Genomic DNA, 56,108 nt, shown 5'->3' with positions numbered 1-56,108 from the left:
CCGCAACCTGAACACGCTGACTTTCGTCAAGGGGACTGTCCTGAACTTGAGTATGATCTGTGTCGCGCAACAGTTGATCACGACGAACGCGAATACTTGACCACTCCAATAGTTCCAAGCCTTCCTTGCTGAGGATAAGAGATGGAACGGTATCTACAGAGGATTCATTCATTTAAAAAACCACCGTCGACGAGAGAGAGAGCTTAGATTTAATATCACCCAACTTAATTGCGCGATACCGGCCAACCTGCATAGTATCAAGCCGCAAAGATGTGACATAGACATTGGGGATTTTTATACGACATACAGCATTGCCAGCCGCATCCGCGTAAATAGCGGGTTCAAATTTCCCAAAACACGACTGATTGATAACTGCACGCTGTGGAGAGTAAACGTAGCCTGCGAATGTTTCGTCCAGTACCAAAGAGCTACCGTAACTATAACCGCGAATATTCAGCCAAAACATCTGATCATCTGAGTTAATGGAAAATGGCAATTTGAAGTGGACGTATACATTCATTGAGGATCCAAGATCCGTTGCGACCATCCCGCCCGTCGCCCCGACGTCATAAGGCGCTCCAGTTCCCCAAATAAGCCCCTGAAAAACACTCATCAACAACGTCCCAGGCTCACCAACACCTCCAACAACATCCTTAAGCGCACGAAATTGGTCAAATTCTGCACGAGCCTGATCCATTCGTACGTCGATAGCACCAATTTTTCCATTCACAGCACTTGTCAGGTTATTGGAGGCCTGAACCAAGTTGGCTATTTGCGTTTCCGTACTCAAAATAGTATCTCCTTTACTTTGCCATTTCAGGCCACCCAGCAACCATATAAACGATAGCTAAAGAGACCAAACAAACTATTAATATTTAAAGCTATTTTTTCTCCACTTGCATGATGCGAAAGAGCACTCCAAGATGACGAGCCATATTATCAATATTCGCCGCAGCAACAGCCGCTAATTCATCGGCGATGAGGATATTAAGATTCTCAGTACCTACCACCACTGTCACGCTTTGTGCCGGCAACGGCGAAACATCCAACGTAAACTTCTGCAACACCCGAGCCGCCGCCGCTTTATACGTCAGCAACTTCCCAGCTACCGAATACACCGCCAACAACGTCCCACTGGCGAGGTAAAAACCGAACTCACCAATCTCATACTCGCCATCGCCATCGAACAGCGCGGCCATCCTGAGTTGGCGCTCGCCCAAGTCCTCGTAATCCACAATCGCCACCCGCTGGCGCTCGTCACGCAAGGCCACTTCCGTGCCGTCTGGGTTGTAGCGGCCGGTGCCGGCGCCGATGTGGGTGATTTCGCCTTTCAAGCCCTGGTTCTTTGCCTGCAGCACTTCATCCAAACCTTTGGAGGTGAAGCGCACCAGGCGCGTAATGTCATCTGTCATGGCTGCGCCCTGAGGTCGTAGTCGTTAATGGTGTAGTGCCGGGCAACGCCGGCACTGTTAAGTCGAGCGCCCAAGGCAAGTTCGGGTAACGCGCCTTGCAGGCTGAACTCGCTGTCGTTAAACGGGGCGTGGACAATCGCGGTCAGGCCAAGGCGTGCTTGCGTCTGGTGAACCACGGTAATCGTCGCCTGGTCGCGCTCGCTCTTCGCGGCGTTGATACGGCGGATCAAGCGGTTATGGTCGCCGCTGGACCAACTGCGCCCGATGATCGCCTGCACATCGAAGGTGTAAGGCACGCCCAGCGGCCGCTGTTGATACCAGGCGCTGATGTTGGGGCTGAAACCCAGCGACTCCACCGCATAACTCAAGGCCTTGGGCGTGCCCGCCTGGCGCTGGATCTGCCAGGACAAGCCCACGGTGAGGCGCTTTTCCGTTTCGCTGGCATCCGCGTCCCATTCACTGACGCCCCGATCGGCGGCCAGGTAGGGAAGGAATTCGGAGGGCGTTTGCAGCGGGTTCATCAACGCCGGAAACGGCGGCATGATCCGTTCCAGCAAGTGGCCAAACCCCAGGTCCAACGCCTTTTCCAACGGTGCGCCATTGGCGGGCAACAAACTCGATTTGGGCTCACTCATAGCGTGCGCACCTCCACCTCGACGCCCGTGCAGTACGGTGCCTGGAACGCCGAGCAGACAATCGGCGCCAGCGGTTCGAGGATTTGCAGTTGCGCCGCTCCGGCGCTGTGGATGGCGTAGTCGATCCAGCTCGGGTCGACGCGCCCTTCCAGGCGGTGACAGGATTCAGCGTAGGTTTGCAGCAAGCGTTGCGCGGCCACTTGGGTCAGGCCCGAGTCCGGGCCGGCGTTGATCTTGGCCACCACGCGAATCTTGTAGCGTTGGATCTGCGCACTTTGGACCGTGACGAGATCCGTTTCCGGCCGTACATCGGGCCGTGCGAAATGTCTGCGCACGCCGTCAAGCAAATCGGCAGAAGGGGTTCCGTCGCCGTCCCTGGACAGCACCGTCACCCTCACCTCACCGGGGGCGGTGCGTCGGCCATTGCCGTCCTTGACCTGCGCCGCATAGCCATCCGGGTCGAAGGTATAGGTGACCGTGACGACACCCGGTGTCGCGCTTTCCACGTTCACCGCCGGTCGTTCGCCGAGGGTGAACACCTCGCGGCGATACTGCATGCGCGAACCCGCCGCCGGCGCGTGGGGCGCCAAGTAATAGCGCAGCCGTGCGTCGTCGTCGCTTTCCAATGTCGGCGGCACCGGCGGGAAGGCCGCCGGGTCACCGGGGTCCAGCACCTGGCGCTCCAGCCCCATATCGGCCAGGCGCGCGTCGAGGTTACTGCCGGTGGCCCACCACGCCAGCATCTGCTTGATGCGCGCGTTGTACTTGCGCTCGTGGGTTTGCAGGCGCACGCAAAACGCTTCCAGGGCCAGGGTCAGCAGTTCGCTTTCGTTGTCGAGGCTGACCTTGAGTTTGGCGGCGCTTTGCGGCGCACGGGTGGCGACGTAGTCAATGACAAACGCCTTGAACTCCGCCAGCAACGGCTCGAACGCGTCGACGGCAATGATCGCCGGCTCTGCCAGTTGGTTCTGGCCAGGGATCAGCATGCTCATGTCATGACCTCGAAGGATTGTTGGCGGTTTTTCCAGGTGCCGGCAAACCGCAGCAACAGACCGGCGCCCTGGCGGGTGGCGACGATGACTTGGGGTTGAAAGTCGGCGATGCCGTTCTCGATGTTGTAGAACGCTTTGGCGGCGTGGCTTTGGGCGAGGATCAAGAGGTCGTCGCCGAGGTTCTGCCCGAGCAGTTGGGGGATCAGCGAGCCGTACAACGGACGCTTCTGGCGAGTGCCCACGGGGGTGGTCAGCGCTCGGGTGGCGCGCTGCACGAATTGCAGCCAGTCATCGACGGCTGCCCCGGTGTTCCTATCGATTCCGATCATGGCAAATCCTTATGCGGTGCTGATCACGCGGCCCTGGTGATCCACCAGCGGGCCGCTCAAATGCACGCCGCCAGCATCCAATAGCAGGCCGACGGCGCCGAGTTGCAAGCTGATGTGGTTGGCGGTCAGCCGCAGCGTGGCGGCGCCGATCTTCGCTTCGATCTGTTCGCGGGAGCCGCCGAAGACAGTGGGTCCGTTGGTCCAGTTGAACGTGTGGCTGACGTCGTCATAGTCACTTTGTGTGCCGTCCTGATGGCGGCGCCGGGTCAACGACGCAACGCTGGAGACCGGCGGAAACAGACTACTGTTGAGCCCGAAAAGCGCCACCGACTGCGCAGCGCCTTCCCCGCCGCCATAGTTGAGCAGCAAGCATTGTTCGCCCACTGACGGAATCCGCGTTTCAGTCTGCGCCCCCGCACTGGGGTTGAAAAAACGAATCGCTGGAGTGAGCAAATCACCGTGGCTGACGGTGCAGGTATTGCTGGCGGCGTCGACCTGCTGGCAGATGCCGATCCGACAGTAGCTTTCAGCGCGGCGGTACAGATCTTCGAGCTGGGCCTCCATTTCCGCCAGGCGCTCGACGATCGGTCCCAGTTGCATGCGTAACAGCGCATCGAACATGGACTACTCCTGCAAGGGTCGGTATTGCTCAGGATCGTCGATACTCGAGACTTCCCACGTGCAGGCAAACAGAGGTTTTCCGGTGGGATCTTCGAGTAACGGCGGGCCGAGGTAGATGTTTTGGGTGAAGGACACTGTCCAGGTGTCGTAGTCCGTTTCGGCACTGCCCTGTAGGGTCGGCGCCGCGACGATGGCGGTTGGCAGGTCGCACTGATCCGCCGGCAGGCCCCAGCGATTATCGAGGGCCAAATCCATCAATTGGCTGGCCAGGTCGCAGGCGTCGTAAGGCGCCGAACCACTGGCAACCCTGGCCATGAGTGACACCGACAGTGCATGGGCCTTACGCCCTTCAAGGGATCGAACGCCGGGGCCGTTGCGTTCCACAGTAATCAGCACGCCGGTTTTATCCCCGGCGCCCTGGAAGTCCTGGTGATTGCCCACACGCAATTGTGGGAAGGCGCCCTTGAGCGCTTCACCAATTGCGATGGGCAGTTGGGAAGGTTTTTCGATAGATGTCATCAGTCGCGTCCTTGCAGCGGTTACTGCTGATCCGGGCGGGAGGGCGGGGCCTCGTCGACGCCAATGCGCTTGGCCGCCCAACGTTCATAAAGGCCGATGGCGACGTCCGCACCGGCCATGGCGGTCAGGCAACCGAGGGCGCCGGCGGTCCAGATCGACATACCGGCGGCGTACAACAGCATCAACGCCGAGACCCCGCAGACCATGCACGCCCCAGACCGCAGCGCCAGGCGCCGGATCAGCGACCAACCACGGGCGCCCTCCTTGTCGGCGCGCCACATTTCGCCGGAAACTCCGCCGATCAGCGCCAGTACGATCACCAGCCAGATAGGCATTTCCGCTAACGCTTGCTGCTCGTTTGTCATGTCACGCCTCCTGGCTGAGCAATGCCGGCAGAATGCCGGTGTTCGGGTAAATCCATTTATAGGTAGGCATTCCAAAAAGCCCGGCTGACCGGGCTTTTCAGTAATGCGGTCCTCGATCTTTCGGCGCTACTGGCGCGGTACGGATCTTTCCTCAATGTTTTTCCGACCACGATCCCTGTCTGCCGGATAACTGCTTCTGGTGCTTTACGCTGCACACCCGGGTCAGTTGCCAACCCTCTGAACCGTTAAGGCCGGTTCATCGCTGCCTGTTCTTGTAAAACGGTGAAACTAAAGAGCGTCGGCATCCTTGCCGGTGTTGCTTGGCATCCCTGCCATCGCTTCGATGGCGTCCGTGCCGATGTTGCGTGCCTTCCTTGTCGTCCTTGGCAGCATCCTTGCCGCCTCCACCAGGCCTTGTTGGCTGGCTTGAGACAAAGAATATGCATGTATGCATATACAGTCAATGCATAAATGCATTTATTTTCAGTATGCAAATGCACTGATGCATTTAGAGCCTTGCTAGCAAAGGGTTTGATGCCTTTCAACAGACGAAAAAAAGCCCGCTCATTGGCGGGCTTTGTCTTACGAGAGAAGGTTAACGGGCGTACATGCCCCACCAGAAGACATGACCGAGGATGCTGATCTGTTCATCCTGGATGTCCTGGAAGCTGTAGTCCTCGTCCGGGTGTTCATCGCGGTTGAAACTGCGCAGGCGAATCCCGGAAGGCAAGCGATAGAGCTGTTTGACCCGCAACTGGCCATTGTGATTGATGGCGTACAAGTCGCCATCGACGATGTCGCCAATCGCGCTCTTGCCCGCATTCACCCCCACCGTCGCGCCATCACGCAGCACGGGCAACATGCTGTTGCCGCGCACCGTCACGCACTTGGCCTGGTCGAACTGCACGCCGTTATGCCGCAGGCTGCGCTTGCCGAACCGCAGGCTGGCCTTTTCGCTTTCCTCGATGACGAATCTTCCTGATCCAGCAGCCAATTCAACCTCACGCAAAAAGGGGATCGACACCTCGTCGTCATTCACGGGGGTGTCGTCATCCCACAGGCTTATGTCCTTGAGTTCCGAATGCGTCGGGTCGCGCCCATCATCCCGCGAAACGCCCACCGCCGCGCGCCCGCGCAGTTGGTCGGTGCTGACGCGGAAGTACTCGGCGATGCGGGAGATGTGCTTGTCCGAGGGGTCAACGATCTTGCCGCTGAGTATCCGGGACAGCGTGGATTGAGGCACGCCGGTACGCCGGTGAAGCTCCGTGGGGGAGATCCGGTCGCGGTCCAGCAGCTCTCTTAAGACGATAGAAACGTTGCGTTTTTGCATAAAGCGGATAGTGACGACAGATTTCAGGCTTGGCAAATGCTAATTTGCATTGAGTATGCATTTTTATGCATTTTTCGTGACTTTTGAGCGGGCCTGCGAACGGTCGACCTCGCGTGTTAACCTTGCCGCCATCGCAAAATCAGCTGGGCCGAGTGCCCCACCTTTGCCCCACTTCTTTTAACGAATTCGCTAATTATCTGATGAGTAAAACCACTTCCGATCTGTCCAGCCACACCCCAATGATGCAGCAGTACTGGCGCCTGAAAAACCAGCACCCTGATCAGTTGATGTTCTATCGCATGGGCGATTTCTACGAGATCTTCTACGAAGACGCGAAGAAGGCCGCCAAGTTGCTGGACATCACCCTGACCGCGCGTGGGCAGTCGGCGGGGCAGTCGATTCCGATGTGTGGGATTCCTTACCATTCGTTGGAAGGCTACCTTGTCAAGCTGGTGAAGCTGGGCGAGTCGGTGGTGATCTGTGAGCAGATCGGCGACCCGGCCACCAGCAAGGGGCCGGTGGAGCGTCAGGTGGTGCGCATTATTACGCCGGGGACGGTGAGTGATGAGGCGCTGCTGGATGAGCGGCGCGATAACCTGATCGCTGCGGTGCTCGGCGATGAGCGGCTGTTCGGCCTGGCGGTACTGGATATCACCAGCGGCAACTTCAGCGTGTTGGAGACCAAAGGCTGGGAGAACCTGCTGGCGGAGCTGGAGCGTATCAATCCGGTGGAGCTGATGATCCCGGATGATTGGCCAAAGGACCTGCCGGCGGAACGTCGTCGTGGGACCAAGCGTCGCGCACCGTGGGATTTCGAACGTGATTCGGCGCTGAAAAGCCTGTGCCAGCAGTTCTCCGTGCAGGACCTCAAGGGCTTCGGTTGCGAGACCCTGACCCTGGCCATCGGCGCCGCCGGTTGCCTGCTCAGCTATGCCAAGGAAACCCAGCGCACCGCCCTGCCGCACTTGCGCAGCCTGCGCCATGAGCGCCTGGACGACACCGTCGTGCTCGATGGTGCCACCCGTCGCAACCTGGAACTGGACACCAACCTGGCCGGCGGGCGCGACAACACTCTGCAATCGGTGGTGGACCGTTGCCAGACCGCCATGGGCAGCCGCTTGCTGACCCGTTGGCTGAACCGTCCGCTGCGGGATTTGACGGTGTTGCAAGCGCGGCAGACGTCGATTACCTGCCTGCTGGACGGCTATCGCTTCGAAAAGCTGCAGCCGCAGTTGAAAGAAATCGGCGATATCGAGCGCATCCTGGCGCGGATTGGCCTGCGCAACGCGCGGCCCCGTGACTTGGCGCGTCTGCGTGATGCCTTGAGCGCCCTGCCGCAACTGCAAGTGGCGATGACCGAACTGGACACACCACACCTGCAACAACTCGCAGTAACTGCCGGCACCTACCCGGACCTGGCGGCGCTGCTGGAAAAAGCCATCATCGACAACCCGCCGGCGATCATCCGTGACGGCGGCGTGCTCAAGACTGGCTACGACAGCGAACTGGATGAACTGCAGTCCCTGAGCGAGAACGCCGGGCAGTTCCTGATTGACCTGGAAGCCCGCGAAAAAGCGCGCACCGGCCTGGCCAACCTGAAGGTCGGTTACAACCGCGTGCATGGCTACTTTATCGAGTTGCCGAGCAAGCAGGCCGAGCAGGCGCCCATCGACTATCAACGTCGTCAAACCCTAAAAGGTGCCGAGCGCTTCATCACCCCCGAGCTGAAAGCGTTCGAAGATAAGGCGCTGTCGGCCAAGAGCCGCGCCTTGGCGCGGGAAAAGATGCTGTATGAAGCGCTGCTCGAAGATTTGATCGGCCGCTTGGCGCCGTTGCAAGACACCGCCGCCGCACTGGCGGAGCTGGATGTGCTGAGCAACCTGGCCGAGCGTGCGCTGAACCTTGACTTGAACTGCCCGAGGTTTGTCAGCGAGCCGTGCATGCGCATCGTTCAGGGTCGCCACCCGGTGGTGGAGCAGGTATTGACTACGCCGTTCGTCGCCAACGACCTGTCGCTGGACGACGATACCCGCATGTTGGTGATCACCGGTCCGAATATGGGCGGTAAATCCACCTACATGCGCCAGACCGCGCTTATCGTGTTGCTGGCACATATTGGCAGCTTCGTACCGGCGACCAGTTGTGAGCTGTCCCTGGTGGATCGCATCTTCACGCGGATCGGTTCCAGCGATGACCTCGCCGGTGGCCGGTCGACCTTTATGGTGGAGATGAGCGAAACCGCGAACATCCTGCACAACGCCACCGAGCGCAGCCTGGTGCTGATGGACGAAGTGGGCCGCGGCACCAGCACCTTCGACGGCCTGTCCCTGGCCTGGGCGGCGGCCGAGCGCCTGGCGCATCTGCGCGCCTATACGCTGTTCGCCACCCACTACTTCGAACTGACCGTGCTGCCGGAAAGCGAGCCGCTGGTGGCCAACGTGCATCTCAATGCCACCGAGCACAACGAGCGCATCGTGTTCCTGCACCATGTGTTGCCAGGGCCGGCCAGCCAGAGTTACGGCCTGGCCGTGGCGCAGTTGGCCGGTGTGCCGAACGACGTGATCACCCGCGCCCGCGAGCACCTCAGTCGCCTGGAAGCCACCGCCCTGCCCCACGAAACCGTGGTCGCCAGCCCGAAGAAGGCCAGCAGCAAATCCAGCGCGCCACACCAGAGCGATATGTTCGCCAGCCTGCCCCATCCGGTGCTGGATGAGTTGGCAAAACTTGACCTGGACGACTTGACACCGCGAAAAGCGCTGGAAATGCTCTATACACTGAAGACACGGATCTAACGCAGACGCTTGCAAGCTGATATTATCTCGCGCGGTTTGGGATGCTGCGGGCTTTTTAGCCTGGTCCGCAGACTATCGCTCTCAAACCTCGCGGGCCCCACCATAAGGGGTTTCGCTGCCGCCGCCTGAGGAGAAAATTAGAAATGACCTTCGTCGTCACCGACAACTGCATCAAGTGCAAATACACCGACTGCGTAGAAGTCTGTCCGGTGGACTGCTTCTACGAAGGCCCGAATTTCCTGGTCATCCACCCGGACGAGTGCATTGACTGCGCCCTGTGTGAACCTGAATGCCCGGCCGTCGCTATTTTCTCCGAGGACGAGGTCCCGGAAGATATGCAGGAATTTATCCAGTTGAACGTCGAACTGGCGGAAATCTGGCCGAACATCACGGAGAAGAAAGAGTCGCTGCCGGATGCGGAAGAGTGGGACGGTGTGAAAGGCAAGATCAAAGATCTCGAGCGCTGACAGCGCCGCTGTCCAATAAAAAGGCCCTTTCTGGGCCTTTTTTGCGTTATGGGGCAGGCATTTTACTTTTCTGCAGGCAAAAAAAGGGGCGGTATGACCCGCCCACATTTTTTCCCTAGTCCCTGTATTCCTTTTTCATCATCCTGATGAATCGCATCCTGCGACGTTCCTTCAAACCATCGTTCCTTGATGGCTGTGTCAATCCGTGGACACAGGGCAGATAGTAGCCAGTTCCCAGGGAAGTACAACGCAATCCAAACCGCCGCCTGCGCCGCAATCGCGCTCGAAAGCCAATAAATAATTGTTATATTTCAATTGATTAGAAATATAGCCAGACAATTCGAGACGTCCGGCAGCGCTAAAAAAACCAAACACTTACGTGAAAGTAAGCAAATGCTTACACGAGCAACTGTGTAAGAGCGCAGCAAGCAATGCCTGGCCGTTCTGCGGACAAGAAAAAGCCCCGACAAATTCGAGGCTTGTTTCCTACGACTGGCTCAGTCGTCGCTGACTGTAATCGTCGGCATGGCCGGAGCAGCCGCTTCCTGCAGCACAATCCGCGCGCCCACGTGACGCGCCAGCTCCTGATAAACCATGGCGATCTGGCCGTCGGGCTCGGCAGCCACCGTCGGTTTGCCGCCATCGGCCTGTTCACGAATCACCATTGCCAGCGGCAGCGAGGCGAGCAACTCGACGCCGTACTGAGTGGCCAGTTTCTCGCCGCCCCCCTCGCCGAACAGATGCTCGGCGTGGCCGCAGTTGGAGCAGATGTGTACCGCCATGTTTTCCACGACGCCCAGCACCGGAATGTTGACCTTGCGGAACATTTCCACGCCTTTCTTCGCGTCCAGCAGCGCCAGGTCCTGGGGGGTGGTGACGATCACCGCACCGGCCACCGGGACTTTTTGTGCCAGGGTCAGTTGGATATCACCAGTGCCTGGCGGCATGTCGATTACCAGGTAGTCCAAATCGCCCCAAGCGGTCTGGGTCACCAGTTGCAGCAAGGCGCCGGAGACCATCGGCCCACGCCATACCATCGGTGTGTTGTCGTCGGTCAGGAACGCCATCGACATCACTTCCACACCCAGCGACTCGATGGGCACGAACCACTTCTGGTCCTTGATTTTCGGGCGAGTGCCCTCGGCAATGCCGAACATCACGCCCTGGCTTGGGCCGTAGATATCCGCGTCGAGAATCCCCACGCGAGCGCCTTCGCGCGCCAGCGCCAGCGCCAGGTTGGCCGCCGTGGTGGATTTACCCACCCCACCCTTGCCGGAGGCCACGGCCACCACATTTTTCACATTGGCCAGGCCGGGGATCTGCGCCTGGGCCTTGTGCGGCGCGATCACACATTGAATGTCGACCCTGGCCGAACCCACGCCGTCCAGGCCTTCAATGGCCATTTGCAGCATCTGCGCCCAGCCGCTCTTGAACAGACCGGCGGCATAGCCCAGTTCCATCCGGACCGACACCTGGTCGCCCTGGATCTCGATGGCGCGGACACAACCGGCACTGACCGGGTCCTGGTTCAAATAGGGGTCGGTGTATTGGCGAAGAACGGCTTCCACCGCTGCGCGATTGACGGCGCTCATGGGCTACTCCCGAAAAAAGACTGACTGAAACAGGCGGCTATCCTACCCGTTCCAGCGGCTTAACGGCATGCTTTCGCAGGCCGGGAAGATTCTGAAACAGCGTCACGGGGTGAAATATATTTCCCGGCGCTTTATAGTGACCGACCTCCGTTTCATCAAGTAGCCGAGCCCCAATGTCCGAGCCACGCAAGATCCTCGTCACCAGCGCCCTGCCCTATGCCAATGGTTCGATCCATCTTGGCCATATGCTTGAGTACATCCAGACCGATATGTGGGTGCGCTTCCAGAAGCATCGCGGCAATCAATGCATCTATGTCTGCGCGGACGACGCCCACGGTTCGGCCATCATGTTGCGCGCCGAAAAGGAAGGCATCACCCCGGAACAACTGATCGCCAATGTGCAGGCTGAACACAGCGCCGACTTTGCCGAGTTCCTGGTGGACTTCGATAACTTCCACTCGACCCACGCCGACGAAAACCGTGAGCTGTCGAGCCAGATCTACCTGCGGTTGAAGGATGCCGGGCACATTGCCACGCGCTCGATCACCCAGTATTTCGACCCGGAAAAGAAAATGTTCCTGGCCGACCGCTTCATCAAGGGCACCTGCCCGAAATGCGGCACCGCGGACCAGTACGGCGACAACTGCGAAAAATGCGGTGCCACCTACGCTCCCACCGACCTGAAGGACCCGAAGTCGGCAATCTCCGGCGCCACCCCGGTGCTCAAGGATTCCCAGCACTTCTTCTTCAAGCTCCCGGATTTCCAGCAAATGCTGCAAACCTGGACGCGCAGCGGCACCCTGCAGGATGCCGTCGCCAACAAGATCGCCGAATGGCTGGATGCCGGGCTGCAACAGTGGGACATCTCCCGCGATGCGCCGTATTTCGGCTTTGAGATTCCAGGCGAGCCGGGCAAGTATTTCTATGTGTGGCTGGACGCCCCGATCGGCTACATGGCCAGCTTCAAGAACTTGTGCAACCGCACGCCGGAGCTGGACTTCGACGCGTTCTGGGGCAAGGACTCCACCGCCGAGCTGTACCATTTCATCGGCAAGGACATCGTCAATTTCCACGCCTTGTTCTGGCCGGCGATGCTCGAAGGTGCGGGCTACCGCAAGCCGACCGGCATCAACGTACACGGCTACCTGACCGTCAACGGCCAGAAGATGTCCAAGTCCCGTGGCACCTTTATCAAGGCGCGCACCTACCTGGATCACCTGTCGCCGGAATACCTGCGCTACTACTACGCATCCAAGCTGGGCCGTGGCGTCGACGACCTCGACCTGAACCTGGAAGACTTCGTACAGAAGGTCAACTCGGACCTCGTCGGCAAAGTCGTCAACATCGCCAGCCGTTGCGCCGGTTTCATCCATAAGGGCAACGCCGGTGTGCTGGTGGCCGAGAATGCCGCGCCGGAGCTGACTGACGCGTTCCTGGCCGCCGCGCCAAGCATTGCCGAAGCCTATGAGGCCCGCGACTTTGCCCGCGCCATGCGCGAGATCATGGGCCTGGCCGACCGCGCCAACGCGTGGATCGCCGACAAGGCGCCGTGGTCGCTGAACAAGCAGGAAGGCAAGCAGGCGGAAGTCCAGGCCATCTGCGCCACCGGCGTCAACCTGTTCCGCCAGTTGGTGATCTTCCTCAAGCCGGTGCTGCCGTTGCTGGCTGCGGATGCAGAGGCGTTCCTCAACGTCGCGCCGCTGACCTGGAACGATCACGCCACCTTGCTCAGCAACCATCAGTTGAATGAGTTCAAGCCGCTGATGACCCGCATCGATCCGGTAAAAGTCCAGGCCATGAGCGACGCTTCGAAAGAAGACCTGGTCGCCAGCCAGACAGACACCGGCGAATCGACGCCGGCCGGCAACGGCGAACTGGTCAAGGAGCCGCTGTCCCCGGAGATCGAGTTCGACGCCTTTGCCGCCGTGGACCTGCGGGTTGCGCTGATCCTCAAGGCCGAAGCCGTGGAAGGTGCCGACAAGCTGCTGCGCCTGACCCTCGACATCGGCGACGAGCAACGCAACGTGTTCTCCGGGATCAAGAGCGCTTATCCGGACCCGTCCAAGCTCAATGGTCGCCTGACCATGATGATCGCCAACCTCAAGCCACGGAAAATGAAGTTCGGTATTTCCGAAGGCATGGTGATGGCGGCCGGCCCTGGCGGTGAAGAAATCTACCTGCTGAGCCCTGACAGCGGCGCCAAGCCGGGTCAACGCATCAAGTAAGCCCTGCAAAACAGCCCTGTCGTCGCGGCGACAGGGCTTTTCAGCTAGTACCCCCTTCTCGCTTACCGGATAATCAGGCCCTGTTTGCTTAACCGGCATGCCCATGACCGATATGCTCCTCACCCTTGTCAGCGCCGCCCTGATCAACAACCTCGTGTTGCAGATGCCGTTGGCCGTCGACCCGATGTTGGCTGCGCACTCACGCTCGCGGGTGCATGCATTGGGGATTGCCACCACCGCGTTGATGGCAGTCAGCAGCATGCTGGGCTATCTGCTGGACCACTACCTGCTGCAGCCACTGGCGTTGACCGCCCTGCGACTGTTTGTGTTTTTACCGCTGACCGCGCTGCTGATCCGCCCCGTGCTCGGCTTGCTCACGCGCTTGCGCCCCACACTGCCGACGGAGGGGTTATGGCCGCTCCTACTGGGCAACGCCGGGGTACTGGGCGTGGTGTTGCTGGGCATTGAAGACGACAAGGGCCTGGCACACACAGCGGCACTGAGCCTGGGCGCCGGGCTCGGCTTCTGGCTGGTGCTGAGCCTGTTCAGCGACTTACGCCAGCGGATCGCCGACAACGACATTCCGCTGCCCTTCCGCGGCCTGCCGGTCGAACTGATCAGCGCCGGGCTGATGGCGGTGGCTTTTCTGGGTTTCAACGCAATGATCAAAGCATGAACCTGATTCAACGTATCGACGCGCTGCTCCCGCAAACCCAATGCGGCAAATGCGGGCACCCGGGCTGCAAGCCCTACGCCGAAGGCATTGCCCAAGGCGAAGCCATCAATAAGTGCCCGCCGGGCGGGCAGGAAACGATCGGCGCACTCGCGCAGTTGCTGAACGTGCCGGTGCTGACGCTGGACGCCAGCCACGGCGAAGCGCCGCCACAGATTGCCTACATCCGCGAAGCCGAATGCATCGGTTGTACCAAATGCATCCAGGCGTGCCCGGTGGACGCGATTGTCGGCGCTGCCAAATGGATGCACACCGTGATCATCGACGAATGCACCGGTTGCGACCTGTGCGTTGCGCCCTGCCCGGTCGACTGCATCGAAATGCACCCGCTGGCGACGGTGCTGCCGATTGTCGGCGGCCTGGCGACCAACGACCACGAGCGCCGCGCGCGCGGCTTGAAGCGAGACCGCGCACGACGACGCTTTGAGCAACGCAACGCGCGCCTGCAACGGGAAGAAGAACACAAGCAGGCCGAACGCCTGGCCCGCGCCAAGCGTGCCGCGCCGTTGGCCGCCGTGTCGATCGATGCAGCGCAGGCAGCCCAGGACGCCGCGATCAAAAAAGCCAAGATCAACGTGGCGATGAGCCGTGCGCAGTTGCATAAATCCTTGAAGGCATTCGGGCATCCGCCCACCTTTGAACAGCAGTCGCAATTGATCGTCCTGCAACAACAGTTCGAAGGCGCAGAGCAAGCACTAACCGCCCTGGAGGTGAACCTCGCGCCTGCAACACCGGCCCCCGATAGCAGCGCCGATCTCAAGCGCGCCAAGATCCAACTGGCAATGCGCCGCGCCGAATTGAAGAAAGCCCAGGATCAGAACGCCGATCCACAGCAACTGTCCGAGGCGCAAAACAAGCTCGACGCTGCACAGCGCCAGGTGGATGCCCATGGCCACGCTTGAGCCTCAGCAGGCCCTGCAACGGGTGTTGCTGGCGACGCTACCGGGTGCGGTGGCGATGTTCTGGTTATACGGTTGGGGCGTGTTGATCAATCTGTTGCTGGCGACGGGCGGCGCGCTGTTGGTAGATGCGGGCGTGCAACGCCTGCGAGGGCAGCGTGGCAGCGATCTGAGCAGCCTGGTCAGCGCGACCTTGCTCGCCCTGGCACTGCCGCCCTATTGCCCCTGGTGGCTGTGCGTGGCGGCCGTCGCCAGTGGGCTGCTGCTGGGCAAGCACCTGTACGGCGGCCATCGCAACCCTTTCAACCCGGCCATGGTCGGGTATGCGTTGATGCTGGTGGCCTTTCCGCAACTCATGACGCACTGGCCGGCCACCCACGGCCTGGACCTGCTGGCCGGCGCACAACAGATATTCGGCCTGCACCGCGACGCGCCCGATGCCTGGGCCCAGGCGACTGCACTGGATGCCCTGCGACTGAACAAGAGCTTGACCATCGATGAACTGTTCGCTCGCAGCCCGGCATTTGGGCATTTCGGCGGCAAGGGCAGCGAGTGGGTGAACCTGGCGTTTCTGGCGGGCGGTCTGTGGCTGTTACGCCAGCGGGTATTCAGTTGGCACGCCCCCCTGGGCATGCTGGGCAGCCTCTTTGTGATCAGCTTGCTGTGCTGGAACGGCTCGGGCTCCGACTCCCACGGCTCGCCGCTGTTTCATCTGCTGACCGGCGCTACCGTTCTCGGCGCATTTTTTATCGTCACCGAGCCGGTCTCCGGCCCGAAAAGCCCCACGGCCCGGCTGCTGTTCGGGGCGGGGGTGGGCGTGCTGACATATCTGATTCGCACGTGGGGCGGTTACCCGGACGGTGTAGCCTTTGCGGTGCTGTTGATGAACCTGGCCGTGCCGGCGCTGGAACGCCTGGTGGCAGCGAAACAGCCGGCGGTCAGCGTATGAAACCGAGCAGAGGTGTGTTGCTGGCGTTGCTGATCGCCATCGGCGGCGGCACGCTGGTCCTCACCCTTCAGCACCTGACCGCCGATCACGCCGCGCGCCAGGTTCAGGCGCTACAGCGCCAGGCGCTGCGCGACCTGCTACCCGCCGACCGCTATGACAACCAACCACTGGATCACCCGCTGACCATCGCCCCACAGCCCCTGGCCGAGAGCCACCTGCAGGGTGGCTATCGGGTGACCCTGTCGGGCCAACCCAGCGCGGTACTGCTTCGTTTGACGACCAACGGCTACGCTGGGCCGATCGAACTGCTGATTGCCATCGACCGCGACGGCAAGCTGCTGGGCATCAAAACCCTGGCGCAATCGGAAACCCCAAGCCTGGGTGGGCATATCAGCGAGCCCGGCAACCCTTGGCTGGCTTCATTCAAGGGGCGTTCGCGCACGGACATGCAAGGCTCGAACTTCGATCAAATAGCCGGTGCCACCCTCACCTCTCGAGCGGTGATCAGTGCCGTCCACGACGCTTTGCGCTATTTCGACGAGCACCGTTCATCCCTGCTGGAGCCCGCCCCCCATGACTAGAGCCGTTGGCCTGGCCAATGCATCGATGCTGGCACCGTTGCTCGGGGTGACTGACACCCTGCCCAAAGCCCTGAGTTTCCTGGCGTTGTCGGCGCTGATCGTGACGTTCTACGGCCTGGCCATGCGCGCGCTGCGCTCACGCCTGAGCACGCCCTTGCGGTTGGGTGCCAGCCTGACAGTCGCTGCTACGCTGGTCAGCTGTGCGCAGTTATTGTTACAGGCATTTGCGCTACCGATGTATCAGCAACTGGGCATCTACCTCGCGCTGATCAGCGTGCAATGCGTCGTCCTGGAACATCATGGTTTCTTTGAGGCGAGCCAACGCAAGGCGCAGCTACGGTTAGTCGGTCTGTTCGCCGCACTCATGATCATCCTGGGGTTGTTACGCGCCACTGCCGCCACCCAATTGATGCCGGCCGGGTTTATCCTGCTCGGGTTATTGCTCGCAGGGTTGCAGGCCTGGGCCCATTTTTCACAATCACGCTGACCTCCAGCAAGGAATCGCCTGCCCCATGAACGCCGCAAAACGCCTGGAAATTTTCCGCAGGCTTCACGAAGACAATCCGGAACCCAAAACCGAACTGGCTTACTCAACGCCGTTTGAGTTGCTGATTGCGGTGATTCTCTCGGCCCAATCCACAGACGTTGGCGTCAACAAGGCCACGGCCAAGCTATATCCCGTGGCGAACACCCCGGCAGCGATCCATGCTTTGGGCGTGGAAGGTTTGTCCGAATACATCAAGACCATCGGTCTGTACAACAGCAAGGCGAAGAATGTCATCGAGACCTGCCGCCTGCTGGTCGAACGGCATAACGGTGAAGTGCCGCAGACTCGTGAAGCGCTGGAGGCTCTGCCGGGAGTGGGCCGCAAGACGGCCAACGTTGTGCTCAATACGGCATTCCGGCAACTGACCATGGCCGTGGACACCCACATTTTCCGCGTAAGTAACCGCACCGGCATTGCCCGCGGCAAGAATGTGGTGGAAGTGGAAAAACAACTGATGAAGTTTGTCCCCAAGCCGTATCTGCTCGATTCGCACCACTGGCTGATCCTTCACGGACGCTACGTTTGCCAGGCCCGCAAGCCGCGCTGTGGCAGCTGTCGCATCGAAGACCTGTGCGAATACAAGGACAAGACGTCGGACGATTGAGAGATCATTGGTTTTTCGATCCATCGATTGAAAAAATCTTTTTTACCCGCCCATGGAATATCGTTATAAGGAGCGCCAACGGCAGTCTTAGCCCGGAGTTAACCTTATGAGCACTGGCAAAGAACAACTGGAAGTGGAAGATGACCTTGTTGAGTCGGATGACGGTGGAGAGGAAACACCTGTAGAGGTGGCCAAGACCAATCTAAGCAAACGCCGCACCATCGACAACCTTCTGGAAGAGCGACGCTTGCAAAAACAGCTGGCCGATTACGACTTCGACCTCTGATCGGCCGAGAACGGCCGGAAGCCTCCCTGACGGAGGCTTTTTTCTGCCGATTCGCCTGGCTATCAAGCCATGTGGTGGCGCCCTCCTCTAGACCAGTCCATTGCGTTGAGCCAACTCGATCAGATCGACCAGTGAGCGGGCATTGAGCTTGAGCAGCAACCGCGTCTTATAGGTGCTGACGGTTTTGTTGCTGAGGAACATGCCGTCGGCGATTTCCTTGTTGGTTTTGCCGCGCGCCAGTTGCTGCAACACCATCATCTCGCGCCCCGAAAGGCGCTCGACCATGTCGGCCTCGCTGGCATTGCCCATGGTGGAACGCACCGAATTCAGCGCCTGGTTCGGAAAGTAGCTGTAGCCGGACAGCACCGCCTTGATGGCACTCAGCAATTCCGTCAGGTCCTGCTGCTTGCACACGTACCCGGCCGCCCCCGCTTGCATGCAGCGCATGGAGAAATGACCCGGGGCCTGGGAAGTCAGGACCAGCACCTTGAACGGTATGGCCTGCTTGGTCGACGACAGCCGGCAGATAACTTCCAGGCCATCGAGTTTGGGAATCCCAATATCCAGTATGACAATGTCCGGCATATGTTCCCGCGCAAGTTGCAACGCATCGACACCGTTATCGGTCTCGGCAACGACCTCATAACCATGACGCTCCATTAGCATGCGCACAGCAAGACGAATGACGGGATGATCATCCACGATCAGCACTTTATTCATGAGAAAGTCCAATTTCGCTGTTCGAATTATTCAGAGCAAGCACAATAGCCTAGTCGTTTCCTAGTTGGCATAGCGTTCCACCCCAAGCAACAGCAAGCAGAGACCCAACCCACAACGAGATAGGAATTAACCTACAAAAAATCACCAACTCAGATGTTTCTAGTTTTATGGAGCCCTTCAGACCTTTCCGGGCTCGCACATATTTTGAGAGAAATATCCGGTGGTTAGGGGGCCAGTCGTAAACGCAGCGCACACCAGTTTCAGGAAATGCCCCTTGCATGCCGCTATCACACGAACGGACGCGTAAAAAAAACCTGATGACTTCAGTTCCATTTAACATATTCATTTACACCATAAATTTCCTACAGAACTTTCCTCGGCTTACATCTACACCGCACTTCCGTGAGTGAATTTTCTGTAAGACATAGTTCCTATTCAGGTGTAAATAATTCATTCCTCGGCGCGTCAAGCATCAAAGTTTTTGAAACGCCAAACCCTCGACAGACTTTAAACAACCGTAAACAACTTTAAACATCAGGGCCGTTGTGCCTTTTTACGGGCAAAAAAAAATGGCCCCTGAACAAGGGGCCACTTTTCATTTCGACTGGAACACTCAGAACAACTTGCGACCCTTGTTGGCCGCAATGCGCATGCGCAGTGCATTCAACTTGATGAAGCCTGCTGCGTCCGCCTGGTTGTAGGCGCCGCCATCTTCTTCGAAGGTGGCGATGTTGGCGTCGAACAGCGACTCGTCGGACTTGCGACCGGTGACGATCACATTGCCCTTGTACAGCTTCAGGCGCACAACACCGTTCACGTGAGCCTGGGAAGCGTCGATCATCTGTTGCAGCATCAGACGCTCAGGGCTCCACCAGTAGCCGGTGTAGATCAGGCTGGCATACTTGGGCATCAGCTCGTCTTTGAGGTGAGCCACTTCGCGGTCGAGGGTGATCGACTCGATGGCGCGGTGGGCGCGCAGCATGATGGTGCCGCCTGGGGTTTCGTAGCAGCCACGGGACTTCATGCCCACGTAACGGTTCTCGACGATGTCGAGACGGCCGATACCGTGTTCGCCGCCGATACGGTTCAGGGTCTCCAGTACGGTGGCCGGGGTCATTTCGACGCCGTCCAGCGCGACGATGTCGCCGTTGCGGTAGGTCAGTTCCAGATACTGCGGCTTGTCGGGAGCGTTCTCCGGGGAGACGGTCCACTTCCACATGTCTTCTTCGTGCTCGGTCCAGGTGTCTTCCAGCACGCCGCCTTCATAGGAGATGTGCAACAGGTTGGCATCCATCGAGTACGGGGACTTTTTCTTACCATGACGCTCGATCGGGATTGCGTGCTTTTCAGCGTAATCCATCAGCTTTTCACGGGACAGCAGGTCCCATTCACGCCAAGGGGCAATCACTTTCACGCCCGGCTTGAGGGCATAGGCGCCCAGTTCGAAACGCACCTGGTCGTTGCCTTTGCCGGTGGCGCCATGGGAAATGGCGTCAGCGCCGGTTTCGTTGGCGATTTCGATCAGGCGCTTGGCGATCAGCGGACGTGCGATGGAGGTACCCAGCAGGTACTCGCCTTCGTAGACGGTGTTGGCGCGAAACATCGGGAAAACGAAGTCGCGGACGAACTCTTCGCGCAGGTCGTCAATGTAGATCTCTTTGACGCCCATGGCTTGCGCCTTGGCACGTGCAGGTTCGACCTCTTCGCCCTGACCCAGGTCAGCGGTGAAGGTCACCACTTCACAGTTATAAGTATCCTGCAGCCACTTGAGGATCACCGAAGTGTCCAGGCCGCCGGAATACGCGAGAACGACCTTGTTTACGTCGGCCATGCCATCACTCCACGGGGTTTTACGGAAAGGCAACGATTCTACCGATCAAAACCGCGAAATTACAGGGGCGCGACAGCAAATGAAGATAAAGCGACAGATTATGTCGAGCGGGCGACCGATGGTCGCAGCTTATGACGTGGCGGCGGGGTTGCTCGGCCCCGCGGCCTGGGCCGCCGGCTTCTCGGGGGCTGCCACGCGTTCGAGCTGGATATTGACGCGGCGATTGCGCGCTCGGTTAGCGGCGTTGGTATTGGGCGCCAAGGGGTAGCTTTCGCCGTGGAACCGCATGGTGATCTGCGATTCCTGCACGCCGTTGGCCTTGAAGTAGTCCATTACCGCCAATGCGCGACGGCGCGAGACATCGCGATTGGTCAGGCGATTGCCACTATTGTCGGAGTGACCATTCAATTCGATATGGTTGACCGTCGGATCGGCTTTCATGAATTCGACGATCACCGCCAGCTTGCTCTTGGCCGATGCGTCCAGCTCGATGCCGCCACCGGGGAAGCCGACTTCGGTCTGCTTGACCTGATCGTAATTCATCGGCAGCAACTTGGTAGTACACAGTTGATAGTCGTTGTAGGCCTTGTTGAATTTCACCGGCAACAGGCGAATTTCCGAATAGCCGCCTTCACGCCCGTAATGCCGCACGGTCGGACTGCGCCCCTCAAGCAGGCCATTGAACAGGCGCCCGGCCTGGGCCTGGGAACTGTTGAACAACACGTCGCCACTGCCGACACGCACGGCACCGAGGTTGATATCACCCCGGCCCGGTTGCCAAGGCGCAGCAGCCGCCAGCAAGGTCGCCGATCCCGCGCCGAGCGAGCCGTTGAAGGCTTTCAGACGGAATGTCGCCTGCTCACCGGCCCGGCGCACGAACTCGCCCGAGCCGAAATCAGTGATCGGCTGGGTCAAACGGCACTCGAATTTGTCGCCCTCCACCTTCCACTCAATATTCTCCAGACGTGTCTGAAACGTGAGGGCCATCGCAGGCAGGCTGGCAAACACACTGAGCAGGGCTAGATAATGCTGGCGCACGGGAGGCTCCACTGGTTTCTACAACACTTCAAAGCGTCATACATCGTTAAGGCATACCAAAGGCTATCGGATGCATCCTGCAAAACTTGATAGCGAGTGCCTGCAAGAGTCTTTTCCGGTAGCATTCCCACCAGATTGACCCGCCTGGAATCCCCAATGTCCGACCGCCTGACCCTGCTGCGTCCCGACGACTGGCATATTCATCTTCGCGATGGTGCTGCGTTAACCCAAACCGTGGCCGATGTTGCGCGCACGTTTGGCCGCGCCATCATCATGCCTAACCTGGTACCTCCGGTGCGTAATGCCGCTGAAGCCGACGCCTATCGCCAGCGCATCCTCGCTGTACGGCCGGCCGGCAGCCGCTTCGAACCGCTGATGGTGCTCTACCTGACCGACCGCACCCAGCCCGACGAAATCCGCCAGGCCAAGGCCAGCGGTTTCGTACACGCCGCCAAGCTCTACCCGGCGGGCGCGACCACCAACTCCGATTCCGGCGTGACCAGTATCGACAAGATCCTGCCGGCGATCGAAGCGATGGCCGAAGTCGGCATGCCGCTGCTGATCCACGGTGAAGTCACCCGTGGTGATGTCGACGTATTCGATCGCGAAAAAATCTTCATCGACGAGCATATGCGCCGTGTGGTCGAGCTGTTTCCGACCCTCAAGGTGGTGTTCGAACACATCACCACGGCCGACGCGGTGCAATTCGTCACCGAGGCCTCGGCCAACGTCGGCGCGACCATCACCGCCCATCACCTGCTCTACAACCGCAACCACATGCTGGTGGGCGGGATTCGGCCGCACTTCTATTGCCTGCCGATTCTCAAGCGCAACACCCATCAGGTGGCCCTGCTGGACGCCGCGACCAGCGGCAACCCGAAGTTCTTCCTCGGCACCGACTCGGCGCCCCACGCCCAGCACGCCAAGGAAGCTGCCTGTGGTTGTGCCGGTTGCTACACCGCCTATGCGGCGATCGAGCTGTACGCCGAGGCGTTCGAACAGCGCAACGCCCTGGACAAACTCGAAGGCTTCGCCAGCCTGAATGGCCCGCGTTTCTACGGGCTGCCGGCGAATACCGACCGCATCACCCTGGTTCGTGAAGACTGGACCGCCCCCGCCAGCCTGCCATTTGGCGAGCTGACTGTTATCCCGCTGCGCGCCGGTGAAACACTGCGCTGGCGCCTGCTGGAGGAAAGCAAGTGAGTGAAGACCATTACGATGACGAACACGAGCACAGCGGTGGCGGTTCCCGTCACCCGATGGCCGAGCGGTTTCGCGGCTATCTGCCGGTTGTCATCGACGTAGAAACCGGTGGCTTCAACTGCGCCACCGATGCACTGCTGGAAATCGCCGCGACGACCATCGGCATGGACGAACAGGGCTTTGTGTTCGCGGAACACACCCACTTCTTCCGCGTCGAGCCGTTCGAAGGCGCCAATATCGAAGCAGCGGCCCTGGAATTCACCGGGATCAAGCTCGATCACCCACTGCGCATGGCGGTGAGTGAAGAAGCGGCGTTGACCGATATCTTCCGTGGCGTGCGCAAGGCGTTGAAGGCCAATGGCTGCAAACGCGCGATCCTGGTGGGGCACAACAGCAGTTTCGACCTGGGTTTCCTGAATGCCGCCGTGGCGCGGTTGGACATGAAGCGTAACCCGTTCCACCCGTTCTCCAGCTTCGACACCGCTACGCTCGCAGGCCTGGCTTACGGCCAGACCGTATTGGCCAAAGCCTGCCAGGCCGCCGGTATCGACTTTGACGGTCGCGAAGCCCACTCGGCGCGCTACGACACTGAAAAGACTGCCGAACTGTTCTGCGGCATCGTCAACCGTTGGAAACAGATGGGCGGCTGGGAAGACTTCAGCGACTGAAGCTAAATCCCACGTATAAAAAAACCGGCCTTCTCAGGCCGGTTTTTTTTGTACCGATAACGTGGCTTACAGCTTGCCGGCGTTCTCGGTCAGGTACGCTGCAACGCCTTCTGGCGAAGCGTTCATGCCTTTGTCGCCTTTTTTCCAGTTCGCAGGGCAAACTTCGCCGTGCTCTTCGTGGAATTGCAGGGCGTCGATCAGACGGATCAGCTCTTCCATGTTACGGCCCAGCGGCAGGTCGTTGATGATCTGGGAGCGCACAACGCCCTTGTCGTCGATCAGGAACGCGCCACGGAATGCCACGCCGCCTTCGGACTCAACGTCGTAAGCCTTGGCGATGTCGTGCTTCATGTCGGCAGCCATGGTGTATTTGACTTTGCCGATGCCGCCATCGTTGATGGCCGTGTTGCGCCAGGCGTTGTGGGTGAAGTGGGAGTCGATGGAAACCGCGACCACTTCAACGTTACGCGCCTTGAAATCGTCCATGCGGTGGTCCAGAGCAATCAGCTCCGAAGGGCAGACGAAGGTGAAGTCCAGCGGGTAGAAGAACACCAGGCCGTATTTGCCTTTGATGGCTTCAGACAGCTTGAAGCTGTCAACGATTTCGCCAGTGCCGAGAACGGCAGGTACGTCGAAATCCGGGGCTTGTTTGCCGACGAGTACGCTCATTGGATATCTCCTGATGTAGGGGTGACGATTGAAGTAAAAGGACCGGCCTTGAGTCTGCCGCGCATAAGCGACAAGCCTGTGACGCGGTCACGCTTCGTGAAGACCGACCATCATACACTGAAAAAACCGTTCGTCAGCGCGCAGGCCAAGTCGCTGCCCAGCGCGGCAAAACTACTTTGACAATCATTCTCGTTAACATTAAGATCCATCGCACTTAAGCCTTAAACCCGCGATGGTTCTCCCTTATGTATGTCTGCCTCTGCACTGGCGTCACCGACGGACAAATCCGCGAAGCAATCTACGAAGGTTGCTGCAGCTACAAGGAAGTGCGTGAAACGACCGGCGTTGCCAGCCAATGCGGTAAATGTGCTTGCCTCGCCAAGCAAGTGGTACGGGAAACCCTGACGCAGCTGCAAACAGCCCAGGCCGCGCTCCCCTATTCAGCAGAATTTACACACGCTTAAATGAGCGTGTTTTAACGAGCCGGACTTAGTGTCCGGCTTTTTTATGCCCGCAATTCAATCAGTTAGGGCCAAGACGCGGAACTCAAACATTCTTATTCAGATTAATTTTCATTTATTATTCAATTACTTAGGTTTGACACTTAGAGGTTCGCCACTCAAACTCTGGCCTATATACAGCGAATAAAGGGCAGGACCCCAGTCATGAAAGGCGACATCTCAGTCATCCAGCAACTCAACAAAATCCTTGGCAATGAACTGGTCGCGATCAATCAGTACTTTCTGCATGCGCGCATGTATGACGATTGGGGCCTGGAAAAGCTGGGCAAGCGCGAGTACAAGGAATCGATCAAAGCCATGAAGGACGCCGATGCCCTGATCAAGCGCATCCTGTTCCTGGAAGGCCTGCCGAACGTGCAGGACCTGGGCAAGCTGAACATCGGCGAGCACACCCAGGAAATGATCAGCAGCGACCTGGGCTTCGAACGCAAGAGCCACAGCGACCTCAAGGCCGCCATCGCTCACTGCGAAGTGACCCAGGACTTCGGCAGCCGCGAACTGCTGGAAGATATCCTGGAAGACCAGGAAGAACATATCGACTGGCTGGAAACCCAACTGGGCCTGATCGACAAGGTCAGCCTGGAAAACTACCTGCAATCGCAGATGGGTGAATAACCCTTATTCATTGTAGGAGCGAGCTTGCTCGCGAAGAGCGTCAACGATAACGCGTGCATTCAGTATGAACGCGGCGTCTTTGAGTATTTCGCGAGCAAGCTCGCTCCTACACTGGAAGCATGAAAAAGCCCCGCTCTCGTATGAGAAGCGGGGCTTTTCGTTGCAGGCCAATCAAGCTTCAGTCTGAGCTGCCGCTTTTACTGCTGCGTCTTTGACCAGCGCTTGCAACGAACCATCAGCGGCCATTTCAGTGATGATATCGCTGCCGCCGACCAGTTCACCGGCTACCCACAGTTGTGGGAATGTTGGCCAGTTGGCGTACTTCGGCAGGTTGGCGCGAATTTCCGGGTTTTGCAGGATATCCACGTAAGCGAATTTCTCGCCACACTGCATGATGGCCTGGGACGCCTTCGCGGAGAAACCGCACTGCGGGGCATTGGGAGAGCCCTTCATGTAAAGCAGAATGGTGTTGTTGGCAATCTGCTCTTTGATCGTTTCGATGATATCCATGGAACACCTCGGCTGGAACTTTGCGACTCACAGGTCGGCACGGTGGCGCATTGTAACGCAAAATCCCAGCGCGGTGCTCGGGCACATTATGCCGCAGCGACCTGTACCGGCACGCCGTTCAGCGCGGCGTTGCCCGACAACTCATCCAGTTGCCGTTCGTCGGTCAGGTCATTCGCACTGGCACCCGGCTGACTGCTGGCGATCGTCATCTGCACGCCCGGGCGACCATGGCCCCAGCCGTGCGGCAGGCTGACCACGCCAGGCATCATGTCCGGGCTGGCGACCACCTCCACCTCGATCATGCCGATGCGCGAGCTGACCTTCACCCGCTGCCCGTCGCTCAATTGGCGGCTGGCCAGATCATCGGGATGCATGTGCAACTGGTGCCGGGGCTTGCCCTTTACCAAGCGGTGATAGTTGTGCATCCAGGAATTGTTGCTGCGCACATGGCGGCGGCCGATCAACAGCAATTCGTTGGCCTGTGGCAGCGGTTGCGCCGCGAAACGCGCCAGGTCCGCCAGAATTACTGCCGGTGCCGCCTGCACCCGACCATTCGCGGTGTTCAGGCGCGCAGCGAGATTGGGCTTGAGTGGACCCAGGTCGACGCCGTGGGGATGCTCAGCGAGCATCGCCACCGACAGTTTGTGGCTGGAAGCATCACCATACACGCCGGCGCGCAGGCCGAAGTCGATCATTTGCGCCGGTGACAGGGTCGGCTTGAGCGCAACCCCGGTGTGCGCCGCAAACGCCTTGGCCAAGCCAACGAAGATCTCCCAGTCATGCAGCGCGCCTTCAGGCTTGGGCAGGATCGCACGATTGAAACGGGTGACATTGCGCACCGCGAACATATTGAACGTGGTGTCGTAGTGATCGTTTTCCAGCGCCGAGGTGGACGGCAGGATCAAGTCGGCATAGCGCGTCGTCTCGTTGATGTACAGATCGACGCTGAGCATGAACTCCAGCCCGTCCAGGGCCTGCTCCAACTGGCGGCCATTCGGGGTTGATAGGACCGGATTGCCGGCCACGGTGATCAGGGCGCGGATCTGTCCTTCGCCTTCGGTGAGCATTTCTTCCGCCAGCGCCGACACCGGCAACTCGCCACCGTATTCCGGACGCCCCGACACACGGCTCTGCCAGCGATTGAAATGCCCGCCGGAAGTCGAGGCCACCAGGTCCACCGCCGGCGTGGTACACAAGGCACCGCCTGGACGATCCAGGTTACCGGTGACCAGATTGATCAATTGCACCAGCCAATGGCACAGCGTGCCGAACGCCTGGGTCGAAACGCCCATGCGCCCGTAACATACCGCCTTATCTGCGGCGGCAAAATCCCGCGCCAGTTGGCGGATCTGCTCAGCAGGCACCGCACACTGGTGGCTCATGGCCTCGGCGGTAAACCCGGCGATTGCGCGGCGCACGTCATCCAGGCCGTCAACCGGCAAGTGACTGTCACGGGTCAGGTTTTCGGCAAACAAGGTGTTGAGCAATCCGAACAGCAACGCGGCGTCGCCACCGGGCCGCACAAACAGGTGCTGATCGGCAATCGCCGCCGTCTCGCTGCGACGAGGGTCGACCACCACCACTTTACCGCCCCGGGCCTGGATGGCTTTGAGGCGCTTCTCCACGTCGGGCACCGTCATGATGCTGCCGTTGGACGCCAGCGGGTTGCCGCCGAGGATCAGCATGAAGTCGGTATGGTCGATATCCGGAATCGGCAACAACAGGCCATGACCGTACATCAGGTGGCTGGTGAGGTGATGGGGCAACTGGTCGACCGACGTCGCGGAAAACCGGTTACGCGTCTTGAGCAGGCCAAGGAAGTAGTTGCTGTGGGTCATCAGCCCATAGTTATGCACGCTGGGATTACCCTGATACACCGCCACCGAATTCTGTCCGTAGCGAGCCTGGATGTCCGACAGTTTTTCGGCCACCAGGGCGAAGGCCTCTTCCCACGGAATCGGTTGCCATTCGCTACCCACTCGCAGCATCGGCTGGCGCAGGCGGTCCGGGTCATTCTGGATATCCTGCAGCGCCACGGCCTTGGGGCAGATATGCCCACGACTGAACGTGTCCAGTGCGTCACCCTTGATCGAAGTGATCGCCAGGCTGCCATCTTCGGCTTGGGTGGTTTCCAGGGTCAGACCACAAATGGCTTCGCACAGATGGCAGGCACGGTGGTGGAGAGTCTTGGTCATGGCCAGTCTCTTTATCAGGGCTTTGGCCTGACTATGGGCCGCGACTGCAACGGGCACCAGCAACGTTCGTCGCGTGAATTGAGGGGCATCAGGCCAGGCCATGAGCAAACGTGAGAAAGTGTTTCAAAACCTGCCGAACAGTCCCTGAAACCGACGCAGCCTGGCCTGGGCCAGCCCTCGCAGATTGCAAAAGGTCGCAACGCCAGTGTACAAATGACCCGCTGCTGTCAGGAAATCGTCTTCAAAAGCGCTATCGCGCCTATCTGAACACCCCTAAACACCGTAGCCCTATTGGTAAGACGCGACATTTAATTATAAGATCGCGCCTTCCCCTATTTCGTCGCCCCGTGCGGCTTTCGCCGCAGGTCTCGCCCGTTTTCACAATAAACAAGGCTTTGAGTATCTGCGGTCTGTTGCAAAAAGGTAGTTAATGATGAGCGCAAGGCACTTTCTCTCCCTGATGGATTGCACGCCCGAAGAGCTGGTCAGCGTGATCCGTCGAGGCATTGAGCTTAAAGACCTGCGTAACCGCGGCGTACTGTTCGAGCCTTTGAAAAACCGCGTGCTCGGGATGATTTTCGAGAAGTCGTCGACCCGCACCCGCTTGTCCTTCGAGGCCGGCATGATCCAACTGGGCGGCCAGGCCATCTTTCTGTCGCCGCGTGACACCCAACTGGGCCGTGGCGAGCCGATCAGCGATTGCGCGATTGTCATGTCGCGCATGCTCGATGCGGTGATGATCCGTACCTTCGCCCACAGCACCCTGACTGAATTTTCCGCCAACTCCCGCGTTCCGGTGATCAACGGCCTGTCCGATGACCTGCACCCGTGCCAGTTGCTGGCCGACATGCAAACCTTCCTCGAACACCGTGGCTCGATCCAGGGCAAGACCGTGGCCTGGATCGGCGACGGCAACAACATGTGCAACAGCTATATAGAAGCGGCGATCCAATTCGACTTCCACCTGCGCATCGCCTGCCCGGAAGGTTTCGAACCGTCCGCCGAGTTCCTGGCCAACGCTGATGGCCGTGTACAAATCCTGCGTGATCCAAAAGATGCGGTGATCGGCGCCCACTTGGTAAGCACCGACGTCTGGACCTCCATGGGCCAGGAAGACGAAACCGCCAAGCGCCTGAAGCTGTTTGCGCCGTTCCAGGTCACCCGCGCCCTGCTCGACCTGGCCGCGCCGGACGTGCTGTTCATGCATTGCCTGCCCGCCCACCGTGGCGAAGAAATCAGCCTCGACCTGCTCGACGACCCGCGTTCGGTCGCCTGGGACCAGGCGGAAAACCGCCTGCATGCGCAAAAGGCCCTGCTCGAATTTCTGGTAGAGCCGGCGTACCACCACGCATGAGCCAGCCATTACTGCTGAACCTGCGCAATCTGGCATGCGGCTATCAAGATCAGCGGGTGGTGCAGAACCTCAACCTGCACCTCAATGCCGGCGACATCGGTTGCCTGCTCGGTTCCTCGGGGTGCGGCAAGACCACTACCCTGCGCGCGATCGCAGGGTTTGAACCGGTCCACGAAGGCGAAATCAGCCTGGCCGGCGAAGTCATCTCCAGTGCAGGGTTCACCCTGGCGCCGGAGAAACGTCGTATCGGCATGGTGTTCCAGGACTACGCGCTGTTTCCCCACCTCAGCGTGGCCGACAACATCGCCTTCGGCATTCGCAAGCACCCGCAGAAAGACCGCGTGGTCGCCGAACTGCTGGAGCTGGTCAACCTGAAGAACCTGGGCAAGCGTTTCCCCCACGAGCTGTCCGGTGGTCAGCAACAACGCGTGGCCCTCGCCCGCGCCTTGGCGCCGGAGCCGCAATTGTTGCTGCTCGACGAACCGTTCTCCAACCTCGATGGCGAACTGCGGCGCAAGCTCAGCCATGAGGTGCGCGACATTCTCAAGGCACGAGGCACCAGTGCGATCCTGGTGACCCATGACCAGGAAGAAGCGTTCGCCGTGAGTGACCACGTCGGCGTGTTCAAGGAAGGCCGCCTGGAGCAGTGGGATACGCCCTACAACCTCTATCACGAGCCGCTGACACCCTACGTCGCCAGCTTTGTCGGCCAGGGCTATTTCATCCGTGGCCAATTGAGCACGCCGGAATCCGTCAGCACCGAGCTCGGCGACCTGCGTGGCAACCGCGCGTATACCTGGCCGACAGGCGGCGCCGTGGATGTATTGCTGCGCCCGGATGACATCGTCTACGCGCCGGACAGCGCATTGAAAGCACGGATCGTCGGCAAGACGTTCCTTGGCGCCTCGACCCTGTACCGCCTGCAGCTGTCGACAGGCGCACAACTGGAGTCGATTTTTCCCAGTCATGCCGACCATCAAGTCGGTGCAGACGTGGGGATTCGTGTCGCCGCCGAGCACCTGGTGTTGTTCCAGGCATCCGGCAGCACTGCGGCGCAGGTGCCTCACGCCGATTCAGGTGTGCGGCGCTTCAGCCCTGCCAACTGAAGAAACCGACATTCATCAACGTGGTAGCAGGCAAGCCCGCTACCACATTGGATCTCAGGCCCGCCCGATCGACGCGAATTTGGCCTGGGTCTGCTCGGCCAGGACCGCAGCGGACAACTCCACTTCCAGCCCCCTTCTCCCGGCGCTGACAAAAATCGTCGGGAACGGCTGCGCCGTACTATCGATGAAGGTCCGCAAACGCTTTTTCTGCCCCAACGGGCTAATCCCGCCCAACAGATAGCCGGTGGAACGCTGCGCTGCCGCCGGGTCGGCCATCTCGACTTTTTTCACGCCAGCGGCATGGGCCAAGGCTTTTAAGTCCAGACTTCCGACGACCGGCACCACCGCCACCAATAATTCGCCCTTCTCGCTGCTCGCCAGTAAGGTCTTGAACACTTGCGCCGGGTCGAGACCCAACTTTTCCGCGGCCTCCAGACCATACGACGCCGCCTTGGGATCGTGTTCATAACTGTGGATGCGATGTTCGGCGCGAACTTTTTTCAACAAATCCAATGCGGGGGTCATGGACACTCCTGGCGTGGCAAACGGATGGCCAATTCTAGGCCAAGCCCACACAAAACGCTCTAGTACGCCCCTCACTCCCGGCAATACTTACCGTGGCGAGCGTGATCATTCATCAAACCTATAGTTCGAAAATGACCAATGGTTCACTTTCGACCTTTGACAGGCGTCATTCTTGTCTATATTTTTTCGTTTCCGAATACTGTAGGAATACACCCGCAGCATTCCAGCAGTAAGCCGCGCCCGGGATGGGGATCCTCGACACGGTGAACAACGCGCAAGGCCCGTTGAGGCCAGACGCCAGACAAGAACAACAAATTGAGGTTTTCCATGACAACTGCTCTTCAACAGCCTTCACTTTCGAGCCAATGCATGGCCGAATTCCTGGGGACTGCGCTTCTGATCTTCTTCGGTACAGGCTGTGTCGCTGCGCTCAAGGTCGCGGGGGCCAGCTTTGGCCTGTGGGAAATCAGTATCATCTGGGGGATCGGCGTCAGCATGGCGATCTACCTGACCGCAGGCATCTCCGGGGCTCATCTCAACCCGGCGGTCAGCATCGCCCTGTGTATTTTTGCCGATTTCGACAAGCGCAAACTGCCCTTCTATATCCTCGCCCAGGTCGCCGGTGCCTTCTGCTCCGCGGCTTTGGTGTACACGCTCTACAGCAACCTGTTTTTCGATTACGAACAAACCCACCATCTGGTGCGCGGCACCCAGGCCAGCCTGGAATTGGCCTCGGTCTTCTCGACTTATCCCCATGCACTGCTGAGCACGGCCCAGGCCTTCCTGGTGGAAATGGTCATCACTGCGATCCTGATGGGCGTGATCATGGCCCTGACCGACGATAACAACGGCCTGCCACGCGGCCCGCTGGCGCCGCTGCTGATCGGCTTGCTGATCGCGGTGATTGGCAGCGCCATGGGCCCGCTGACCGGCTTTGCAATGAACCCTGCGCGGGATTTCGGGCCCAAGCTGATGACCTTTTTCGCCGGTTGGGGTGAAATGGCCTTTACTGGCGGGCGCGATATTCCCTACTTCCTGGTGCCGATTTTCGCACCGATTGTCGGCGCATGCCTGGGTGCCGCAGCGTATCGCGGGCTGATTGCCCGTCATCTGCCAAGCGCCGCGCCCACTGCCGCCGAAACTGAAGAAAGTGCCGTCAACGGCAACACCCGTATTTCCTGATAGCCAGCCTGGTCCACCCTGCCCCTTCGTGGCCCAGGCAGCTTACCAATCCTTATTTCTCGTCCAAGGCAATCGACATGACCGACATTCAGAATAAGAACTACATCATTGCCCTTGATCAGGGCACCACCAGTTCCCGGGCAATCATCTTCGATCGCGACGCTAACGTGGTCTGTACCGCCCAGCGTGAATTCGTCCAGCATTACCCACAAGCGGGCTGGGTCGAACATGACCCGATGGAGATCTTCGCCACCCAGAGCGCGGTGATGGTCGAAGCCCTGGCCCAAGCCGGCCTGCACCATGACCAAGTCGCCGCCATCGGCATCACCAATCAGCGTGAAACCACCGTGGTCTGGGATAAAGTCACCGGCCGCCCGATCTACAACGCCATCGTTTGGCAGTGCCGCCGCAGCACCGAAATCTGCCAGCAGCTCAAGCGTGATGGCCACGAGCAATACATCAGCGACACCACCGGCCTGGTCACCGACCCGTACTTCTCCGGCACCAAGCTCAAGTGGATTCTCGATAACGTCGAAGGCAGCCGCGAACGTGCGCGCAACGGCGAGCTGCTGTTCGGCACCATCGACAGTTGGCTGATCTGGAAATTTACCGGCGGCAAGACCCACGTCACCGACTACACCAACGCCTCGCGCACCATGCTCTTCAACATCCACACCCTGGAGTGGGACGCGAAGATGCTGGACATCCTCGACGTGCCGCGCGAAATGCTGCCAGAAGTAAAATCTTCGTCGGAAATCTACGGCCGCACCAAAAGCGGCATTGCCATCGGCGGCATCGCCGGTGACCAGCAAGCGGCGCTGTTCGGCCAGATGTGCGTGGAACCGGGCCAGGCCAAGAACACCTACGGCACCGGCTGTTTCCTGTTGATGAACACCGGCGACAAAGCGGTGAAATCCAAGCACGGCATGCTCACCACCATCGCCTGCGGCCCGCGTGGCGAAGTGGCCTACGCCCTGGAAGGCGCTGTGTTCAACGGTGGCTCCACCGTACAGTGGCTGCGCGACGAGCTGAAAATCATCAACGACGCCCATGACACCGAATACTTCGCCGGCAAGGTCAAGGACAGCAACGGCGTGTACCTGGTGCCCGCGTTCACCGGCCTGGGCGCGCCGTATTGGGACCCGTATGCCCGTGGCGCACTGTTCGGCCTGACCCGTGGCGTGCGCGTGGATCACATTATTCGCGCAGCCCTGGAGTCGATTGCCTACCAGACCCGCGACGTATTGGACGCCATGCAGCAGGATTCCGGCGAACGCCTCAAATCCCTGCGCGTGGACGGCGGTGCGGTGGCCAACAACTTCCTGATGCAGTTCCAGGCCGACATCCTCGGCACCCAGGTCGAGCGCCCGCAAATGCGCGAAACCACAGCACTCGGCGCCGCCTACCTGGCAGGCCTGGCCTGCGGCTTCTGGGGCAGCCTGGAGGAATTGCGTGGCAAGGCGGTAATCGAGCGCTTCTTCGAACCCCAGCTCGAAGAAACGGCCAAGGAGAAACTCTACGCCGGCTGGCAAAAAGCGGTGAGCCGCACCCGTGATTGGGAACCTCACGAAGGCGCTGAATAAGCCATCCGCCGGAACCACTTAGGGTTGTAACTGGCAGGGAGCAGATTCCTGCGTCATCATGGGCCACTTTTGTATGGCAGCCCAAAGGACGCCCCATGAATCTGCCTCCCCGCCAGCAACAAATCCTCGAACTGGTCCGCGAACGCGGCTACGTCAGTATCGAGGAAATGGCGCAGTTGTTCGTTGTCACCCCACAAACCATCCGCCGCGATATCAACCAGTTGGCGGACGCCAATCTGTTGCGCCGCTACCACGGCGGCGCGGCTTATGATTCCAGCGTCGAAAACACCGCATACGCCATGCGGGCCGACCAGATGCGCGACGAGAAACAGCGCATCGGCGAAGCGATCGCCGCACAAATCCCCGACCACGCCTCGCTGTTCATCAACATCGGCACCACCACCGAATCCATCGCCCGTGCGTTGCTCAACCACAATCACCTGAAAATCATCACCAACAACCTCAACGTCGCCACCATGCTCAGCGCCAAGGACGACTTTGACGTGCTGCTGACCGGCGGCAATGTGCGGCGTGATGGCGGCGTGGTGGGCCAGGCCAGCGTCGACTTTATCAACCAGTTCAAGGTCGATTTCGCCCTGGTCGGCATCAGCGGCATCGATGAAGACGGCAGCCTGCTCGACTTCGACTACCAGGAGGTGCGGGTTTCCCAGGCGATCATCGCCAATGCGCGCAAGGTGATTCTGGCGGCCGACTCGAGCAAATTCGGGCGCAATGCCATGATTCGCCTGGGGCCGATCAGCCTGGTGGACTGCCTGGTGACAGACCAGCAGCCGGTGCCGGCGTTGGTGCAGTTGTTGAACCAGCATAAGGTTCGGCTGGAAGTCGTCTAGCGCCTGCACTGACGCTATCGGGGGCAAGCCCCCTCCCACACTTTGATGTGTGAACCCATTCAAATGTGGGAGGGGGCTTGCCCCCGATAGCGATTGATCCAACCCCCATTTCCTTGAGCCTTCCCCAGGCACATGTTCACAAATTTTCCTTTCCTCACCCTTCGATGAGTTTTTTCAATCGAATTCGGGTGGCTGTAGGCGCGTTTATCAGCTACCATTTTCGAAAATGAACATTAATGTTCGAATTCCAATACGAAAAGATCACGAGGCCAGCCGATGAACCCTTCTACCTTGCCTGCTCCACCGCTTGCCGAAGTCTATGACGTTGCCGTGATCGGTGGCGGGATCAATGGCGTCGGCATTGCAGCAGACGCAGCCGGTCGCGGTTTGTCGGTATTCCTTTGCGAAAAGGACGACTTGGCCAGCCACACGTCCTCCGCCAGCAGCAAGTTGATCCACGGTGGCCTGCGTTACCTCGAACATTACGAATTCCGCCTGGTGCGCGAAGCCCTGGCCGAACGCGAAGTGCTGCTGGCCAAGGCCCCGCACATCGTCAAGCAGATGCGCTTCGTGTTGCCGCACCGCCCGCACCTGCGGCCTGCGTGGATGATCCGCGCAGGCCTGTTCCTATATGACCACCTGGGCAAGCGCGAAAAACTCGCCGGTTCGAAAAGCCTCAAGTTCGGCCCCGATAGCCCGCTGAAAAGCGAAATCACCAAAGGCTTCGAATATTCCGACTGCTGGGTCGATGACGCACGCCTGGTGGTACTCAATGCCATGGCCGCCCGCGAAAAAGGCGCACACATCCATACCCAGACCCGGTGCGTCAGCGCGCATCGCAGCAAGGGCCTGTGGGAAATGAACATGGAACGCGCCGACGGCAGCCTGTTCTCGATCCGCGCCAAGGCGCTGGTGAACGCCGCCGGGCCGTGGGTCGCCAAGTTCATCAAGGAAGACTTGAAGCTGGATTCGCCCTACGGCATCCGTCTGATCCAGGGCAGCCACCTGATCGTGCCAAGACTCTACGAAGGCGCCCACGCGCATATCCTGCAGAACGAAGACCAGCGCATCGTTTTCACGATTCCATACCTGGACCACCTGACCATCATCGGCACCACCGACCGCGAATACACCGGCGATCCGGCGAAAGTGGCGATTACCGAAGGTGAAACCGACTACATGCTCAAGGTGGTCAACGCTCACTTCAAGAAGCAACTGAGCCGCGATGACATCGTCCACACCTACTCCGGCGTGCGCCCGCTGTGCAACGACGAGTCAGACAACCCGTCGGCCATCACCCGCGACTACACCCTGTCGCTCTCCGGCGGCACTGGCGAGGCGCCGATCCTGTCGGTGTTCGGCGGCAAACTGACCACCTACCGCAAGCTCGCCGAGTCGGCGATGGCCCACCTGGCGCCTTATTTCACCCACATGCGCCCAAGCTGGACCGCCACCGCCAGCCTGCCGGGCGGCGAAGACATGAGCACGCCAGAAGCCCTGGCTGCGGCTATCCGCGCCCGGTTCGACTGGGTGCCAAGCGACATCGCGCGCCGCTGGTCCACCACCTACGGCAGCCGCACCTGGCGCCTGCTGGAAGGCGTGCAATCGCTGGCCGACCTCGGCGACCACCTCGGTGGCGGTCTGTACACCCGCGAAGTCGACTACCTGTGTACCGAAGAATGGGCGACCCAGCCCGAGGACGTGCTGTGGCGCCGCACCAAGCTCGGCCTGTCCACCACCCCGGAAGAACAGGCCAACGTGCAGCGTTACCTGTCCAAGGTTGAATTGAGCCGCAGCAAGATCCAGGCGGCCTGACAGACCGCTCTCACAAAAGCCCCTGCGCCGTAAGGTCCAGGGGCTTTGTTATATCGGCTCGCCCATTCGGTTTTCCGAACGCCACTCAATGCCTGATTCGGTTTGCCGGACCCAGCCGTTATAAATATTCCGCCACACAAAGTTAATACCTATATAAATCATATAGTTAGTACTTTATTCATGGTCTGGCACGACTCATGCTCTACACTTCAGGACGATTGCCTGAGATGCCTCAGGAGCCGTCATGGGCATTCGCTGTATAAGAGAGCCGCTTAACCGGCTTCATAAAAAAAACAAATGTCGAGGAAGTATTGATGCGCATCGTTCCCCATATCTTGGGCGCAGCTATCGCTGCCGCTCTGATCAGCACTCCAGTTTTCGCCGCCGAACTCACCGGCACGCTGAAGAAAATCAACGACTCTGGCACCATCACCCTCGGGCACCGCGACAGCTCCATCCCGTTTTCCTACATCGCGGATGGTTCGGGCAAACCGGTGGGCTACTCCCACGACATTCAGTTGGCTATCGTCGAAGCCCTGAAAAAAGACCTGAACAAACCTCAACTGCAGGCCAAGTACAACCTGGTCACTTCGCAGACCCGTATCCCGCTGGTGCAGAACGGCACCGTGGACATCGAGTGCGGTTCCACCACCAACAACGCCGAACGCGCCCAGCAAGTCGCGTTCACCACCAACATCTTCGAAATCGGCACCCGCCTGCTGGTCAAGAAAGACAAGGATGGCAAGCCGTCCTATAGCGACTTCGCCGACCTGAAAGGCAAGAACGTCGTGACCACCGCCGGCACCACGTCCGAGCGCATCATCAAGGCGATGAACGCCGACAAGCAGATGGGCATGAACGTCATCTCCGCCAAAGACCACGGCGAGTCCTTCCAGATGCTGGAAAGCGGCCGCGCCGTTGCCTTCATGATGGACGACGCCCTGCTGGCCGGTGAAGAAGCCAAGGCCAAGAAGCCGAATGACTGGGTCATTACCGGCACTCCACAGTCCTTTGAAGCCTACGCCTGCATGGTTCGCAAAGATGACCCTGCCTTCAAGAAAGCCGTGGATGACGCCATCGTTGGCCTGTACAAATCCGGCGAAATCAACAAGATCTACAGCAAGTGGTTCGAAAGCCCGATCCCACCCAAAGGCCTGAACCTGAGCTTCCCAATGAGCGACAAGGTCAAGGCACTGATCAAGAACCCGACCGACAAGCCGGCTCCGGAAGTAAAGATCTAAATCCTGACTAACCTTATCTCCTGAGGGAGCCAACCCTCCCTCAGGCGTCTGTTACTACCTGCTGGCTTTATTTTGGAACACTCGACCGGGCGGTTTTCGAGCCGATCGCGTGTGCCTGGCGTTCACCGTCAGGCGGGAATGGATTTTCCCCAAGCGGGTGCTTGTACATCGATCGATCTCGAGGGGAGACCCTAATGAATTACAACTGGGACTGGGGCGTGTTCTTCAAGTCCACTGGCGTTGGCAGCGAGACTTATCTCGACTGGTACATCGCCGGCCTGGGCTGGACCATTGCCATCGCCGTCGTGGCATGGATTATCGCCTTGCTGCTGGGCTCCATTCTGGGGGTCATGCGCACCGTGCCAAACCGCCTCGTATCGGGCATCGCGACCTGCTACGTGGAACTGTTTCGTAACGTGCCGCTGCTGGTGCAGCTGTTCATCTGGTACTTCCTGATACCCGACCTGCTGCCGCAAAACCTGCAGGACTGGTACAAGCAAGACCTGAACCCGACCACCTCGGCCTACCTGAGCGTTGTCGTGTGCCTGGGCCTGTTCACCGCCGCCCGTGTCTGTGAGCAAGTACGCACCGGCATCCAGGCGCTGCCGCGTGGCCAGGAAGCCGCCGCTCGCGCCATGGGTTTCAAGCTGCCGCAGATCTACTGGAACGTGCTGCTGCCCCAGGCCTACCGGATCATCATTCCGCCGCTCACCTCGGAATTCCTCAACGTGTTCAAGAACTCCTCCGTGGCGTCCTTGATCGGTTTGATGGAATTGCTGGCGCAAACCAAGCAGACCGCCGAATTCTCGGCCAACCTGTTTGAAGCCTTCACCCTGGCCACGCTGATCTACTTCACCCTGAACATGAGCCTGATGTTGCTGATGCGCCTGGTCGAGAAGAAAGTCGCCGTGCCCGGCCTGATCTCCGTGGGGGGTAAATAATGGAACTCGATTTCAGCGGCATCATCCCCGCGATCCCCGGCCTGTGGAACGGCATGGTCATGACCTTGCAGTTGATGGTCATGGGCGTGGTCGGCGGTATTGTCCTCGGCACGATCCTGGCGTTGATGCGCCTGTCGTCCAGCAAGCTGCTATCGCGCCTGGCCGGCGCCTACGTGAACTACTTCCGCTCGATTCCGTTGCTGCTGGTCATCACCTGGTTCTACCTGGCGGTGCCCTTCGTGCTGCGCTGGATCACCGGCGAAGACACGCCCATCGGTGCATTCACTTCCTGCGTCGTGGCCTTCATGATGTTCGAGGCCGCGTACTTCTGTGAAATCGTGCGGGCCGGCGTGCAGTCGATCCCCAAGGGCCAGATGGCGGCCGCACAGGCGATGGGCATGACGTATGGCCAGACCATGCGTCTGATCATCCTGCCCCAGGCGTTCCGCAAGATGACCCCGTTGCTGCTGCAACAGAGCATCATCCTGTTCCAGGACACCTCGCTGGTCTACACCGTGGGCCTGGTGGACTTCCTCAACTCCGCCCGCTCCAACGGCGACATCATCGGCCGCTCCAATGAGTTCCTGATCTTCGCCGGTGTCGTCTACTTCATCATCAGCTTTTCCGCCTCGCTGCTGGTCAAGCGTCTGCAAAAAAGGTTTGCCGTATGATCTCTATCAAGAACATCAACAAGTGGTATGGCGACTTCCAGGTGCTGACCGATTGCAGCACCGAGGTTAAAAAAGGCGAAGTGATCGTGGTGTGCGGGCCGTCTGGCTCGGGTAAATCCACCCTGATCAAGTGCGTCAACGCGCTGGAACCGTTCCAGAAAGGCGACGTGATCGTCGACGGCACGTCCATCGCCGACCCGAAGACCAACCTGCCGAAACTGCGTTCGCGCGTCGGCATGGTGTTCCAGCACTTCGAGCTGTTCCCGCACCTGACCATCACCGAAAACCTGACCATCGCGCAGATCAAGGTGCTCGGCCGCAGCAAGGAAGAAGCCACCAAAAAGGGCCTGCAACTGCTTGAACGCGTCGGCCTGTCGGCGCACGCCCACAAGCACCCTGGCCAGCTTTCCGGTGGTCAGCAGCAACGTGTGGCGATTGCCCGCGCCCTGGCCATGGACCCGATCGTCATGCTGTTCGACGAACCGACCTCGGCCCTCGACCCGGAAATGGTCAACGAAGTGCTCGACGTGATGGTGCAACTGGCCCAGGAAGGCATGACCATGATGTGCGTGACCCACGAAATGGGCTTCGCCCGCAAAGTGGCCGACCGCGTGATCTTCATGGACGCCGGCAAGATCATCGAGGACTGCCCGAAAGAAGAGTTCTTCGGCGACATCAGCGCCCGCTCCGAACGCGCGCAGCACTTCCTCGAGAAAATCCTGCAGCACTAAAAAAGCCACAGCTTGCTCCTCCTGTAGGAGCGAGCTTGCTCGCGAAAAACGGCAACGATGACGCGCACATCCTGGATGAACGCGGTGCCCTTGGTTTTTTCGCGAGAACAAGCTCGCTCCTACAGGAAGGGGTGAGCGGTAGCTGACCCAAGGCATCTGTGATGAAATGCGACCCCAACCTCTATCGCGCCGCGCCGCCATCACTTGCCGTGAAGCCTCGTCTGATCCGCCAACTGTTCCTGCCGCCGTTGATCATCGCCCTGATGATCGGCTTGGGTTACATCGGCTTCTGGATCAGTGAGTACTATGGCATCCGCACCCTCAGCGATACCGGCGAACGCCAGTTGGAGCTGCATGCCCGCACCGTCGAAAGCGAGCTGAGCAAATACACCTACCTGCCCAGCCTGCTGGAACTGGAATCCAGCGTGTCCGCGCTGCTGGCCGAGCCGAACCAGGAAACCCGCAAGACCGTCAACGACTACCTCGAAGGCCTGAACCGGCGCAGCCGCAGTCGGGCCATCTATGTGATGGATACCACCGGCCGTGTGCTGGCCACCAGTAACTGGCGCGATGCCGACAGTTACCAGGGTGAAGACCTGTCCTTCCGCGCCTATTTCCAAAACGCCGTGCGCGGCCAGCCCGGGCGGTTCTATGGCATCGGCAGCACCAACGGCGAACCCGGTTACTACCTGGCCCATGGCCTGGAAGAACACGGCAAGATCATCGGCGTCGCCGTGGTCAAGGTCCGCCTCGAAGCCTTGGAAGATCGCTGGAAACGCGCGCGTCTCGAAGCGTTTGTCAGCGACGAGAATGGCATCATCATCCTCTCCAGCGACCCGGCCCGCCGCCTCAAAGCCGTGCGCCCCCTGAGCGACGAGACCAAGGACCGCCTGGCACACAGCCTGCAATATTACTGGGCGACGCTGAACGAGCTGGAGCCCCTGGCCCGCGAGCGCCTCAACGAGGGTACGGAAAAACTGACCTTTCCGGCCAACAGCGAAGTGGTGGCCGACGAGCGCGAAGTCAGCTACCTGGCGCAGACCCGGCCCCTGAGCGACACGCCGTGGAATTTCACCCTGCTCACCCCGCTCAACGACCTGCGCCGGGCGGCGATCAACCAGGGCATCCTGGTGGCCGTCGCCTTTGGCCTGGTGGCGTTCCTGCTGATTGCCTGGAACGAACGACGCAAAGTCATCGCCACCCGCCTCGCCGCCCGGGAAGCCTTGCAGGAAGCCAACAGCCAACTGGAGCGCCGGATTGCCGAGCGCACCGCTGACTTGCGCGCCAGCAACGAGCGCCTCAAGGGGCAGATTCGCGAGCGCCGCCAGGCCGAGGAAACCCTGCGCCGCGCCCAGGATGAGCTGGTGCAGGCGGGCAAGCTGGCGGCCATCGGCCAGATGTCCACCAGCATCGCCCACGAATTGAACCAACCCCTGGCCGCGCTGCGCACCTTGTCCGGCAATACCGTGCGCTTCCTGGAGCGCGGTGCGCTGGATACCGCCAGCGCCAACCTCAAGACCATCAACGAATTGATCGACCGCATGGGCCGCATCACCGCCAGCCTGCGCTCCTTCGCGCGACGCGGCGACGACCAGGGCGAAGCCAGCCTGGGCAAGGCCGTGGATGCAGCGTTCCAAGTGCTCGGCGCGCGCCTCGACAGCCTGCCGCTGACGCTGCACCGCGACTTTGCCCCGGCCCAATTGCAGATCGACCAGACGCGCCTGGAGCAGATCCTGGTCAACCTGATCGGCAACGCCCTCGATGCCATGCAAGCACAATCGGCGCCGGAGCTGTGGCTGGAAGGCCATGAAGCCGATGGCAAGTACCGCCTGCAGGTGCGCGACAATGGCCATGGCATCGACCCCGAAGCGCGCAAGCATCTATTCGAACCGTTCTTCACCACCAAACCCGGCGAGCAAGGCCTGGGCCTTGGCCTCACGTTGTCCGCCAGCCTGGCCGCAGCCACCGGCGGCAACCTCGCCGTGGAGCACCCCGTCGGCGGTGGTACTGCCTTTGTCCTGAGCCTGCCACTGGTGGGCGCTCAAAAAGCTGAGTCGTCATGAACGTAGAAAAAAACCCTGACCTCACCGTCCTGATCGTCGAAGACGACCCCCATGTGCTGCTCGGCTGCCAGCAGGCCCTGGCACTGGAAGACATCCCCAGCGTTGGCGTGGGCAGCGCCGAAGAGGCACTCAACCGCATCGGCGAGAACTTTGCCGGTATCGTCATCAGCGATATCCGCCTGCCGGGTATCGACGGCCTGGAACTGCTCACCCGCCTCAAGACCCTGGATAAAAGCCTGCCGGTGGTATTGATTACCGGGCACGGCGATATTTCCATGGCGGTCGGCGCCATGCGCAACGGCGCCTATGACTTCATGGAGAAACCCTTCTCCCCCGAACGCCTGGTCGAAGTGGCGCGCCGCGCCCTGGAACAACGCGGGCTGGCGCGGGAAGTCTGGTCGCTGCGCCGCCAGTTGGCCGAGCGCGATTCCCTGGAAGGGCGCATCATCGGCCGCTCGCCAGCAATGCAGAACTTGCGCGATTTGATCGCCAACGTCGCCGATACTTCGGCCAACGTGCTGATCGAAGGCGAGACCGGCACCGGCAAGGAACTGGTCGCGCGTTGCCTGCATGATTTCAGCCGACGCCACGACCACCCGTTCGTCGCACTGAACTGCGGCGGCTTGCCGGAAAACCTGTTCGAAAGCGAGATTTTCGGCCACGAAGCCAACGCCTTTACCGGCGCCGGCAAACGGCGGATCGGCAAGATCGAACACGCCCACGAAGGCACGCTGTTTCTCGATGAAGTGGAAAGCATGCCGATCAACCTGCAGATCAAGCTGCTGCGCGTGTTGCAGGAACGCACCCTGGAACGCCTGGGCTCGAACCAGAGCGTGGCGGTGGATTGCCGGGTGATCGCCGCCACCAAGTCCGACCTCGACGAATTGAGCCGCGCCAGCCAGTTCCGTAGCGACCTGTACTACCGCCTCAACGTCGTGACCCTGGAACTGCCGCCCCTGCGCGAGCGCCGCGAAGACATCCTGCAACTGTTCGAACACTTCCTGCAGCAGTCATCCCTGCGCTTCGACCGCAGCGTGCCTGACCTCGACAACCAGACCTTGTCCAACCTGATGAGCCACGACTGGCCGGGCAACGTGCGTGAACTGCGCAACGTCGCCGAACGCTTCGCCCTGGGCCTGCCGGCCTTCAAGAAAAGCGGCGCCAGCAGCGGTAGCCAGGGCGTGGCCTTCACCGAGGCGGTGGAAGCCTTCGAACGCAACCTGCTCAACGACGCCCTGCAACGCAGCGGCGGCAACCTGACACAGGCCAGCCAGGAACTGGGAATGGCCAAGACCACCCTGTTCGACAAGGTCAAGAAATACGGTTTAAGCCACTAGGGAGCTGCGTGTGGATCTGGTATTGAAGGCCGCCCTGGGCGCGGCGGTGGTGTTGATATTGGCCGCGTTGGCCAAGACCCGCAATTACTACATCGCCGGGCTGGTGCCGCTATTTCCGACCTTTGCACTGATCGCCCATTACATCGTCGGCAAGGGCCGCTCGGTGGACGACTTGAAGACCACCATCCTGTTCGGGATGTGGTCGATCATTCCGTACTTTGTGTACCTGGCGACGCTCTACGTGATGGTCGACCGCCTGCGGCTAGAGGCCTCTTTAGCCGTCGCAGCGGTAGCGTGGTTGATGGCAGCGACTGTTCTGGTCAGCGTCTGGGTACGCCTGCAGACCTGACACACCACAATCCAAATGTGTGAGGGGGCAAGCCCCCTCCCACATTTAGAACAGCACTGTGCCAGGCAACTCAGCGGACTATTTTGTCGATCTGAATCCCCAGCTTTTTCAGGCGATACCAGAAGCTGCGCTCGGAAATTCCGATCTTCGCCGCTGCGGCCGCCTGTACGCCATTGCTCTCCAGCAACGCCGCCTGGATGTAGGCTTTCTCCACCTCCGCCAGCGCTGCATCCAGGTCCTGGGGAATGCCCGGCCCGTCGCTGAGGATCGCCGTCACACCGCCCTCGCGGGGCTTCGACGCGAACAGATAACCCGGCAGGTCGATATCTTCGATCACAGGCGACGACGCCACGATGGTCGCGCGCTCCACGCAATTCTGCAGCTCGCGGATATTGCCCGGCCAGTGATACGCCGTCATGGCCTGCAAGGCCTCTGGGCTGAAACCGGTGATGCGTTTGCCGGCGGTGGCGCTGAGGGTCTGGGCGAAGTGCCGGGCCAGGGGCGCGATGTCTTCCACGCGCTCGCGCAAGGGCGGCAGCGGAATCGGGAATACGTTGAGGCGGTAATACAAGTCCTCGCGAAACTCCTTGTTGGCCACCGCGTCCAGCAGGTTCTTGTTGGTGGCGGCGATCACCCGCACGTCCACCTTGCGCTCGCGGGGGTCGCCCACCGGCTCGATCACCCGCTCCTGCAAGGCGCGCAGAATCTTGGCCTGCAGCGCCAGCGGCATGTCACCCACTTCGTCGAGAAACAGCGTGCCCTTGTCGGCCTGCATAAAGCGCCCGACCCGGTCGGCCACGGCGCCGGTGAAGGCGCCCTTGCGGTGGCCGAACATTTCGCTTTCGAGCAGCCCTTCGGGGATCGCCGCGCAATTGACCGCCACGAATGGCTTGTCGGCCCGGCTGCCGTGCTTGTGGATGGCGCGGGCGACCATTTCCTTGCCGGTGCCGCTTTCGCCGGTCAGCAGGATCGTTGCACTGCTGTCGCGCACCGAATCCACCGCCTGCAGCACCTTGCGAAACGCCGGGCTGTCGCCCACCAGGCTGTCGAACTGCGCCTGCTCGTCCAGCTCGGCGCGCATGCGTGCGTTGTCGCGCATGATGTCGCGAAACTGCAGGGCCTTGGCCACGGTGATGTCCAGCTCGTCGATATCGAACGGCTTGGCGATGTAGTCATAGGCGCCGTTACGCATCGACTGCACGGCGTTTTTCACCGTGCTGTAGGCGGTCATCACGATCACCGGCACCTGGGGACAGCGCACCTTGATCTCGGCCAGCAGTGCCGGCCCGTCCATGCCCGGCATGCGCCAGTCACTGATCACCAGGTCGATGTCTTCCTGCTCCAGCACTTTGAGCGCATGCAGGCCGTTCCCCGCAGTGAATACCTGGATGCCGTTCTGGCTGAGGGCCGACGACAACAGGTCACAGAGCTTGGGCTCGTCGTCGACCACCAATATGTTATGCGTCATGACTGTCCTCATCGTCTTCGCCAATCGCCGGAATGTACAGGCTGAACGTGGCGCCGGCATCATTCTCGCTGGCACATTCGATGCTGCCGTCGTGACTTTCCATGATCGAATAGACTTTGGCCAGGCCCAGGCCGGTGCCGGAGGCCTTGGTGGTGACGAACGGCGTGAAGATGCGCTCGATCATATCCGCCGCAATACCCTGGCCGGTGTCGGCGATGCTGATGACCGTATTGTCGCCCACCGAACGAATGCCCAGGGTCAGGCGGCCGCCTTCAGGCATGGCATCGATGGCGTTGAGAATCAGGTTAAGGCAGGCCTGCTTGAGTTGCTTGGCATCGGCGTAGATGGTCGCGCCGGGCGCCTGGTCGTCGATGTGCGCATCGATGTTGTGGCTGGCCAGCTCGGGGCCGCAGAAACCCAGAATTTCGTCCACCAGCGCGCGAGCCGGCAGCAACACGCGCAACGGCGGGTTGGGTTTGGCGAAGTCGAGAAACTCGGTGATCAGGTCGTTGATCCGGCTGACTTCGCTGATCACGTATTCCAGGTGGCGCTTGTCGGCTTCCGGTAAGTCGGCGCGACGGTGCAGCAGTTGGGTGGCTGTCTTGATGATGCCCAGCGGGTTACGGATTTCGTGGGCCAGGCCCATGGCGACTTCACCCAGGGCGTGCAGGCGGTCGCGTCGGCGCAGTTGGGCTTCGAGGTGATGCAACTCGCCCAGCCGCTCGGTCATATGGTTGAAGGTGCTGCTCAATTGCGCCAGTTCATCGCCACCGCTGACCACCACACGGTGCGCATAATTGCCCGAGATCACCGCGCTCACACCCTGGGACAGATCGCGCAACGGCTGGGTCAAGCGCCGCGACACCAGCAGCCCCGCCGCCAGGGACAGTGCCGAGCTAACCAGGAAAATCAGCACGAACAGGTTGCTCTGGTTCACCAGCCCCACCAGGCTGGTATGCCGCAGCAGGCCGCTGAAGATCACGCCTTGCAGCTCGCCGCCATCGTTGAAGATCGGCCAGTACAAACCGCTGTAGTCGTTGGTGAATTGTTCGCTGGGCTGCTTGGTGCTGCGCATCGCGGTTTCGATGTTTTTCGGGATGTGCGAGGGGTGATCCTTGAAGCGCTGGGTCGAGAAAATTTCCGAAAAACCACCGGGATTGGCCAGGTACAGGCGCAGGTCGAGGGAATGCACATCAGCCACGCTGGTGAGGAAACTGCTGTCCAGGTAGGTGGCCACCAGCAGCACGTAGTCAACGTTTTCCTGGCTGGTCTCGAAGGTCGAGACCACGATACCGGTACTCACCCCCGCCAGTTGGACGGTCTGCAATGCGGCGTTGCTGGTCAGGTTGATCTGCTTGACGATGTCATCGGGCGCGGTGCTGAACACCACTTTGTGATCACTGCTGCGAATCAGTGCCACCACGTCGATATCCGTGGCTTGGGCGATATCGGCGGTGAGCCTGTCGTGTTTGGCCGCCTGCCGATTGGAGGCCGGGCCGGTATAGCGCAGGAACAATTGCGCCATGCGCGCGTTGTCATGCAGGATGTCGCCGATCTCGTCCTTGACGATCTTGGTCGACTCCTGCAGCCAGATACGCACGTTGCTGTCGAAAATCTGCGACAACGTGGTGGCGGCCAGCTCGGCCGCGATCATGGTCGGAATCACACTGACCAGCCAGAACGCCAGCACCAGCTTGCGCTGGACGCTCCAGCGCGAAATGGCAAAGGGGCGGGCTTTTTGGCGGGTCTTGGTGATCATCGGGTTTCGCTTATCACAGCAGCCATGGCAGGGTCGGAACGATCCGGTCGAAGAAACATTTTCGCGAGTCTGAGCAGGCCGTTGACCAGCCGGTTACGGTGGCGGAAGAACAGGCTGTTGCCCTCAAACTCGCACCCCAGCCGCAGCTTACTGGCATACCCGGCCTGTCCGCACTCATACAGCGCAATATTGTGTTGGATACAGTAGTCGACATTGGTTAACCAACTGCGGAAGTAGAGGTTGTAGTCACGGGTAAACTCCACGTCGTGCCCGAAGAACTTGTCGACCAGCCGATGCTCGTCCACCAGCATCAGGTTGAACGCCACCAAGTGCTCGTCCACCCAGTAAAGAGCACAGACCGCGCGCTGTTCAAGGCGTTCAAGTACGCCGGTGAAGTAGCTGGCGGGCAGGCGTTCGAACTGCAGCTCGGCACGGGTCAACGTGGATTCATACAGGCGCATGACCTCGGGCAGCACATCGTCGATGTTGCGCCGCCACTCCACCCGTGGGCCAGGCGCACGCAGTTTGCGACGCAAGTCCTTGCGTGTGGATTTGCCCAGCGAGCCCAGGTAGGCGTCCACCGAGCCGTAAGGCAGCGGCAATACGCCCGTGGGCAAACTCGGCATGCTTTGAAAGCCTGACACGCGGCAACTGTCGGCCCAGTGCCGGTCCTGCGTCGGCGCATCCTTGACCGCCACCAGGCCGATGCCGAACTCATCGGCGTCCTGGCGCGCCGCCAGCAGCAGGTGTTTGAGCAACCGCGGGCGGTGCCCCTCAGGCACGCTACTGGCAAACCCAGCGTCGCAACGCTCGGCCACCGGCGAACCGATGGCGTACAACCCCACCTGCAAAACACCCGGCCACAGTCGCTCCAGGCGTGCGGTCAAGCGCTTGCCGGCGCCCGACACCGTGGTGTCGAGGCGGTAATGGGTGATGAACGCGGCGGCCACGGCCACCAGCGCTCCGTCTTCAAATACCGCCAGGTAGCGCCATTGAAAATCGTCGATGGCGGCGTTTTCCACGGCGACGTAGTAGTCCCAGTCCTCCAACGCTCCGGGAAAACAGTCGTTCCAGGCACTGCGCCGAATGTCCCGGATGGTCGGGAAGGCTTGGGTGGTAATCACATGTTTCCCTTATTTCTATCGCAAGCCGCCGATCAACTGTGTGAGCTTTCGAGCCCCTGCGAGGCGGTGATGGCATCACCTCGGTGTAACGGATAAACCGCGACACCTGCATCGCCGCCTCGCTTAAGCGCTACAGCTCCCCCATCAGCCTGTTTGGATCTGAAAAGACCGGCGTGCAGCTCGACAAACTCGGCACTCAACTCGATCACCCGGCGGTATTGCAGGTCGACAGTGATCATGTGGTAGCAGTTGTCCAGCAGGACCTTGGTCACCGGCCCGCCGAGGTGGCGTTCCACGTAATCGGCGTTCCAGCGACTGGTGATATCGTCCTCAATCGAATGCAGTACCAGCGCCGGCACCCTCACCTGAGGCATGCGCTTCTTGACCACGGCGTTCATCCGGTGCAACTCGCGCACGGTGATGCCTTCCATGGTCAACAGACCGGCCTCGCTGCTCTCCCCTTCCTTCATCTGCCGCTCGACGATTGCCCGCAGGCGTTCGTTCTTGATGCCGTAGGGCGGCTTCTCTTCGAAGCGACAGATATGCACGCCGAACGGGATTTTCATCAACAACGGCGTGAGGAACGCCAGCTTGTTGATGCTCCAGCCGTCGTACTTCAAGGTGGTCGAATACATCAGCAGCCCGGCGACCTGGCCCGGGTGTTCCGAGGCCAGGTACATCGACATCACCGCGCCCATCGACAAACCGCCGACAAACACCTGTTCATGACGCTGGCGGACCTGGGCGAAGGTTTGACGCACCCCTTCGTACCAGTCCAGCCAGCCGGTGGCCTGCAGGTCGCTGTTGTCGCCGCAGTGCCCGGCCAGGGTGGGCACGTACACCGTGCAATTACCCACCTTGGCCAGGCCCTTGGCGACCTGGCGCAGTTCCGTCGGCGTGCCTGTCAGGCCGTGGATCAACAGGATGCCGACCGGCCCTTCACCGAGAACGAAGCCGGCATCACCCTCACCGAGGTCGATCCCGACGTTGCTCACCGTTTAGTCGCTCGCACCAGCAGTTGCTCGAGCAGCTTCAGGCCCAGCTCGATTTCCGGGTAGCTGATTTCCAGGGACGGCGCCAGGGTGATCACATTCTTGTAGTAGCCGCCCACGTCGAGGATCAGGCCGAGTTTGCGCCCGTCCACGACCATGTCGCCCTTCATGCCTTCTTCGACCATGTAGTCCAGGGTCGCCTTGTCTGGCGTGAAACCATCCGGGCCGCAGATTTCGCAGCGCAGGGCCAGGCCCAGACCGTCGACGTCGCCGATGATCGGGAAGCGTTTCTGCAGGTCCTGCAGGCCTTCCAGGAAGAACTTGCCCTTGGCCATGACCATTGCGCCGTAGTCGACTTCGTTGGTCATTTTGAACATTTCCAGACCTACCGCCGTACCCAACGGGTTGGAGGCGAAGGTGGAGTGGGTCGAACCTGGCGGGAAGATTTTCGGGTTGATCAGTTCTTCACGGGCCCAGATGCCGCCCAGCGGGTTGAGGCCGTTGGTCAGCGCCTTGCCGAACACGATCACGTCGGGTTGTACGTCGAAGTGCTCGATCGACCACAACTTGCCGGTGCGGTAGAAGCCCATCTGGATTTCGTCGGACACCATCAGGATGCCGTGCTGGTCCAGCACCTGCTTGAGCTCGCGGTAGAAGTTCATCGGCGGGATCACGTAGCCGCCGGTGCCCTGGATCGGCTCGACGTAGAACGCGGCGTATTCACTCTGGCCGACTTTCGGGTCCCACACGCCGTTGTATTCAGTCTCGAACAGGCGCGCGAATTGCTGCACGCAATGGCTGCCGTATTCTTCCTTGGTCATGCCTTTAGGGCCGCGGAAGTGGTACGGGAACGGGATGAACTGCGCACGCTCGCCGAAGTGGCCGTAGCGGCGACGGTAGCGGTAGCTGGAGGTGATCGACGAGGCGCCGAGGGTGCGCCCGTGGTAGCCGCCTTCGAAGGCGAACATCAGGCTCTTGCCGTTGGTAGCGTTACGCACCACTTTCAGCGAGTCTTCGATGGACTGCGAACCGCCGACGTTGAAGTGAACGCGACCGTCGAGGCCGAATTTCTTCTTGGCGTCGACCGCGATCATTTCCGACAGCTCGATCTTGCCTTTGTGCAGGTACTGGCTGGCGATTTGCGGCAGGGTGTCGATCTGCTGTTTCAGCGCATTGTTCAAGCGCGGGTTGGCATAGCCGAAGTTGACCGCCGAGTACCACATTTGCAGGTCGAGGTAGGCCTGGTCTTCGGTGTCCCACACGTAGGAGCCTTTGCAACGGCTGAAAATACGCGGTGGCTCGATGTAGTGAACGGTGTCGCCGTAGGAGCAGTATTTGGCTTCTTTATCCAGAAGAATCTGGTCTTCGGCGCTCGCGATGCGGATATCAGACATGGTGGAAGAGTTCCTGATTTTCAATAGAGAGGTCAGTAGCAGCAAAGGTGGTGGCGTTGGCAGCGATGCCCTGTGGCAGCCTGGCCAGCAATGCGCTCACTTCGGCGAAGGTGTCGAAGCGCGCATGCGGGATGTGGTTGGCCTCGCAGTACTGGGCGAGGCTGCCCTTGGCGAAAACGAAGTCGGCGGTGGAGGCCACGCACATGTCGGACTTACCGTCGCCGATCACCAGCACGCGCTTGTTACGCGGGGTGGATTTGCACTTGCAGTTGCCGGAAGCGGCGCGGCAGGCATCGCTGGCATACGGGAAATCAATGCGCCAGCTGTTCTGGTCGACCTGACGCAGGCGGTTGGCGAGGATCGGCAGCAAGCTCACGTAGTTGCGCGACAGAATCCGCGCGATGCCTTGCTCGATACCGTCGCTGACCACTTCGATGGACGCACCGAGGCCGATGACGTGATCGACGAAATCGGGGAAGTCCGGGTCGATCTCGACGCTGTCGAAATAGGCCAGCAGTTCAGCGGGTGTGGCCTTGATCAGCGCCAGTTGGCGGCTCAGGCATTCGCGTGAACCGATATGCCCGTCCAGCCATTCCTGCTCGATGGTTTCCCACTCGGGGCCGGCGAAGCGTTGGAGGACGTTGTCGATGACATCGGTGGGGGTAATGGTCCCGTCGAAGTCACACACGATATGCCAGTGGATCATCTGCGTTTACCTTGAGGAGGAGCGCGCTGTGTGCGCTTGCAAAAGGTGCTAGAGCAGGGACTGTGCCAACTGGCCAGCACCCAATGGGGCTGGGGCTTCGCGCGGATGTCAGAGGATTTTGTGTCGTGGGAGCTACATTTTTTGTAGCTTGCTACAAACAAGATGAGTGCTTGCGCCAACGCCGCGCTTTGCGCGTTCATGCGCGCATAGTCAATCAAGGAACTGTGACCATGTTCAGGATCACCTGCGCTGTATTCGCCGGATTACTGGGGCTGGGGAGCGTTTCACAAGCCGCGCAGGCCGACGGCATCACCGGTGAAGCAGGTGCGGGTGTCAGCTACCAGCCCAAGGAACCCACCGGCAGCCGCTACGAAACCGCGGCCATTCCATACCTCGACCTGGACTGGGGCAACGTCAGCCTCGGCACCGATGACGGCCTGACCTGGAGCGCGCTGAAAACCAACGGCTTCAGCGCCGGCCCGTACATCAACTACCTCTCGGGCCGCACGGCCAACGGCGCGTTGTCGGGGTTGCGCGAAGTGTCGAGCATGGCCGAGGTCGGCGGGTTCGTGCAGTACGCGCCGGCCGACTTCTGGCGGGTCTATGCCCAACTGGGCCGCGCCGTGGGTGGCGCGCAGGGCCAAGGCGGCGTGCTGGGCAAGGTCGGCGGCGAGTTGGGCTATCCGCTGGGTGGCGGGATCATTGGCAGCAGCGGCCTGATGGCGCATTTTGCCGACGCACGCCAGACCCACACGTTTTTCGGCGTGAGCGACAGCGAAGCCGCCGCCTCGGGCTTCCGGCCCTACAACGCCGGCGGCGGTTTCCAGAACCTGACGTTAACGCAGAGCTTCGAATTTCCCCTGGCGGCGAAATGGTCGCTGTTGACCAGTGCCAGTTGGGTACACCTGGTGGGTTCGGCGGCGGACAGCAGCATCGTCAAGCAGAACGGCGAAGTGAACCAGGGCCAGGTGCAGACGGCGATCAGCTACAAGTTCGACTGATGCACATCGCTCAACATGTGGGAGGGGGCTTGCCCCCTCCCACATGGAGCCAGTATTTCATCGCGATACTTTCAGTTTTCCTCGCCTTCGGCCAACAACCCGATCCCGACGATAATCACCCCAACGCCCACCCAGTGCAGCAGGCTGATGTGTTCCCCCAGCCCCAGCCACGAACCGAGCAACACCACCACAAACACCAGCGAACTCAGCGGAAACGCCAGGGACAGGCTGCTGCGCCGCAGGATCAGCATCCACACGAAAAACGCGCCGATGTAACTGGCAATCGCCGCCAGAATCCCAGGGTTGCGCGCCACTTCGGACAACCACAGCCAGTTGAAATCCATCTGCCCCAGTTGGTCACCGGCGACTTTGGTAAACAGCTGCCCGGCGCTCTCGGTGCAGATCAGCAAGGCCCACAACACCACGGTGCCAAGACGTTCGTGCAACCAGCCCTGGTCGATATTCTGCGTGCTCATGCCTGACCCCCTCCAATCGCGACTAACATCACGCCGAAGGTAATCACCAGCGTGCCCATCCAACGCCTGCGGCTGACGGTTTCCCCCAGCACGACCTTGCCCGCCAGTACCACCCCGCAATAAGCCAGGGCCGCCGCCGGAAACAACAGGCTCAGCGGCGCGCGGGACAAGGCTTCAAGCCAGACGAAAAACTCAATGGCGTAGGCCCCGAGCCCCGCCCACAACAACGGTGCATTGAACACCTGGCCCCAGAAGGCGTTCAGGCGAAAGCCGCCCTCCAACTCCGGCAAACGGTCCAGGCCCATCTTGAAACACAGCTGGCCGACCACATCGAGCACGATGGAAAAGGCCACCAGCAACACCACGGTCAACGTCACGGAAACAGCTCCTCAAACAGGTTGATCAGGGCTTCGTTGGTCGCGGCATTGCGCTGCAAGTCCTCGGCGCTCCAGCGCTCGGCCGGCGGCTGGTCGGACTTGGCCTCCCAACGCTTGAAGGCGTTACTGAACACGGGCTTGGCGAACTCGCCGCACACGTCGATGCCAATGATTCGCTTGCGCGCCGCCAAGGCCCGCAGAGCCTGGAGCAGATGGCTCAGGCGCATGCCGCCCTGGTCCCAGTTGGTGGCCGCGTCTTCGCTGGCCAGCACGTCTTTGTCGATGGTGATCCAGATGGCTTCGGTGGGCAGGCTGGTGATCATTTGCTCAAGGAATGCGGCCCAGTCCAGCTCCGCCAGATTGCGCCAGTACAGGTGGTTTTCCTGCTGCTGGTGGCCGGCGCCATCGCCGACCCGGCCCCAGACTTTCGAAGGCGGGTGCTGCCACGGGAACAGCTGCAATTGCCCACGCTTGAGGGCGCCGAGGTTGCCGCCGCGCAACTGCGGGTTATGCAGGTCATCGCTGCACGGGCCAAGGGTGACGATGCGCTTGACCGCCGGCATCTTCAGCGCGCGGTTGACCCACGAACCGCAGTGACGCTTGGGCGCAAAGCGGACCCAGTCGGGGTGGTTGTCGAAGTGGATCAGGCTGATGGGTTCTTTCAGGTCGGCGAGAAATGCCGGCGTCAGGTGGTGATAATCGCCGGAGCCGACAAACAGGATTTCCGGCCGCGCATCCGTGGGCCGGGGCCGTGCCGCCAGGCGTTCGGTGAAGCGCTTCCAGGTTTTTTCGGTGGACCACAGGCGCAGTTTCGGGCCAAGGTCCAACAAGTCGAGACGGGTGGCATGACCACTGGCCAAACGCCGGGCAATCGGCGCCTGGCCCGTAAGGCTGTGGTCGAGGTCAAGAATATTCAAGGTAGTGTTTCACCCCTAATGGCAGCACCCAGCCGGATTGCGGATGGGCTTTAGGGGGTCAATGCAAGGGGCGGGCCAGGGACTCTCTTGAAGACAATGAGCCCCCCATGTGGGAGGGGGCTTGCCCCCTCCCACATGGGACCCGCGTCAGGATTGGGATTCGCGGATGATCTGGCGAATCGCCCCGACAAACGCCTCGACCGGCTGGCCACCGCTGACGGCGTACTGGCCGTTGAACACAATGGTCGGCACCGAACTCACGCCACGGGACACCCACAGCTGTTCCTGCTCGCGCACGTCGGCGGCGTATTCATCGCCGGCGAGAATCGCGGCGGCGCGCTGTGGGTCCAGGCCGACGCTCTCGGCGATGCGCACCAGGGTCGCGTGATCGGACGGGTCCTGGCCATCGCTGAAGTAGGCCTTGAACAGCGCTTCCTTGAGGTTGTACTGCAAGCCTTCCAACCCAGCCCAATGCAGCAGGCGATGGGCGTCGAAAGTGTTGTAGATACGGCTCTGGCCGTCGGTGCGGAACGCAAAGCCCAACTCGGCGCCCATGTCGCGGATACGCGCACGGTTGGCCTGGGACTCTTCGGCCGTGGAGCCGTATTTCTCGGTGATGTGCTCGACGATGTTCTGGCCTTCGGCGGGCATGTTCGGGTTCAGTTCGAACGGCTGGAAATGGATCTCGGCCTGCACCTCGCTGCCGAGCTGGTCGAGGGCTTCGGTCAGGCCGCGCAAGCCGATGACGCACCAGGGGCAGGACACGTCGCTGACGAAATCGATTTTCAGGGCAGTACTCATGGTAGGCAACCTCGCTGGCATTAATGCGCCGCAAAGGTTGCACGATACACCAATGTCACAACACCTTCGCCGAGACCTGGGGCTCAATCTGCGCCCAATGGGCGGCGTCTTCGCGATGGGCTTGCAAGTACGGCAACACCGCCGCCAGCAATGGCGCCTTGAACGCTTCCTGGAAACGATGGGCCAGGCCGGGAATCAGCTTCAACTGGCTGCCCTGGATATGCGCGGCCAGGTGTACACCATGCATCACCGGCAACAACGGGTCAGCCGTGCCATGCACCACCAGGGTCGGCACGCGCAATTGGTTGAGCAACGGCACACGGCTCGGTTCGGCGAGGATCGCCATGATCTGGCGCTTCACGCCGTCGGGGTTGAATGCGCGGTCGTAGGACAGCGCCGCCTGGTGCAGCAACACCTGACGATCATCCTTGACGTTCGGGCTGCCCAGCGCGGCCAGCAAATCGGCCTGTTGCTCCAGGGCCACTTGACGATTGGGGGCGCTGCGCCGCGACAGTAATTGCACCAGCGCCGCATTCGGCGCCGGCAGGCCTTCGGCGCCGGAGCTGGTCATGATCAGCGTCAGGCTTTCCACGCGCTGCGGCGCCATCGCGGCCAAGTGCTGGGCAATCATGCCGCCCATGCTCGCGCCGAGGACGTGGAATTGCTGGACCTGCAACGCATCCATCAAGCCGAGGGCGTCATCGGCCATGTCGGTCAGCGTGTACGGCGCCGCCACCGGCAGGCCGAGTTTGTAGCGCAGCACTTCAAAGGTCAGGTTGGCGCTGGCCGGAGCCTGGCGCCAGGTGGACAGGCCGACGTCGCGGTTGTCGTAGCGGATCACCCGGAAACCTTGCTGGCACAGCGCAACAACGACCTCATCCGGCCAGTGGATCAGTTGCCCGCCCAGGCCCATCACCAGCAGCAAGGCCGGATCGGACGCACGGCCGATACTCTGGTAAGCGATGCTTACCTGAGCCAGGTCGACCGTTTGGGTCGGGACATTGACATCACATCGAGACGCCGCAAAAGACGGCAGGCCGAACAGTAGAGCGGCCAATAACAGCAACACGCGCATGAAAAACACCGAAACGCAGAACCCCAGTAGAGCGCGAGTCTGATGAAGTTTGTTCAAGGGCGCTGCCACAGTTGCGTGACAGTTTGATGAATGTCGCTCAACGGTCGGCCCACTAACTATCTATCCCTGCGCGCCTCGTTCTCCACCTTTAAATAGGGCACCGACCGGTAAAGCACCGTTCTGCCCCTATTTTTCGAGTGCCGTCCCATGACCGATACATCCAACCCGCTGTCCCCCCTTGCCGTGCGCGATTTCCTGCCGCTTGCCCACGCCCAGGTTCGCCCGGTGAATGAAAGCCTGCTGCTGGAAGCCACGGCCCGCTGGCACGCCAGCCGGGAACACATGCTCACGCTCACCGCCGCCGCCCCCAGCATTCGTGCCGCCCTCACGGCGTTCATCCAAGAGCAACTGGAACTGGACG

General features: G+C 60.3%; 58 protein-coding genes and 1 pseudogene (2 of these 59 only partly in view). 30 read left to right on the top strand and 29 right to left on the bottom strand.

Going from position 1 to position 56,108, the window contains the following annotated elements:
• From U5A08_RS06035 to U5A08_RS05990, 10 genes are all read right to left on the bottom strand, one after another.
• Nucleotides 1-172 carry the 5' portion of a tail fiber assembly protein gene (locus U5A08_RS06035; protein ID WP_253393643.1) on the bottom strand. 89 nt of this gene lie to the left of the window's left edge, so only the first 172 of its 261 coding nucleotides appear in the window; it begins with the start codon at nt 170-172; its stop codon lies off the left edge, out of view.
• Nucleotides 173-790 (bottom strand): hypothetical protein, encoded by a 618-nt coding sequence (locus tag U5A08_RS06030; RefSeq protein ID WP_253393641.1) that lies wholly within the window; start codon nt 788-790, stop codon nt 173-175.
• A gap of 91 nt (nt 791-881) precedes the next feature.
• Nucleotides 882-1,412, bottom strand: a complete 531-nt coding sequence (locus tag U5A08_RS06025; protein WP_201021945.1) for a hypothetical protein — start codon at nt 1,410-1,412, stop codon at nt 882-884.
• Nucleotides 1,409-2,047, bottom strand: coding sequence for a phage tail protein I (locus U5A08_RS06020; protein ID WP_321850742.1), 639 nt, complete (start codon nt 2,045-2,047; stop codon nt 1,409-1,411). The genes U5A08_RS06025 and U5A08_RS06020 overlap by 4 nt, the downstream gene beginning before the upstream one ends.
• On the bottom strand, nt 2,044-3,039 hold the full coding sequence (locus tag U5A08_RS06015) for a baseplate J/gp47 family protein (RefSeq protein ID WP_321850741.1): 996 nt from the start codon (nt 3,037-3,039) through the stop codon (nt 2,044-2,046). The genes U5A08_RS06020 and U5A08_RS06015 overlap by 4 nt, the downstream gene beginning before the upstream one ends.
• Nucleotides 3,036-3,368 (bottom strand): phage baseplate protein, encoded by a 333-nt coding sequence (locus tag U5A08_RS06010; protein ID WP_253393638.1) that lies wholly within the window; start codon nt 3,366-3,368, stop codon nt 3,036-3,038. Before U5A08_RS06010 ends, U5A08_RS06015 begins: the two co-directional genes overlap by 4 nt.
• 9 nt (nt 3,369-3,377) lie before the next feature.
• The gene (locus U5A08_RS06005; protein ID WP_253393637.1) at nt 3,378-3,989 is read right to left on the bottom strand and encodes a phage baseplate assembly protein V; all 612 of its coding nucleotides are present in this window, start codon (nt 3,987-3,989) and stop codon (nt 3,378-3,380) included.
• 3 nt (nt 3,990-3,992) lie between these two features.
• Complete coding sequence (locus U5A08_RS06000) at nt 3,993-4,508, bottom strand: hypothetical protein (protein ID WP_253393636.1); 516 nt, start codon at nt 4,506-4,508, stop codon at nt 3,993-3,995.
• A 20-nt stretch (nt 4,509-4,528) separates the two neighbouring features.
• On the bottom strand, nt 4,529-4,873 hold the full coding sequence (locus U5A08_RS05995) for a phage holin family protein (RefSeq protein ID WP_017844641.1): 345 nt from the start codon (nt 4,871-4,873) through the stop codon (nt 4,529-4,531).
• Nucleotides 4,874-5,468: 595 nt separating this feature from the next.
• On the bottom strand, nt 5,469-6,203 hold the full coding sequence (locus U5A08_RS05990; RefSeq protein ID WP_247396245.1) for a LexA family transcriptional regulator: 735 nt from the start codon (nt 6,201-6,203) through the stop codon (nt 5,469-5,471).
• A 200-nt stretch (nt 6,204-6,403) separates the two neighbouring features.
• Here U5A08_RS05990 and mutS point away from each other — a divergent pair, with 200 nt between their 5' ends.
• Both mutS and fdxA read left to right on the top strand, forming a co-directional pair.
• Complete coding sequence (gene mutS, locus U5A08_RS05985; RefSeq protein ID WP_253393632.1) at nt 6,404-8,995, top strand: DNA mismatch repair protein MutS; 2,592 nt, start codon at nt 6,404-6,406, stop codon at nt 8,993-8,995.
• Between the two features lie 143 nt (nt 8,996-9,138).
• A complete protein-coding gene (gene fdxA, locus U5A08_RS05980; RefSeq protein WP_003222178.1) occupies nt 9,139-9,462 on the top strand; it encodes a ferredoxin FdxA in 324 nt (107 codons plus the stop codon).
• A 497-nt stretch (nt 9,463-9,959) separates the two neighbouring features.
• On the opposite strand, the gene apbC is transcribed toward fdxA, so the two are convergent.
• Nucleotides 9,960-11,054, bottom strand: coding sequence for an iron-sulfur cluster carrier protein ApbC (gene apbC, locus U5A08_RS05975; RefSeq protein ID WP_321850735.1), 1,095 nt, complete (start codon nt 11,052-11,054; stop codon nt 9,960-9,962).
• 173 nt (nt 11,055-11,227) lie between these two features.
• Here apbC and metG point away from each other — a divergent pair, with 173 nt between their 5' ends.
• The 8 genes and pseudogenes from metG (at nt 11,228) to U5A08_RS05935 (ending at nt 17,878) form a co-directional block, all read left to right on the top strand.
• Nucleotides 11,228-13,279 (top strand): methionine--tRNA ligase, encoded by a 2,052-nt coding sequence (gene metG, locus U5A08_RS05970; protein ID WP_253393630.1) that lies wholly within the window; start codon nt 11,228-11,230, stop codon nt 13,277-13,279.
• A 103-nt stretch (nt 13,280-13,382) separates the two neighbouring features.
• On the top strand, nt 13,383-13,955 hold the full coding sequence (locus U5A08_RS05965; protein ID WP_321850733.1) for an Rnf-Nqr domain containing protein: 573 nt from the start codon (nt 13,383-13,385) through the stop codon (nt 13,953-13,955).
• A gap of 17 nt (nt 13,956-13,972) precedes the next feature.
• A pseudogene (gene rsxB / locus U5A08_RS29810) lies at nt 13,973-14,344 on the top strand (electron transport complex subunit RsxB); the annotation flags it as partial.
• Nucleotides 14,345-14,900: 556 nt separating this feature from the next.
• A complete protein-coding gene (locus U5A08_RS05955) occupies nt 14,901-15,860 on the top strand; it encodes an RnfABCDGE type electron transport complex subunit D (RefSeq protein WP_253393627.1) in 960 nt (319 codons plus the stop codon).
• A complete protein-coding gene (locus tag U5A08_RS05950) occupies nt 15,857-16,441 on the top strand; it encodes an RnfABCDGE type electron transport complex subunit G (RefSeq protein WP_321850728.1) in 585 nt (194 codons plus the stop codon). Before U5A08_RS05955 ends, U5A08_RS05950 begins: the two co-directional genes overlap by 4 nt.
• Nucleotides 16,434-16,928 carry an Rnf-Nqr domain containing protein gene (locus U5A08_RS05945; protein ID WP_253393624.1) on the top strand — a complete coding sequence of 165 codons (495 nt, stop codon included), beginning with the start codon at nt 16,434-16,436 and terminating at the stop codon, nt 16,926-16,928. The genes U5A08_RS05950 and U5A08_RS05945 overlap by 8 nt, the downstream gene beginning before the upstream one ends.
• Nucleotides 16,929-16,953: 25 nt before the next feature.
• Nucleotides 16,954-17,592: an endonuclease III gene (gene nth, locus U5A08_RS05940; RefSeq protein ID WP_247396271.1), complete on the top strand. Its 639-nt coding sequence runs from the start codon at nt 16,954-16,956 to the stop codon at nt 17,590-17,592.
• 106 nt (nt 17,593-17,698) lie between these two features.
• Nucleotides 17,699-17,878 (top strand): PA3496 family putative envelope integrity protein, encoded by a 180-nt coding sequence (locus U5A08_RS05935; protein ID WP_247396274.1) that lies wholly within the window; start codon nt 17,699-17,701, stop codon nt 17,876-17,878.
• An 87-nt stretch (nt 17,879-17,965) separates the two neighbouring features.
• Here U5A08_RS05935 and U5A08_RS05930 read toward each other — a convergent pair whose 3' ends face one another.
• The 3 genes from U5A08_RS05930 to U5A08_RS05920 form a co-directional block, all read right to left on the bottom strand.
• Complete coding sequence (locus U5A08_RS05930) at nt 17,966-18,598, bottom strand: response regulator transcription factor (RefSeq protein WP_253393622.1); 633 nt, start codon at nt 18,596-18,598, stop codon at nt 17,966-17,968.
• A 613-nt stretch (nt 18,599-19,211) separates the two neighbouring features.
• The gene (locus U5A08_RS05925; protein ID WP_321850724.1) at nt 19,212-20,429 is read right to left on the bottom strand and encodes an argininosuccinate synthase; all 1,218 of its coding nucleotides are present in this window, start codon (nt 20,427-20,429) and stop codon (nt 19,212-19,214) included.
• Between the two features lie 129 nt (nt 20,430-20,558).
• Nucleotides 20,559-21,467 carry a flagellar protein MotY gene (locus U5A08_RS05920; RefSeq protein WP_253393620.1) on the bottom strand — a complete coding sequence of 303 codons (909 nt, stop codon included), beginning with the start codon at nt 21,465-21,467 and terminating at the stop codon, nt 20,559-20,561.
• 156 nt (nt 21,468-21,623) lie between these two features.
• Here U5A08_RS05920 and pyrC point away from each other — a divergent pair, with 156 nt between their 5' ends.
• The gene (pyrC, locus tag U5A08_RS05915) at nt 21,624-22,670 is read left to right on the top strand and encodes a dihydroorotase (protein WP_247396280.1); all 1,047 of its coding nucleotides are present in this window, start codon (nt 21,624-21,626) and stop codon (nt 22,668-22,670) included.
• Complete coding sequence (gene rnt / locus U5A08_RS05910; RefSeq protein ID WP_247396283.1) at nt 22,667-23,338, top strand: ribonuclease T; 672 nt, start codon at nt 22,667-22,669, stop codon at nt 23,336-23,338. Before pyrC ends, rnt begins: the two co-directional genes overlap by 4 nt.
• 66 nt (nt 23,339-23,404) lie before the next feature.
• On the opposite strand, the gene U5A08_RS05905 is transcribed toward rnt, so the two are convergent.
• Entirely contained in the window at nt 23,405-24,007 is a 603-nt protein-coding gene (locus tag U5A08_RS05905; RefSeq protein WP_247396286.1) for a peroxiredoxin, read from the bottom strand.
• A 48-nt stretch (nt 24,008-24,055) separates the two neighbouring features.
• Here U5A08_RS05905 and U5A08_RS05900 point away from each other — a divergent pair, with 48 nt between their 5' ends.
• From U5A08_RS05900 to bfr, 3 genes are all read left to right on the top strand, one after another.
• Complete coding sequence (locus tag U5A08_RS05900) at nt 24,056-24,187, top strand: hypothetical protein (protein WP_321850720.1); 132 nt, start codon at nt 24,056-24,058, stop codon at nt 24,185-24,187.
• A gap of 65 nt (nt 24,188-24,252) precedes the next feature.
• Nucleotides 24,253-24,471, top strand: a complete 219-nt coding sequence (locus U5A08_RS05895; RefSeq protein ID WP_010564137.1) for a bacterioferritin-associated ferredoxin — start codon at nt 24,253-24,255, stop codon at nt 24,469-24,471.
• 201 nt (nt 24,472-24,672) lie between these two features.
• On the top strand, nt 24,673-25,143 hold the full coding sequence (bfr, locus tag U5A08_RS05890) for a bacterioferritin (protein WP_247396289.1): 471 nt from the start codon (nt 24,673-24,675) through the stop codon (nt 25,141-25,143).
• Nucleotides 25,144-25,314: 171 nt separating this feature from the next.
• On the opposite strand, the gene grxD is transcribed toward bfr, so the two are convergent.
• Both grxD and U5A08_RS05880 read right to left on the bottom strand, forming a co-directional pair.
• A complete protein-coding gene (grxD, locus tag U5A08_RS05885) occupies nt 25,315-25,653 on the bottom strand; it encodes a Grx4 family monothiol glutaredoxin (protein ID WP_253393616.1) in 339 nt (112 codons plus the stop codon).
• Between the two features lie 86 nt (nt 25,654-25,739).
• Nucleotides 25,740-27,848, bottom strand: coding sequence for a molybdopterin oxidoreductase family protein (locus U5A08_RS05880; RefSeq protein WP_321850716.1), 2,109 nt, complete (start codon nt 27,846-27,848; stop codon nt 25,740-25,742).
• 433 nt (nt 27,849-28,281) lie between these two features.
• Between U5A08_RS05880 and argF the strand changes: the two genes are divergently transcribed.
• Nucleotides 28,282-29,202, top strand: a complete 921-nt coding sequence (gene argF, locus U5A08_RS05875; protein WP_247396301.1) for an ornithine carbamoyltransferase — start codon at nt 28,282-28,284, stop codon at nt 29,200-29,202.
• Nucleotides 29,199-30,308, top strand: coding sequence for an ABC transporter ATP-binding protein (locus U5A08_RS05870; protein WP_247396303.1), 1,110 nt, complete (start codon nt 29,199-29,201; stop codon nt 30,306-30,308). Before argF ends, U5A08_RS05870 begins: the two co-directional genes overlap by 4 nt.
• Before the next feature lie 54 nt (nt 30,309-30,362).
• On the opposite strand, the gene ybaK is transcribed toward U5A08_RS05870, so the two are convergent.
• On the bottom strand, nt 30,363-30,833 hold the full coding sequence (ybaK, locus tag U5A08_RS05865; protein ID WP_253393612.1) for a Cys-tRNA(Pro) deacylase: 471 nt from the start codon (nt 30,831-30,833) through the stop codon (nt 30,363-30,365).
• 327 nt (nt 30,834-31,160) lie between these two features.
• On the opposite strand from ybaK, the gene U5A08_RS05860 reads away from it, so the two are divergent.
• From U5A08_RS05860 to U5A08_RS05810, 11 genes are all read left to right on the top strand, one after another.
• Nucleotides 31,161-32,015 carry an MIP/aquaporin family protein gene (locus U5A08_RS05860; protein WP_253393610.1) on the top strand — a complete coding sequence of 285 codons (855 nt, stop codon included), beginning with the start codon at nt 31,161-31,163 and terminating at the stop codon, nt 32,013-32,015.
• A 77-nt stretch (nt 32,016-32,092) separates the two neighbouring features.
• Nucleotides 32,093-33,598 carry a glycerol kinase GlpK gene (glpK, locus tag U5A08_RS05855; RefSeq protein WP_247396310.1) on the top strand — a complete coding sequence of 502 codons (1,506 nt, stop codon included), beginning with the start codon at nt 32,093-32,095 and terminating at the stop codon, nt 33,596-33,598.
• A 95-nt stretch (nt 33,599-33,693) separates the two neighbouring features.
• Nucleotides 33,694-34,449 carry a DeoR/GlpR family transcriptional regulator gene (locus tag U5A08_RS05850; protein WP_247396312.1) on the top strand — a complete coding sequence of 252 codons (756 nt, stop codon included), beginning with the start codon at nt 33,694-33,696 and terminating at the stop codon, nt 34,447-34,449.
• A gap of 276 nt (nt 34,450-34,725) precedes the next feature.
• The gene (gene glpD, locus U5A08_RS05845; protein ID WP_253393608.1) at nt 34,726-36,264 is read left to right on the top strand and encodes a glycerol-3-phosphate dehydrogenase; all 1,539 of its coding nucleotides are present in this window, start codon (nt 34,726-34,728) and stop codon (nt 36,262-36,264) included.
• A gap of 314 nt (nt 36,265-36,578) precedes the next feature.
• Nucleotides 36,579-37,505: a glutamate/aspartate ABC transporter substrate-binding protein gene (locus U5A08_RS05840; protein ID WP_253393606.1), complete on the top strand. Its 927-nt coding sequence runs from the start codon at nt 36,579-36,581 to the stop codon at nt 37,503-37,505.
• Between the two features lie 194 nt (nt 37,506-37,699).
• Complete coding sequence (locus tag U5A08_RS05835; RefSeq protein ID WP_247396318.1) at nt 37,700-38,446, top strand: amino acid ABC transporter permease; 747 nt, start codon at nt 37,700-37,702, stop codon at nt 38,444-38,446.
• Nucleotides 38,446-39,117 (top strand): amino acid ABC transporter permease, encoded by a 672-nt coding sequence (locus tag U5A08_RS05830; RefSeq protein WP_253393604.1) that lies wholly within the window; start codon nt 38,446-38,448, stop codon nt 39,115-39,117. The genes U5A08_RS05835 and U5A08_RS05830 overlap by 1 nt, the downstream gene beginning before the upstream one ends.
• Nucleotides 39,114-39,848 carry an amino acid ABC transporter ATP-binding protein gene (locus tag U5A08_RS05825; RefSeq protein WP_065926530.1) on the top strand — a complete coding sequence of 245 codons (735 nt, stop codon included), beginning with the start codon at nt 39,114-39,116 and terminating at the stop codon, nt 39,846-39,848. Before U5A08_RS05830 ends, U5A08_RS05825 begins: the two co-directional genes overlap by 4 nt.
• Nucleotides 39,849-40,009: 161 nt before the next feature.
• Nucleotides 40,010-41,911 (top strand): two-component sensor histidine kinase AauS, encoded by a 1,902-nt coding sequence (aauS, locus tag U5A08_RS05820; protein WP_321850710.1) that lies wholly within the window; start codon nt 40,010-40,012, stop codon nt 41,909-41,911.
• A complete protein-coding gene (gene aauR, locus U5A08_RS05815) occupies nt 41,908-43,248 on the top strand; it encodes a two-component response regulator AauR (protein ID WP_321850708.1) in 1,341 nt (446 codons plus the stop codon). Before aauS ends, aauR begins: the two co-directional genes overlap by 4 nt.
• A gap of 10 nt (nt 43,249-43,258) precedes the next feature.
• A complete protein-coding gene (locus tag U5A08_RS05810; RefSeq protein ID WP_253393600.1) occupies nt 43,259-43,597 on the top strand; it encodes a GlpM family protein in 339 nt (112 codons plus the stop codon).
• A 70-nt stretch (nt 43,598-43,667) separates the two neighbouring features.
• On the opposite strand, the gene U5A08_RS05805 is transcribed toward U5A08_RS05810, so the two are convergent.
• Genes U5A08_RS05805 through U5A08_RS05780 form a run of 6 tightly spaced genes read right to left on the bottom strand, consistent with a single transcriptional unit; the run spans nt 43,668 to nt 51,040 of the window.
• Complete coding sequence (locus U5A08_RS05805; protein WP_253393598.1) at nt 43,668-45,065, bottom strand: sigma-54-dependent transcriptional regulator; 1,398 nt, start codon at nt 45,063-45,065, stop codon at nt 43,668-43,670.
• Complete coding sequence (locus U5A08_RS05800) at nt 45,055-46,824, bottom strand: sensor histidine kinase (RefSeq protein WP_253393596.1); 1,770 nt, start codon at nt 46,822-46,824, stop codon at nt 45,055-45,057. The genes U5A08_RS05805 and U5A08_RS05800 overlap by 11 nt, the downstream gene beginning before the upstream one ends.
• A complete protein-coding gene (locus U5A08_RS05795) occupies nt 46,821-47,948 on the bottom strand; it encodes a GNAT family N-acetyltransferase (protein ID WP_253393594.1) in 1,128 nt (375 codons plus the stop codon). The genes U5A08_RS05800 and U5A08_RS05795 overlap by 4 nt, the downstream gene beginning before the upstream one ends.
• A gap of 32 nt (nt 47,949-47,980) precedes the next feature.
• Complete coding sequence (locus tag U5A08_RS05790; RefSeq protein WP_321850703.1) at nt 47,981-48,943, bottom strand: alpha/beta hydrolase; 963 nt, start codon at nt 48,941-48,943, stop codon at nt 47,981-47,983.
• Nucleotides 48,940-50,334 (bottom strand): aspartate aminotransferase family protein, encoded by a 1,395-nt coding sequence (locus U5A08_RS05785; RefSeq protein WP_253393591.1) that lies wholly within the window; start codon nt 50,332-50,334, stop codon nt 48,940-48,942. Before U5A08_RS05785 ends, U5A08_RS05790 begins: the two co-directional genes overlap by 4 nt.
• The gene (locus tag U5A08_RS05780; protein ID WP_253393590.1) at nt 50,327-51,040 is read right to left on the bottom strand and encodes an MtnX-like HAD-IB family phosphatase; all 714 of its coding nucleotides are present in this window, start codon (nt 51,038-51,040) and stop codon (nt 50,327-50,329) included. Before U5A08_RS05780 ends, U5A08_RS05785 begins: the two co-directional genes overlap by 8 nt.
• Nucleotides 51,041-51,270: 230 nt before the next feature.
• Here U5A08_RS05780 and U5A08_RS05775 point away from each other — a divergent pair, with 230 nt between their 5' ends.
• On the top strand, nt 51,271-52,041 hold the full coding sequence (locus U5A08_RS05775) for a MipA/OmpV family protein (RefSeq protein ID WP_321850700.1): 771 nt from the start codon (nt 51,271-51,273) through the stop codon (nt 52,039-52,041).
• Between the two features lie 71 nt (nt 52,042-52,112).
• Here the strand turns inward: U5A08_RS05775 and U5A08_RS05770 are convergent, their stop codons facing one another.
• From U5A08_RS05770 to U5A08_RS05750, 5 genes are all read right to left on the bottom strand, one after another.
• Entirely contained in the window at nt 52,113-52,517 is a 405-nt protein-coding gene (locus U5A08_RS05770; RefSeq protein ID WP_253393588.1) for an EamA family transporter, read from the bottom strand.
• Complete coding sequence (locus U5A08_RS05765; RefSeq protein WP_321850699.1) at nt 52,514-52,894, bottom strand: DMT family transporter; 381 nt, start codon at nt 52,892-52,894, stop codon at nt 52,514-52,516. Before U5A08_RS05765 ends, U5A08_RS05770 begins: the two co-directional genes overlap by 4 nt.
• On the bottom strand, nt 52,891-53,811 hold the full coding sequence (locus U5A08_RS05760; protein WP_253393586.1) for an arginase family protein: 921 nt from the start codon (nt 53,809-53,811) through the stop codon (nt 52,891-52,893). Before U5A08_RS05760 ends, U5A08_RS05765 begins: the two co-directional genes overlap by 4 nt.
• 147 nt (nt 53,812-53,958) lie before the next feature.
• Complete coding sequence (locus U5A08_RS05755; RefSeq protein ID WP_321850698.1) at nt 53,959-54,612, bottom strand: DsbA family oxidoreductase; 654 nt, start codon at nt 54,610-54,612, stop codon at nt 53,959-53,961.
• Between the two features lie 55 nt (nt 54,613-54,667).
• A complete protein-coding gene (locus tag U5A08_RS05750; RefSeq protein ID WP_253393582.1) occupies nt 54,668-55,687 on the bottom strand; it encodes an alpha/beta fold hydrolase in 1,020 nt (339 codons plus the stop codon).
• A 207-nt stretch (nt 55,688-55,894) separates the two neighbouring features.
• On the opposite strand from U5A08_RS05750, the gene U5A08_RS05745 reads away from it, so the two are divergent.
• Nucleotides 55,895-56,108, top strand: partial view of a dermonecrotic toxin domain-containing protein gene (locus U5A08_RS05745; RefSeq protein ID WP_321850696.1) — the 5' end (the start) only. It continues 5,438 nt past the right edge of the window; 214 of the gene's 5,652 nt are visible here — the first part of the coding sequence; the start codon lies at nt 55,895-55,897; its stop codon lies off the right edge, out of view.

The organism is Pseudomonas paraveronii, from assembly GCF_963681955.1.
Lineage (GTDB): Bacteria > Pseudomonadota > Gammaproteobacteria > Pseudomonadales > Pseudomonadaceae > Aquipseudomonas > Aquipseudomonas paraveronii.
This window is presented reverse-complemented; position numbering and strand designations above follow the sequence as displayed.

Excerpts from the sequence above, each read along its gene's own strand:
- U5A08_RS06025 (WP_201021945.1), bottom strand. The coding sequence starts at position 1,412 with ATGACAGATGACATTACGCGCCTGGTGCGCTTCACCTCCAAAGGTTTG.
- U5A08_RS06020 (WP_321850742.1), bottom strand. The coding sequence starts at position 2,047 with ATGAGTGAGCCCAAATCGAGTTTGTTGCCCGCCAATGGCGCACCGTTG.
- U5A08_RS06015 (WP_321850741.1), bottom strand. The coding sequence starts at position 3,039 with ATGAGCATGCTGATCCCTGGCCAGAACCAACTGGCAGAGCCGGCGATC.
- U5A08_RS06010 (WP_253393638.1), bottom strand. The coding sequence starts at position 3,368 with ATGATCGGAATCGATAGGAACACCGGGGCAGCCGTCGATGACTGGCTG.
- U5A08_RS06005 (WP_253393637.1), bottom strand. The coding sequence starts at position 3,989 with ATGTTCGATGCGCTGTTACGCATGCAACTGGGACCGATCGTCGAGCGC.
- U5A08_RS06000 (WP_253393636.1), bottom strand. The coding sequence starts at position 4,508 with ATGACATCTATCGAAAAACCTTCCCAACTGCCCATCGCAATTGGTGAA.
- U5A08_RS05995 (WP_017844641.1), bottom strand. The coding sequence starts at position 4,873 with ATGACAAACGAGCAGCAAGCGTTAGCGGAAATGCCTATCTGGCTGGTG.
- U5A08_RS05990 (WP_247396245.1), bottom strand. The coding sequence starts at position 6,203 with ATGCAAAAACGCAACGTTTCTATCGTCTTAAGAGAGCTGCTGGACCGC.
- mutS (WP_253393632.1), top strand. The coding sequence starts at position 6,404 with ATGAGTAAAACCACTTCCGATCTGTCCAGCCACACCCCAATGATGCAG.
- fdxA (WP_003222178.1), top strand. The coding sequence starts at position 9,139 with ATGACCTTCGTCGTCACCGACAACTGCATCAAGTGCAAATACACCGAC.
- apbC (WP_321850735.1), bottom strand. The coding sequence starts at position 11,054 with ATGAGCGCCGTCAATCGCGCAGCGGTGGAAGCCGTTCTTCGCCAATAC.
- metG (WP_253393630.1), top strand. The coding sequence starts at position 11,228 with ATGTCCGAGCCACGCAAGATCCTCGTCACCAGCGCCCTGCCCTATGCC.
- U5A08_RS05965 (WP_321850733.1), top strand. The coding sequence starts at position 13,383 with ATGACCGATATGCTCCTCACCCTTGTCAGCGCCGCCCTGATCAACAAC.
- U5A08_RS05955 (WP_253393627.1), top strand. The coding sequence starts at position 14,901 with ATGGCCACGCTTGAGCCTCAGCAGGCCCTGCAACGGGTGTTGCTGGCG.
- U5A08_RS05950 (WP_321850728.1), top strand. The coding sequence starts at position 15,857 with ATGAAACCGAGCAGAGGTGTGTTGCTGGCGTTGCTGATCGCCATCGGC.
- U5A08_RS05945 (WP_253393624.1), top strand. The coding sequence starts at position 16,434 with ATGACTAGAGCCGTTGGCCTGGCCAATGCATCGATGCTGGCACCGTTG.
- nth (WP_247396271.1), top strand. The coding sequence starts at position 16,954 with ATGAACGCCGCAAAACGCCTGGAAATTTTCCGCAGGCTTCACGAAGAC.
- U5A08_RS05935 (WP_247396274.1), top strand. The coding sequence starts at position 17,699 with ATGAGCACTGGCAAAGAACAACTGGAAGTGGAAGATGACCTTGTTGAG.
- U5A08_RS05930 (WP_253393622.1), bottom strand. The coding sequence starts at position 18,598 with ATGAATAAAGTGCTGATCGTGGATGATCATCCCGTCATTCGTCTTGCT.
- U5A08_RS05925 (WP_321850724.1), bottom strand. The coding sequence starts at position 20,429 with ATGGCCGACGTAAACAAGGTCGTTCTCGCGTATTCCGGCGGCCTGGAC.
- pyrC (WP_247396280.1), top strand. The coding sequence starts at position 21,624 with ATGTCCGACCGCCTGACCCTGCTGCGTCCCGACGACTGGCATATTCAT.
- U5A08_RS05905 (WP_247396286.1), bottom strand. The coding sequence starts at position 24,007 with ATGAGCGTACTCGTCGGCAAACAAGCCCCGGATTTCGACGTACCTGCC.
- U5A08_RS05895 (WP_010564137.1), top strand. The coding sequence starts at position 24,253 with ATGTATGTCTGCCTCTGCACTGGCGTCACCGACGGACAAATCCGCGAA.
- bfr (WP_247396289.1), top strand. The coding sequence starts at position 24,673 with ATGAAAGGCGACATCTCAGTCATCCAGCAACTCAACAAAATCCTTGGC.
- grxD (WP_253393616.1), bottom strand. The coding sequence starts at position 25,653 with ATGGATATCATCGAAACGATCAAAGAGCAGATTGCCAACAACACCATT.
- U5A08_RS05880 (WP_321850716.1), bottom strand. The coding sequence starts at position 27,848 with ATGACCAAGACTCTCCACCACCGTGCCTGCCATCTGTGCGAAGCCATT.
- argF (WP_247396301.1), top strand. The coding sequence starts at position 28,282 with ATGAGCGCAAGGCACTTTCTCTCCCTGATGGATTGCACGCCCGAAGAG.
- U5A08_RS05870 (WP_247396303.1), top strand. The coding sequence starts at position 29,199 with ATGAGCCAGCCATTACTGCTGAACCTGCGCAATCTGGCATGCGGCTAT.
- ybaK (WP_253393612.1), bottom strand. The coding sequence starts at position 30,833 with ATGACCCCCGCATTGGATTTGTTGAAAAAAGTTCGCGCCGAACATCGC.
- U5A08_RS05860 (WP_253393610.1), top strand. The coding sequence starts at position 31,161 with ATGACAACTGCTCTTCAACAGCCTTCACTTTCGAGCCAATGCATGGCC.
- glpK (WP_247396310.1), top strand. The coding sequence starts at position 32,093 with ATGACCGACATTCAGAATAAGAACTACATCATTGCCCTTGATCAGGGC.
- U5A08_RS05850 (WP_247396312.1), top strand. The coding sequence starts at position 33,694 with ATGAATCTGCCTCCCCGCCAGCAACAAATCCTCGAACTGGTCCGCGAA.
- glpD (WP_253393608.1), top strand. The coding sequence starts at position 34,726 with ATGAACCCTTCTACCTTGCCTGCTCCACCGCTTGCCGAAGTCTATGAC.
- U5A08_RS05840 (WP_253393606.1), top strand. The coding sequence starts at position 36,579 with ATGCGCATCGTTCCCCATATCTTGGGCGCAGCTATCGCTGCCGCTCTG.
- U5A08_RS05835 (WP_247396318.1), top strand. The coding sequence starts at position 37,700 with ATGAATTACAACTGGGACTGGGGCGTGTTCTTCAAGTCCACTGGCGTT.
- U5A08_RS05830 (WP_253393604.1), top strand. The coding sequence starts at position 38,446 with ATGGAACTCGATTTCAGCGGCATCATCCCCGCGATCCCCGGCCTGTGG.
- U5A08_RS05825 (WP_065926530.1), top strand. The coding sequence starts at position 39,114 with ATGATCTCTATCAAGAACATCAACAAGTGGTATGGCGACTTCCAGGTG.
- aauS (WP_321850710.1), top strand. The coding sequence starts at position 40,010 with ATGAAATGCGACCCCAACCTCTATCGCGCCGCGCCGCCATCACTTGCC.
- aauR (WP_321850708.1), top strand. The coding sequence starts at position 41,908 with ATGAACGTAGAAAAAAACCCTGACCTCACCGTCCTGATCGTCGAAGAC.
- U5A08_RS05805 (WP_253393598.1), bottom strand. The coding sequence starts at position 45,065 with ATGACGCATAACATATTGGTGGTCGACGACGAGCCCAAGCTCTGTGAC.
- U5A08_RS05800 (WP_253393596.1), bottom strand. The coding sequence starts at position 46,824 with ATGATCACCAAGACCCGCCAAAAAGCCCGCCCCTTTGCCATTTCGCGC.
- U5A08_RS05785 (WP_253393591.1), bottom strand. The coding sequence starts at position 50,334 with ATGTCTGATATCCGCATCGCGAGCGCCGAAGACCAGATTCTTCTGGAT.
- U5A08_RS05780 (WP_253393590.1), bottom strand. The coding sequence starts at position 51,040 with ATGATCCACTGGCATATCGTGTGTGACTTCGACGGGACCATTACCCCC.
- U5A08_RS05775 (WP_321850700.1), top strand. The coding sequence starts at position 51,271 with ATGTTCAGGATCACCTGCGCTGTATTCGCCGGATTACTGGGGCTGGGG.
- U5A08_RS05770 (WP_253393588.1), bottom strand. The coding sequence starts at position 52,517 with ATGAGCACGCAGAATATCGACCAGGGCTGGTTGCACGAACGTCTTGGC.
- U5A08_RS05755 (WP_321850698.1), bottom strand. The coding sequence starts at position 54,612 with ATGAGTACTGCCCTGAAAATCGATTTCGTCAGCGACGTGTCCTGCCCC.
- U5A08_RS05750 (WP_253393582.1), bottom strand. The coding sequence starts at position 55,687 with ATGCGCGTGTTGCTGTTATTGGCCGCTCTACTGTTCGGCCTGCCGTCT.